At 43.8% G+C, this 57,671-nt stretch carries 54 protein-coding genes and 1 pseudogene (2 of these 55 cut by a window edge); 23 read left to right on the top strand and 32 right to left on the bottom strand.

Annotation, left to right across the window (positions count from 1 at the left end; translation table 11 throughout):
- Together R8O11_RS11445 and R8O11_RS11440 are read right to left on the bottom strand one after the other, a co-directional pair.
- Window positions 1-174, bottom strand: partial view of an amino acid ABC transporter permease gene (locus R8O11_RS11445; protein WP_005377325.1) — the beginning only. 774 nt of this gene lie to the left of the window's left edge; only the first 174 of its 948 coding nucleotides appear in the window; the start codon lies at window positions 172-174; its stop codon lies beyond the left edge, outside the window.
- Window positions 175-309: 135 nt separating this feature from the next.
- A complete protein-coding gene (locus R8O11_RS11440) occupies window positions 310-1,098 on the bottom strand; it encodes a transporter substrate-binding domain-containing protein (protein WP_017821680.1) in 789 nt (262 codons plus the stop codon).
- A gap of 461 nt (window positions 1,099-1,559) precedes the next feature.
- Here R8O11_RS11440 and R8O11_RS11435 point away from each other — a divergent pair, with 461 nt between their 5' ends.
- Window positions 1,560-1,904 (top strand): DUF3316 domain-containing protein, encoded by a 345-nt coding sequence (locus tag R8O11_RS11435; RefSeq protein ID WP_005377323.1) that lies wholly within the window; start codon window positions 1,560-1,562, stop codon window positions 1,902-1,904.
- A 607-nt stretch (window positions 1,905-2,511) separates the two neighbouring features.
- Here R8O11_RS11435 and R8O11_RS11430 read toward each other — a convergent pair.
- A complete protein-coding gene (locus R8O11_RS11430) occupies window positions 2,512-3,486 on the bottom strand; it encodes a porin (RefSeq protein ID WP_193837349.1) in 975 nt (324 codons plus the stop codon).
- Between the two features lie 140 nt (window positions 3,487-3,626).
- Window positions 3,627-4,550, bottom strand: a complete 924-nt coding sequence (locus tag R8O11_RS11425) for a LysR family transcriptional regulator (RefSeq protein WP_318194155.1) — start codon at window positions 4,548-4,550, stop codon at window positions 3,627-3,629.
- Between the two features lie 378 nt (window positions 4,551-4,928).
- Between R8O11_RS11425 and R8O11_RS11420 the strand changes: the two genes are divergently transcribed.
- The 3 genes from R8O11_RS11420 to R8O11_RS11410 all read left to right on the top strand — a co-directional run bounded on the left by R8O11_RS11420 (window position 4,929) and on the right by R8O11_RS11410 (window position 10,326).
- A complete protein-coding gene (locus tag R8O11_RS11420; protein ID WP_054579512.1) occupies window positions 4,929-6,098 on the top strand; it encodes an efflux RND transporter periplasmic adaptor subunit in 1,170 nt (389 codons plus the stop codon).
- Between the two features lie 12 nt (window positions 6,099-6,110).
- Window positions 6,111-9,251 carry an efflux RND transporter permease subunit gene (locus R8O11_RS11415; RefSeq protein ID WP_176310989.1) on the top strand — a complete coding sequence of 1,047 codons (3,141 nt, stop codon included), beginning with the start codon at window positions 6,111-6,113 and terminating at the stop codon, window positions 9,249-9,251.
- Window positions 9,252-9,396: 145 nt separating this feature from the next.
- Window positions 9,397-10,326 (top strand): LysR family transcriptional regulator, encoded by a 930-nt coding sequence (locus R8O11_RS11410; RefSeq protein ID WP_033906145.1) that lies wholly within the window; start codon window positions 9,397-9,399, stop codon window positions 10,324-10,326.
- 1,240 nt (window positions 10,327-11,566) lie between these two features.
- Here the strand turns inward: R8O11_RS11410 and R8O11_RS11405 are convergent.
- The gene (locus R8O11_RS11405; RefSeq protein ID WP_170897336.1) at window positions 11,567-12,457 is read right to left on the bottom strand and encodes a LysR family transcriptional regulator; all 891 of its coding nucleotides are present in this window, start codon (window positions 12,455-12,457) and stop codon (window positions 11,567-11,569) included.
- 112 nt (window positions 12,458-12,569) lie between these two features.
- Between R8O11_RS11405 and eamB the strand changes: the two genes are divergently transcribed.
- From eamB to queC, 3 genes are all read left to right on the top strand, one after another.
- Window positions 12,570-13,154, top strand: coding sequence for a cysteine/O-acetylserine transporter (gene eamB, locus R8O11_RS11400; protein WP_318194154.1), 585 nt, complete (start codon window positions 12,570-12,572; stop codon window positions 13,152-13,154).
- Window positions 13,155-13,462: 308 nt separating this feature from the next.
- Window positions 13,463-13,801, top strand: a complete 339-nt coding sequence (locus R8O11_RS11395; protein WP_005388200.1) for a helix-turn-helix domain-containing protein — start codon at window positions 13,463-13,465, stop codon at window positions 13,799-13,801.
- A gap of 67 nt (window positions 13,802-13,868) precedes the next feature.
- Complete coding sequence (queC, locus tag R8O11_RS11390; protein ID WP_005377298.1) at window positions 13,869-14,525, top strand: 7-cyano-7-deazaguanine synthase QueC; 657 nt, start codon at window positions 13,869-13,871, stop codon at window positions 14,523-14,525.
- Between the two features lie 309 nt (window positions 14,526-14,834).
- On the opposite strand, the gene queE is transcribed toward queC, so the two are convergent.
- Window positions 14,835-15,485: a 7-carboxy-7-deazaguanine synthase QueE gene (gene queE, locus R8O11_RS11385; RefSeq protein ID WP_005377296.1), complete on the bottom strand. Its 651-nt coding sequence runs from the start codon at window positions 15,483-15,485 to the stop codon at window positions 14,835-14,837.
- 216 nt (window positions 15,486-15,701) lie between these two features.
- On the opposite strand from queE, the gene R8O11_RS11380 reads away from it, so the two are divergent.
- On the top strand, window positions 15,702-16,511 hold the full coding sequence (locus R8O11_RS11380; protein ID WP_017821691.1) for a Cof-type HAD-IIB family hydrolase: 810 nt from the start codon (window positions 15,702-15,704) through the stop codon (window positions 16,509-16,511).
- A 160-nt stretch (window positions 16,512-16,671) separates the two neighbouring features.
- On the opposite strand, the gene R8O11_RS11375 is transcribed toward R8O11_RS11380, so the two are convergent.
- From R8O11_RS11375 to R8O11_RS11330, 10 genes and pseudogenes are all read right to left on the bottom strand, one after another.
- A complete protein-coding gene (locus tag R8O11_RS11375) occupies window positions 16,672-18,117 on the bottom strand; it encodes a bifunctional NUDIX hydrolase/phosphatase PAP2 family protein (protein ID WP_318194153.1) in 1,446 nt (481 codons plus the stop codon).
- Window positions 18,118-18,502: 385 nt separating this feature from the next.
- Window positions 18,503-19,835 (bottom strand): annotated as a pseudogene (locus R8O11_RS11370) (trypsin-like serine protease).
- Between the two features lie 191 nt (window positions 19,836-20,026).
- Window positions 20,027-20,506, bottom strand: coding sequence for a GNAT family N-acetyltransferase (locus R8O11_RS11365; protein ID WP_005377290.1), 480 nt, complete (start codon window positions 20,504-20,506; stop codon window positions 20,027-20,029).
- Between the two features lie 189 nt (window positions 20,507-20,695).
- Window positions 20,696-22,573 (bottom strand): propionyl-CoA synthetase, encoded by a 1,878-nt coding sequence (locus R8O11_RS11360; RefSeq protein WP_318194152.1) that lies wholly within the window; start codon window positions 22,571-22,573, stop codon window positions 20,696-20,698.
- A gap of 77 nt (window positions 22,574-22,650) precedes the next feature.
- Window positions 22,651-23,847, bottom strand: coding sequence for a 2-methylaconitate cis-trans isomerase PrpF (prpF, locus tag R8O11_RS11355; RefSeq protein ID WP_318194151.1), 1,197 nt, complete (start codon window positions 23,845-23,847; stop codon window positions 22,651-22,653).
- A gap of 9 nt (window positions 23,848-23,856) precedes the next feature.
- The gene (acnD, locus tag R8O11_RS11350) at window positions 23,857-26,448 is read right to left on the bottom strand and encodes a Fe/S-dependent 2-methylisocitrate dehydratase AcnD (RefSeq protein ID WP_318194150.1); all 2,592 of its coding nucleotides are present in this window, start codon (window positions 26,446-26,448) and stop codon (window positions 23,857-23,859) included.
- A gap of 156 nt (window positions 26,449-26,604) precedes the next feature.
- Complete coding sequence (gene prpC, locus R8O11_RS11345; RefSeq protein WP_005377283.1) at window positions 26,605-27,747, bottom strand: 2-methylcitrate synthase; 1,143 nt, start codon at window positions 27,745-27,747, stop codon at window positions 26,605-26,607.
- 131 nt (window positions 27,748-27,878) lie between these two features.
- Window positions 27,879-28,775: a methylisocitrate lyase gene (gene prpB / locus R8O11_RS11340; RefSeq protein ID WP_005388185.1), complete on the bottom strand. Its 897-nt coding sequence runs from the start codon at window positions 28,773-28,775 to the stop codon at window positions 27,879-27,881.
- A gap of 12 nt (window positions 28,776-28,787) precedes the next feature.
- A complete protein-coding gene (locus R8O11_RS11335) occupies window positions 28,788-29,501 on the bottom strand; it encodes a GntR family transcriptional regulator (RefSeq protein WP_005377279.1) in 714 nt (237 codons plus the stop codon).
- Window positions 29,502-29,765: 264 nt separating this feature from the next.
- Window positions 29,766-30,164 carry a GFA family protein gene (locus tag R8O11_RS11330; protein ID WP_005377278.1) on the bottom strand — a complete coding sequence of 133 codons (399 nt, stop codon included), beginning with the start codon at window positions 30,162-30,164 and terminating at the stop codon, window positions 29,766-29,768.
- A 266-nt stretch (window positions 30,165-30,430) separates the two neighbouring features.
- Between R8O11_RS11330 and R8O11_RS11325 the strand changes: the two genes are divergently transcribed.
- The 5 genes from R8O11_RS11325 to R8O11_RS11305 all read left to right on the top strand — a co-directional run bounded on the left by R8O11_RS11325 (window position 30,431) and on the right by R8O11_RS11305 (window position 35,328).
- The gene (locus R8O11_RS11325; RefSeq protein ID WP_005388181.1) at window positions 30,431-31,402 is read left to right on the top strand and encodes a tripartite tricarboxylate transporter substrate binding protein; all 972 of its coding nucleotides are present in this window, start codon (window positions 30,431-30,433) and stop codon (window positions 31,400-31,402) included.
- Between the two features lie 238 nt (window positions 31,403-31,640).
- Window positions 31,641-32,135, top strand: coding sequence for a tripartite tricarboxylate transporter TctB family protein (locus tag R8O11_RS11320; protein WP_005377273.1), 495 nt, complete (start codon window positions 31,641-31,643; stop codon window positions 32,133-32,135).
- A 19-nt stretch (window positions 32,136-32,154) separates the two neighbouring features.
- The gene (locus R8O11_RS11315) at window positions 32,155-33,681 is read left to right on the top strand and encodes a tripartite tricarboxylate transporter permease (protein WP_005377271.1); all 1,527 of its coding nucleotides are present in this window, start codon (window positions 32,155-32,157) and stop codon (window positions 33,679-33,681) included.
- 279 nt (window positions 33,682-33,960) lie between these two features.
- Window positions 33,961-34,476, top strand: coding sequence for an adenylate kinase (locus tag R8O11_RS11310; protein ID WP_053307019.1), 516 nt, complete (start codon window positions 33,961-33,963; stop codon window positions 34,474-34,476).
- A gap of 81 nt (window positions 34,477-34,557) precedes the next feature.
- Window positions 34,558-35,328, top strand: coding sequence for a sulfite exporter TauE/SafE family protein (locus tag R8O11_RS11305; RefSeq protein WP_053350349.1), 771 nt, complete (start codon window positions 34,558-34,560; stop codon window positions 35,326-35,328).
- 294 nt (window positions 35,329-35,622) lie between these two features.
- Here the strand turns inward: R8O11_RS11305 and R8O11_RS11300 are convergent, their stop codons facing one another.
- From R8O11_RS11300 to sctW, 14 genes are all read right to left on the bottom strand, one after another.
- Entirely contained in the window at window positions 35,623-36,594 is a 972-nt protein-coding gene (locus R8O11_RS11300; protein ID WP_017821698.1) for a TAXI family TRAP transporter solute-binding subunit, read from the bottom strand.
- A 259-nt stretch (window positions 36,595-36,853) separates the two neighbouring features.
- The gene (locus R8O11_RS11295; protein WP_017821699.1) at window positions 36,854-37,219 is read right to left on the bottom strand and encodes a hypothetical protein; all 366 of its coding nucleotides are present in this window, start codon (window positions 37,217-37,219) and stop codon (window positions 36,854-36,856) included.
- A 353-nt stretch (window positions 37,220-37,572) separates the two neighbouring features.
- On the bottom strand, window positions 37,573-38,577 hold the full coding sequence (gene vopD / locus R8O11_RS11290) for a type III secretion system translocon subunit VopD (RefSeq protein ID WP_258510469.1): 1,005 nt from the start codon (window positions 38,575-38,577) through the stop codon (window positions 37,573-37,575).
- 10 nt (window positions 38,578-38,587) lie between these two features.
- Window positions 38,588-39,787, bottom strand: a complete 1,200-nt coding sequence (vopB, locus tag R8O11_RS11285; RefSeq protein ID WP_213968092.1) for a type III secretion system translocon subunit VopB — start codon at window positions 39,785-39,787, stop codon at window positions 38,588-38,590.
- Between the two features lie 7 nt (window positions 39,788-39,794).
- A complete protein-coding gene (vcrH, locus tag R8O11_RS11280) occupies window positions 39,795-40,280 on the bottom strand; it encodes a SycD/LcrH family type III secretion system chaperone VcrH (protein WP_005377258.1) in 486 nt (161 codons plus the stop codon).
- A 12-nt stretch (window positions 40,281-40,292) separates the two neighbouring features.
- Entirely contained in the window at window positions 40,293-42,116 is a 1,824-nt protein-coding gene (locus R8O11_RS11275; RefSeq protein ID WP_318194149.1) for a virulence-associated V antigen, read from the bottom strand.
- A gap of 10 nt (window positions 42,117-42,126) precedes the next feature.
- Window positions 42,127-42,411, bottom strand: a complete 285-nt coding sequence (locus R8O11_RS11270) for an LcrG family type III secretion system chaperone (RefSeq protein WP_005377254.1) — start codon at window positions 42,409-42,411, stop codon at window positions 42,127-42,129.
- 60 nt (window positions 42,412-42,471) lie between these two features.
- Window positions 42,472-42,885 (bottom strand): LcrR family type III secretion system chaperone, encoded by a 414-nt coding sequence (locus R8O11_RS11265; protein WP_213968090.1) that lies wholly within the window; start codon window positions 42,883-42,885, stop codon window positions 42,472-42,474.
- Window positions 42,885-45,011, bottom strand: coding sequence for a SctV family type III secretion system export apparatus subunit VcrD (vcrD, locus tag R8O11_RS11260; RefSeq protein WP_104979251.1), 2,127 nt, complete (start codon window positions 45,009-45,011; stop codon window positions 42,885-42,887). The genes R8O11_RS11265 and vcrD overlap by 1 nt, the downstream gene beginning before the upstream one ends.
- On the bottom strand, window positions 44,995-45,336 hold the full coding sequence (gene vscY, locus R8O11_RS11255; protein WP_318194148.1) for a type III secretion system chaperone VscY: 342 nt from the start codon (window positions 45,334-45,336) through the stop codon (window positions 44,995-44,997). The genes vcrD and vscY overlap by 17 nt, the downstream gene beginning before the upstream one ends.
- Window positions 45,337-45,341: 5 nt before the next feature.
- Window positions 45,342-45,719: a type III secretion system protein VscX gene (gene vscX, locus R8O11_RS11250; protein WP_005377246.1), complete on the bottom strand. Its 378-nt coding sequence runs from the start codon at window positions 45,717-45,719 to the stop codon at window positions 45,342-45,344.
- Entirely contained in the window at window positions 45,716-46,090 is a 375-nt protein-coding gene (sycN, locus tag R8O11_RS11245) for a type III secretion chaperone SycN (protein WP_017634544.1), read from the bottom strand. The genes vscX and sycN overlap by 4 nt, the downstream gene beginning before the upstream one ends.
- On the bottom strand, window positions 46,077-46,361 hold the full coding sequence (locus R8O11_RS11240; RefSeq protein ID WP_005377239.1) for a TyeA family type III secretion system gatekeeper subunit: 285 nt from the start codon (window positions 46,359-46,361) through the stop codon (window positions 46,077-46,079). The genes sycN and R8O11_RS11240 overlap by 14 nt, the downstream gene beginning before the upstream one ends.
- A complete protein-coding gene (gene sctW / locus R8O11_RS11235) occupies window positions 46,342-47,235 on the bottom strand; it encodes a type III secretion system gatekeeper subunit SctW (protein WP_318076503.1) in 894 nt (297 codons plus the stop codon). Before sctW ends, R8O11_RS11240 begins: the two co-directional genes overlap by 20 nt.
- A 185-nt stretch (window positions 47,236-47,420) precedes the next feature.
- Between sctW and vscN the strand changes: the two genes are divergently transcribed.
- From vscN to R8O11_RS11185, 10 genes are all read left to right on the top strand, one after another.
- Window positions 47,421-48,743 carry a SctN family type III secretion system ATPase VscN gene (vscN, locus tag R8O11_RS11230; protein ID WP_318076502.1) on the top strand — a complete coding sequence of 441 codons (1,323 nt, stop codon included), beginning with the start codon at window positions 47,421-47,423 and terminating at the stop codon, window positions 48,741-48,743.
- Window positions 48,740-49,201: a type III secretion protein gene (locus tag R8O11_RS11225; protein WP_047102696.1), complete on the top strand. Its 462-nt coding sequence runs from the start codon at window positions 48,740-48,742 to the stop codon at window positions 49,199-49,201. Before vscN ends, R8O11_RS11225 begins: the two co-directional genes overlap by 4 nt.
- A 9-nt stretch (window positions 49,202-49,210) precedes the next feature.
- On the top strand, window positions 49,211-50,422 hold the full coding sequence (locus R8O11_RS11220) for a type III secretion system needle length determinant (protein ID WP_318194147.1): 1,212 nt from the start codon (window positions 49,211-49,213) through the stop codon (window positions 50,420-50,422).
- A complete protein-coding gene (gene vscQ, locus R8O11_RS11215; protein WP_258657506.1) occupies window positions 50,419-51,387 on the top strand; it encodes a SctQ family type III secretion system cytoplasmic ring protein VscQ in 969 nt (322 codons plus the stop codon). The genes R8O11_RS11220 and vscQ overlap by 4 nt, the downstream gene beginning before the upstream one ends.
- Window positions 51,384-52,034, top strand: coding sequence for a SctR family type III secretion system export apparatus subunit VscR (gene vscR, locus R8O11_RS11210; protein WP_005377232.1), 651 nt, complete (start codon window positions 51,384-51,386; stop codon window positions 52,032-52,034). Before vscQ ends, vscR begins: the two co-directional genes overlap by 4 nt.
- A 13-nt stretch (window positions 52,035-52,047) precedes the next feature.
- Complete coding sequence (gene vscS, locus R8O11_RS11205) at window positions 52,048-52,314, top strand: SctS family type III secretion system export apparatus subunit VscS (protein WP_005377227.1); 267 nt, start codon at window positions 52,048-52,050, stop codon at window positions 52,312-52,314.
- Window positions 52,311-53,096 carry a type III secretion system export apparatus subunit SctT gene (gene sctT / locus R8O11_RS11200; protein ID WP_033906165.1) on the top strand — a complete coding sequence of 262 codons (786 nt, stop codon included), beginning with the start codon at window positions 52,311-52,313 and terminating at the stop codon, window positions 53,094-53,096. The genes vscS and sctT overlap by 4 nt, the downstream gene beginning before the upstream one ends.
- Window positions 53,097-53,111: 15 nt before the next feature.
- Window positions 53,112-54,161 carry a SctU family type III secretion system export apparatus subunit VscU gene (gene vscU / locus R8O11_RS11195; protein WP_053350339.1) on the top strand — a complete coding sequence of 350 codons (1,050 nt, stop codon included), beginning with the start codon at window positions 53,112-53,114 and terminating at the stop codon, window positions 54,159-54,161.
- Window positions 54,162-54,263: 102 nt separating this feature from the next.
- Window positions 54,264-54,974, top strand: a complete 711-nt coding sequence (locus tag R8O11_RS11190; protein WP_213871878.1) for a helix-turn-helix domain-containing protein — start codon at window positions 54,264-54,266, stop codon at window positions 54,972-54,974.
- Between the two features lie 106 nt (window positions 54,975-55,080).
- Window positions 55,081-55,983 (top strand): DMT family transporter, encoded by a 903-nt coding sequence (locus tag R8O11_RS11185; RefSeq protein ID WP_372035280.1) that lies wholly within the window; start codon window positions 55,081-55,083, stop codon window positions 55,981-55,983.
- 89 nt (window positions 55,984-56,072) lie between these two features.
- Here the strand turns inward: R8O11_RS11185 and R8O11_RS11180 are convergent, their stop codons facing one another.
- Both R8O11_RS11180 and R8O11_RS11175 read right to left on the bottom strand, forming a co-directional pair.
- Window positions 56,073-57,551, bottom strand: coding sequence for a hypothetical protein (locus R8O11_RS11180; RefSeq protein ID WP_053304391.1), 1,479 nt, complete (start codon window positions 57,549-57,551; stop codon window positions 56,073-56,075).
- A 9-nt stretch (window positions 57,552-57,560) separates the two neighbouring features.
- Window positions 57,561-57,671 carry the final stretch of a CesT family type III secretion system chaperone gene (locus R8O11_RS11175; protein ID WP_005387141.1) on the bottom strand. It continues 348 nt past the right edge of the window, so only the last 111 of its 459 coding nucleotides appear in the window; the start codon falls outside the window, past its right edge — the gene reads right to left on this strand; the stop codon is at window positions 57,561-57,563.

Genomic DNA, 57,671 nt, shown 5'->3' with positions numbered 1-57,671 from the left:
ATCGACAGGTGCGGTAATGGATGAAGCAGCGTTAGTGGCAATATAAGGAAGGACACGCTCCCAATTCCAGCTGTAATCGATTCGCTTACCTGACAGATAGACAAGACCGCAAATTGATAGCAAAACAAGAACAAAAACAGCGTTCCACAATAGGGATTTAAAGTTATTTTGCATGTGATTCCGAGAATGACTTTGATTAAAGTTGGTTGGGTATTTGAATAAAGAAAAGCGTTAGCTTCACAGCACGAACCGTTTGGTTGGCGATGAACCGAGCCAGAAGCTAACCGCTCCTCTACAATAACAATATGATTACTTGACTTGCTTTAACCATTTATCGTCGTTAAACCACTTATCGTAAATGCGATCGTAAGTTCCATCGCCCTTAATTTGACGTAAATAGTTGTTTAAGAAGTTAAGCGTATCTGGATTTCCTTGCGGCACAGCCCAACCCAAAGGCTCGTAAGTAAACGGTTTAGCCAAGTGCATTAACTGCCCTTTGTTTTCCGCCACATAAATAGAGTTGTAAGGAAAGTCATAAACAAACGCATCTACCTTTCCGTTGGCAACCTCAAGTACCGCTTCAGACTGAGTTTCGTATAGATTTATCTTAGCTTTCGGAAGGTATCGTTTTACCGCTTGCTCACCCGTTGTCCCAAGCTTAGTTGCAACAACATAATCTGGACTATTGAGATCTCGGTAACTAGACACTTTACCTTCATGTTTGAGATCTACGAGAATAGATTGACCAATAACCACATAGGGATCAGCGAAATTCACCTGAGTATTTCGCATAGGTGTGATAGTCATCCCGCCCATAATCATGTGACACTTACCAGTCAACAGTGTTGGGATAATGCCATCCCATGAAGTGTTTACCGGCACAAACTTAACATCCATGGCACGCGCCATTTGCTTACCCAAATCGATATCAAACCCAATGTACTGCCCATTTTTTGCTGTCATTTCAAAAGGCATATACCCAGAATCAAAGCAGACTTTTAGCTCTCCTGTACTTTTGATGTCGTCTAAAATTGGGTCTGCATTAACCGTCGTCGAAACAGCTAACCCCAGTGCAGCAAAACACAATAACTTTTTCATGGATATTCCTTTATCATTTGTTGTAAAGTTTTTTTATACACGACAATAGAATAAAAAACCACAAATAATGACTTTTTAATCACTAGAATTTGTAGGATCGTTACTAAGCTGGAAGATCTGAATGAAAATCTATACCAAGCCATTGCAATTGAATTGCATGCATTAAGTGATTAAGTTGTAGGCAGGTCACTATAACGACAAGAAACATACGCTTTGACTGAATAGTCAGCGTTTCCGAGAGTGGTTTAATTATTAACGAAACCATACAGATATTCGCTTTTTCACATTGACCGTAATGTCAAAAGTGCTTGAGTTTTATTGTTGACAATTCTTCCATAGTCAATGGTCACAAATGTGATGTACAGCACATTTCTATAATGGCACTATCACCTTTGTCGAGAGATATTAACAAGGATTCGTTGGACATCTTGACTTTGTAATACAAATAAAAAGGTGACTATATGAAAAAACTAATGACGCTCTCATCACTATTATTATTCAGTTTATCTGCTACTGCTGGTATTCATGTCGAACACTCTACAAACAAAGTTGTTCTCAATGACTTTACGACAAAAGATGCCGCTTATAGCTCTGCGTTTGATCTTGTCGATGAATACCAAACGCTATCAAAACATGAACTTAGAAATCGTCTAAACATCATTGGAAGCGGTTTCCCTCGTGATATTGCAATCGATGATAGTAAGGTGAGAGTTGAAGAGTACGCACTTAACCGTGATGAAGTTAAATATCGTGCAATCATAAACTTCGATTATCACTTCAGAACAAGTGACGGCGGTAAAAACTAAAAAATCATCTGCACCTTTACTTTCTTAGAGCCCTTCCTATTTTAAGAAAGTAAAGGTGTCTAATCATATTGAAACGACGGCTTTTCATAAATCGCTCTCTCCTTACATAAGCAGTATCAATCCCTACCTCTATCGTTTACATAAGAATCTTTTTTCCAATCTTCATTGAGATACATTTCGTCGTTTGGCGCTTTGTCATTCGCTTGGTGCGCCATATGGACTCCACATCACTTAAATGAAAAAGACACTTGAAATGGAGTTTAATTTTCTATGAAGATTAACTAAATCTAAGATCGACAATTGTCGTTACATTTTTATCGTTTATAGCAATATATAAAATGACTATTTTTTTAATTAACCATAAAGCATGAAAATAAAAAAGGCAACAAGACATTTCTTGTTGCCAAAGAAAAAATACATCATTCAAAAAATATGAAAATGAAAACTAGCAGTGGACTAGCTAACAAAACAATTATATTCAAAACACTTAAACAAGTAACGATCAATATAATCCATTATATATGGATTAAAATCAGCACTTATAAAATTACACCGATAAATAAAAAAGCCTGAAAATAGTTTCAGGCTTTTTATATTTATTAATTTTTTAGAATGAATATCTCGCAGCTATTGCAAGAATATCGTCTTCATTGTCTACATCTGTAATTCTGTATTCTGCTAGTGCTTTAAAATTAGAAGTCAAATCATACTCTGCACCTAGTGAGTAGTAATCGACGACATCTTCATCATCACGCTCTAGATTGTTATAGCCAACTAGTGCCCAAAGCTTATCTGTTACTTCATAAGTGGCAACTGCTTCAATACCGGTGTAATCAATATTACTTTCAGAACCATCTTTAGCCCAGTTTTCACCATCACTGTATAAAACAGAGGCATAAAACTTGTCGTATTCAAATGCAATAGCACCCGTTAGCAGATCTGCATCTTCTGCACCCGATTGCCCTTCACCTTCGTTGTAACCAAGCGCAACTTTGAAGCCATATGGCAACTTGTAGTCCGCCGCCGCACCATAAGAGGCTGCATCTGTTGACACTTCATCGTTTTCAGCCTGATAGCTAACATGAATATTCAAACCTTCATAGCTTGTCGTTAGCTTAAATACTGAATCGGAGCGACCGGTACCATATAGATCCGCACTTACGCCAGCAGCTTCATTACCAAACTCCGGGAAAATATCCGTGTAGTCAGATACTAAAGTGACCGCACCGTATTGACGTCCATAACTTACTGTTCCGTAATCTGCACCAACTCCTACATAGCCTTTTCGGATATCAAATTCATCATCTTCAATCCCATCAGCATCTCTGCGATTAGACTTAAATTCCAACTCATATAAGCCGAATGCATAAAGATCTTCATTTATTTTAGACTCACCTGAAAGTCCTACACGAATGTAGCTATTATCTCCGTCAGCATTTTTATCATCAGAGAAATAATACATCCCTTGCGCTCGGCCATGAATATTTAATACTGATTCTTGATCTTCATAAACTATGGCTGAATTTGCAGCACTTGCAGAAAAAAGTGCAGCGATTGCGATCGACGTTCTTGTCATTTTCATTTAATTACCACTACTTGTGTTGTTTGAATCGAGTGAAATTATGAACAGTGGCAATTATTTTTAAAGTGCAAATTCAACCATATTCTATGGATAAATATAAACAAGCCCTCAATCTAAAACATTATGTCCTAGTACTCATATTAGTTGAGATAATCCATCCAAACAGGAGGTGTCCCTATTATTTTTTGAACAGTATCAATGAACAGTTTGGCTAATGGTTGTTGATTTCGGTGAGTATACATTGCATATATTTCCCCTATTGCGGGAAGATTATAATCAGGAAGCAACTGTACAAGATCCTGTTTACTCAAACTCTCCTGAAGAAAGAACTGCCCAATTAAAGCATACCCTAGATCAGATTTTACGGCATCGAGCATTAACTCAGTTTCATTCACGAAGTACTGCCCATTGATATTATACGTTCTAACGTCGCTTGATGACTGGTTTGGCGCTATACGTAGCTTATCCGCCTTAAAGTTAGCATTCGAGTATATTACTGCTGGCATTTTTATAAGCTCTTCTGGAGAGCTCGGGGTTCCATACTTGTCAATAAAACTCTTCGATGCAACCAGTGCCATATTATTACTTGCCAACTTACGTACTATCATATTGGACTCTCGGATTGGTCCGATACGAAACACAACATCAAAACCTTCGTGGATAACATCGACTCGATTATCATCGAGCAGCAGCTCTACAGTAATGTTTGGGTACTGTTTTATAAACTCTTTAACTGCCTGATTTAAGTAAGCTCTGCCAAAGAAAGTGGAGCTTGATATTTTCAGGTTACCCTTCGGTTCATCCTGAAATGTAGCAGCAATACTACGAGTTTCAGTTAGAACCTCTCTTACTTTCTTAGCTTGCGCCACCATCTCAACACCAGCATTGGTCAGGGATAGCGAACGCGTGGAACGGTTTAACAGCCGTAAGCCCAATTCATCCTCTAGCTTTTTGATCTGTTTTGACAAAGCTGAACGATCTATATGATTTCTGTCAGCAGCTTTAGCAAAAGTTCCGTATTCAGAGACATCCAGTAGTAATTCAAGTTGGCTTGCGAGATCCACTGCACAATTCCTTATTTAGTTTTTATTCTTTATGTGATGGGAAATGGATTTTACAAAATTAATTTCAATTTTTTATGGTTCAAATTGCATCAGTGAATTGCAAATAATGCACGAATTAAAAACGCTTTAATTTTCGTCGCTATCTTTAGCTTCTGTTTAGTTATTCCCATCTATTATGGCTTATTACATTTAACAATACTCCACGTCTTTAAAACCCTAAACTGACCTTTTTCAAACCAAAATGCGAGCATTTTGACCAATATTTAATCGTGCATTTTTATCACTACTCTATGTTCGCTGAGGGCCTATTTACCCATAGGTACAATGAATACAATGCCGTTCCTTTTAGTATGAACAGAATCATTTAGGGCGCGACAAATGTTAAAGAAAGTTTTCGGCATTGGCCTTTTATCCGTTTTAGCTGCTTGTGCAGACGAAGAGATAACCAAACAACCTAATACTCCCTTACCTACGATAGACGTTTCCAAAGTCATCTATGAGCCGGTTCAATCGTGGTTCACCTTTACAACAAGGCTTCAAGCCCCAGAGAAAGTTTCTTTAATGCCACGCGTTTCCGGAGTTATTGAAACGGTAGAATTCAAAGACGGACAGAGTGTCAACAAAGGTGACTTACTCGTCACTCTTGATGATCGAACCTTCAAAGCTCAGGTCTCACGACTTGAAGCGCAAGTTAAGAGTGCTCGAGCTGCGCTAGAGCAAGCAGCAAACGAACAAAAGAGAGCCGCCCAACTGGTTAAGCGAAAAGCCATCTCAGCGGAACAAGCAGAGGCCCGAGATACCGCAGTAAAACAACGCTCTGCAGAACTAATGGCTTTGCGTGCTCAGTTAGAATCCGCAAAGTTAGATCTTGAGTTTACGAAGATATATGCCCCTATTAGCGGCACTATTTCAAGAGCATTCATTACTAAAGGAAACAATGTAAACGCAAATCAAAGCGTTATATCAAACATTGTCTCTAACGATCAGGTATATGCATACTTTGATGTCGATGAGCGAACTTGGAACCGTTACTTCTCGACAATCAATGCCGACTCTAACTTACCTACTCGTCTTGAACTATCTGGACAAAATGGGCAGGAGTTTTTTGGACGCGTTGACTTTGTCGACAACTCCATCAACGAAAACACCGGTACTTTGCAGGTTCGAGCGGTATTCGATGCAACAAAATCAAACTTAAAAGTGGGATCGTTTGGCCGAGTTCAGATATCAACAACCAAACCAGTTGAACGAGTTCTCGTTCCAGAGCGTTCTATTGGCACAGATCTAGAAAACCGCTTTGTATTAACACTCAATGAAGAGAATACGTTGCAATACAGCATCGTAACCTTAGGCGAACGTTACGGAACATTTCGTGCCATCGAGAATGGCTTGAACGCCGACTCAGTTATTGCGGTAAATGGCCCAGCAAAAGTTGGCCCAAATAGCAAAATCACACCAAAAAATGTCACGCTAGATATTAGCAACACTTCATTGATTATGGCTTCAAACTCAACATCGTTGCCAAACAAACGTTTAGCTCAAGACTAAGAAGACACCCGAATGAAATTTGCACACTTTTTTATTCAAAGACCCATATTTGCCTCTATGTTATCGCTATTGATATTAATAGTAGGCGCAATTTCACTTTTACAGTTGCCTGTGAGTGAATATCCAGAGGTTGTCCCTCCTACAGTGGTAGTTACAGCAAACTATCCTGGTGCGAACCCAAAAGTAATCGCAGAAACAGTTGCTACGCCTCTGGAGCAAGAAATTAATGGTACAGAAAACATGTTATATATGTTTTCGCAGGCAACCAGTGACGGCAGAATGACATTGACCGTAACCTTTGCTTTAGGTACGGACTTGGACAAAGCTCAGGTTCAAATTCAAAACCGCGTCACTACAGCTTTGCCCCGATTACCAGAAGCCGTCCAACGGTTAGGAGTTGTTGCCGAAAAAGCCTCTCCTGATCTCACTATGGTTGTGCATATATATTCTCCAGATTCTAGCCGTGAAGTCAGTTATTTAGCTAACTACGCTAATTTAAACTTGAAAGATGAGATAGCTCGGCTCGGAGGCGTTGGTGATGTGCGCCTTTTCGGTGGTGATGAGTACTCAATGCGCTTGTGGTTAAATCCAGATGAGCTCGCTTCTAGAAATCTAACCGTAATGGACGTTGTCTCAGCCGTCCGATCTCAAAACCAACAGGTGGCAGCAGGCTCATTAGGTGCGCAACCAGCCGCTAATGAAAACCAATTCCAAGTTTTGTTGAACGTAAAGGGCCGTTTGGAGAATATTGATGAATTCAACGACATTGTAGTAAAAGTTGACGAAACAGGGGCTTTGACACGTCTTAAAGACGTTGCACGCGTAGAGCTAGGTCAAAACTCTTATGCACTGCGCGCCTTGTTAAATGGTAAACCAGCGGTGGCGATGCCCGTATTCCAGCGCCCTGGTGCTAATGCTATTGAGCTATCTAATCAGGTTCGTTCAACCATGGACCGTTTACAAACAGCCTTTCCAGCTGGAGTTTCATATGAAATAGCCTACGACCCGACCGTCTTTGTTCGTGGTTCGATAGACGCGGTGGTTCATACTCTGCTAGAGGCAATTGTACTTGTTGTTGTCGTAGTCATTTTGTTTTTGCAAACATGGCGCGCGTCTATCATCCCTATCATTGCGGTGCCTGTTTCATTAATCGGTACGTTCGCCGTAATGCAAATGCTTGGAGTATCGATTAACACGCTTTCGTTGTTTGGGCTTGTTCTCGCCATAGGCATCGTCGTCGATGACGCCATTGTCGTCGTCGAAAACGTGGAACGGAACATCCATAATGGACTTGCACCACTAGAAGCAACGAAACAAGCAATGACCGAAGTTACCGGGCCAATTATTGCAATTGCTTTAGTGTTATGTGCGGTGTTCATCCCGACGACCTTTATTACAGGGTTATCCGGTCAGTTTTATAAGCAGTTCGCACTAACAATTACGATCTCGACGATTATTTCAGCAATTAACTCGTTGACGTTATCGCCTGCTTTATCAGCACTGCTATTACAAGATAAGAACGCAAAACCCGATCGGCTAACCAAGCTCTTGGATGCGGTTTTTGGTAAGTATGTTTTTGCGCCATTCAATAGAATTTTTGAGTATAGCTCGAACCAATATCAAGCTCTGGTCAAGAAGCTGATTCGCTATAGCCTTGTTGTTGTGGTGGTATACATTGCGTTACTCGGGGGAACGGTTTCTCTATTCAAAGCGGTTCCTGGAGGATTCATTCCTCAACAAGATAAGCAGTATTTAGTTGCGATCGCCCAACTTCCAGATGCAGCAAGTTTAGATCGAACAGAGTCCGTTATTAAAGAAATGGAAAACCTCGCGCTGGCAACACCTGGCGTAGCACAAACCATTTCTTTCCCAGGCTTATCGGTCAATGGTTTTACTAACAGTCCGAATAGTGGCATCGTTTTTGTTACGCTTGAGGACTTCGATAAACGAAATGATCCAACTCTCGGAGCAAATGCGATTGTTGCATCTTTGAATAAGAGCTTTTCAATCATTGATGAAGCCTTCGTTGCGATTTTTCCACCACCACCAATCCAAGGACTTGGCTCTACTGGCGGCTTTAAACTTCAAATCGAAGACCGTGCGAACAAAGGGTTTGATGAGCTCTTCAAGCAATTGAACTTGATAATAAGTGAGGCATCAACAAGACCCGAGCTGATGGGATTATATTCTACATTTCGCATACAAGTGCCGCAGATGGACATCCAAATAGATCGTGAACAAGCGATGCTGCAAGGTGTTCCTCTAGAGCAGGTTTTTGATGCGCTTCAAGTTTATTTAGGATCATTATACGTCAATGACTTCAATATGTTTGGTAGAACATACAAAGTGAATGCCCAGGCAGACATGAACTATCGTCTCGAACCTGACCAAATACTTAACTACAAAGTAAGAAATGCTGCCGGACAAATGGTTCCTCTCGGCGCTGTACTGGAGATCATACCCACGATTGGGCCTGACCGCGTGATGCACTATAACGGCTACCCTAGTGCAGAACTAAACGGCAGTCCTGCTTTTGGTTACAGTTCAGATCAAGCCCAAACGGCTATTGAGGAAGTACTGGATAAAAACCTAGCAGAGGGAATGGTTTATGAATGGACTGATGTAACCTACCAGAAGATTTTGGCTGGTAACACGATGGTGTATATATTCCCACTTGTTGTTTTGTTAGTTTTCATGGTGCTAGCTTCGCAGTACGAGAGTTTAAAACTGCCATTCGCTATCATTTTGATCGTTCCTATGACCATTTTTTCTGCACTAGCAGGTGTTTGGTTCATTGGTGGTGACAACAATATATTCACACAAATTGCTTTGATTGTCCTTGTGGCTCTAGCGTGTAAAAATGCCATCTTGATGGTGGAGTTCGCTAAAGAACTTAAAGACAATGGCCAAGATACCTTATCAGCGATTTTGGAAGCATGTCGTTTACGTCTTCGGCCGATTCTAATGACATCAATTGCATTTACCGCTGGTGTTATTCCATTAATGATTGGTACAGGGGCCGGAGCGGAAATGCGACAAGCAATGGGTATTGCCGTATTCTCGGGTATGGTAGGCGTAACGGTATTTGGATTACTACTCACACCTGTTTTTTATATGTTAGTCAGTCGAAACAAAAAACGTCAAACACTATAACCATAATATAAATACTCATTTAAATTCATACTAAAGGGAGCTATTGCTCCCTTTTCTTTTGGTTATTAAGTATATTAATAATTTCTAGACAGAGCAGCAGTTATACATGAAACTAATACGCTAATATCTAACTTGGATAAACATTGTGGATTTAGCAAATAAACTACACCTGCTTTTAGAAGTCTCTAAAGCTGGATCTTTTGCAAAAGCAGCAGATGGGATGAATATCGACCGCTCTGTTTTATCTAAACACATCAAGCAGTTAGAAGAGCACTTAGGCGTTAGGCTATTAAACAGAACGACTCGCTCTCTTTCATTAACACAAGTCGGCCAGCAAATAGTAGAAAAAGCAGACCAAATATCTCAACTCCTTGATGATACTCAACAAATAGCGGAGAACTTTCAGACTGAGCCTTCAGGGAAAGTACGAATTTCAAGCTCAACATTATTTGGAAAACTCTATCTACAACCTTCGATAGAGAAGTTTTTACATAAGTACCCAAAAGCAAGTGTTGAACTAATGCTAGATGATCTTCATGTAGACGTGATTAGAAGTAATTTTGATATTGCTTTTCGAATCGGACCTATGAGGGATTCATCAATGGTAGCAAGAAAATTAGCAAAAAATACGACTGCAATCATTGCTTCTCGAAATTTAATTGAAAAACATGGTAACCCAGAAACGCCTGATGAGTTAGTTAAGCTACCTTTTATTATTTATTCAAATGGTAATTTTATTGTCGATAAACTTAAATTCTACGACAAAGCAAAATCAGATGGTTTAGATACATACCCAATATCAGGGTCATACATGGTAAATGAAGCTGAGCTAATAATTGAAAGCGTAAAGTCAGGTCTGGGCGCAGCACTTATAGGTCAATTTATGCTCCCTAACAACCTAGAGTCTTCTAATTTAGTTCAACTTTTACCAGAATATGAAACTCAAGATTTTGGTGATATTTATGCCATGTACTCACACCGTCAGCAATCACCATTGGTTAGGGCATTCATTGATATCGTTCAAGAAGAAATTGGCATACCACCAATATGGGAAAAGCATTTCAATAAAAGCTAGGTGATTCTATTTAACCAAAATTAACAGTAAATAAAAATCAAATAAAATCAATAATTTAAAACAGGAACATTTAAAATTCATAGAAGTTTAATGTTAAGTGAATTAAGTTCCATTCTAAATGGCGCTTAATTCACTAAATATAAAACATTCTTGATTTATAATACTAACAAATCCATCACCTATACAAGTTACGATGTATATTAAAGAAAAACACACCTCGGTCACTAGTTTGTTAGTATATAAAATATCTTATCTTATTTTTTTGGTTATTTATACGTTAGCAACGATTTATTTTAGCGTACAAATGGACAAAAGCACATCGGAGAACTCTCTTATAGAAATGACTCAAATAGCATTTGTGCTTTTTTCATCGTTAATGTGTTTGTATAAATCTAAGGAATATCTTGAACTCAAACACATATTAGTAATAATGTCTTCATTTTTTATGGTTATATTCGTTAGAGAAATGGACTACCACATAGAGCAGTATTTTCCTCACGGTTCATGGAAGTACCCTGCTTGGATTATAATAGTCTCGGTCTGTTATTTTTGTTTTAATAACATAGTTAACATAAAAAATGAGGTAAAATTTTTCATTTCTCATTCTAGCTTCACGACATTAACAATTGGATTTTTCATTGTTTTCTTATTCTCACGCTTTGCAGGGTATGGTGATTTTTGGGTCGAGTTCATGGGGAACTCATACAATAGAGATGTGAAAAACTTGGTTGAAGAAAGCTTAGAGTTACTAGGTTACGCGATACTTTTAAACGGTGTTTTACTTATTAAAGTAGAAAATCACTAAGTATAAATAAGAGTTCAGAGCTTGTAGTTCAAGCTTTGAACTTTTTGGTTAAAAAAAAGCAGCAAATTATATTTGCTGCAAATGATGAAAAAAACAATATGCGTAAGTTAACTTCCTAGCAATGGATGCGTTAACGAGTTAATAATAACGAACCGTAACAATTAAGTCTCGTTGAAAATAATCCATAAAGAATGGCATTTATTACACTGTTAATTATGTAACCTTATCTAATCTAGTTATCACACGCCGTCGTTTTTATATCTTATCTCTTTCCGTCAATAAATAGCTCTTCACCTCAGATCCCATTTATCATCCCACAACAGTCGGATTCACAACAAAGCAATAAAAATCAATAAATTATAAGTAGCCACTTAAAAAGTAAAAAGGAGTAAAAACGAAACTATGTCAGATAGAACATATTAAAGATCACCGACTCTAAGTAGAAAACCGTTCATACTCGTTACGCATACAATCAATAAAGACTTCCATCGCCGGCGTCACACACTTCCCAGCATGATAAGCACAGAGTGGCTTGATCATCTGTGAAAACTCGGTGAATTCAAGCTCTTGTAAACTGCCCTCTTGCAACTCTTTTTCAACCGTAAAACGAGGTAAGTAAGAGATACCAATATTACTCTCAACGCAATTTTTGATCGTATTAATACTGCTAAGTTCGATCATGTTGTCGATGCTAATATCACGCTCCTGAATAATGCTCTCAAACATCCGTCGAAAAAGGCACTTAGGGCCATTGCTTATAAACCCTAAATCAATATGTTGCTCTCTCTTCTTTAAATCTAGCCCTTTTAAAAGCGGTGAAGCAACCAATACCAGTGGCTCCTGCTCAAACTCGTGGACCTTGAGCGTATCGTCATTACCTACTCGATAAAACACACCTAAATCAGCTTTATCCGCTATCAACTCATCTCGAATCTGATAGCAATTTTGTGATTGCAGAGAGAGTCGGACATTGGGCGCCCTGATCCTGAACTCTTTTAAAACATTAGCCATCTTATAAGCAAGTTGAGTCTCAGCAACCAGCACTTTCAATTCACCGGTCGGCTCCGAGTTTTCTTGCTGTGCTGTTCCCTCAATATTTTCCATCACTCGCGCCAGTTCATAGACGTAAGGCAGTATCTTTTCTCCTGCTTGAGTCAAAACCATCTTACGCCCTATTTTTTCGAACAGCTGCAAAGACAGATCTTGTTCCAACTGCTTGATTTGAAAGGTGACGGTTGATTGCGTGCAATAAAGCTTCTGTGACGCTTTTAGAAACGATCCTTCTTCAACAATAGCTTTAAAAGTAAGAAAGCGTTTTAGATTCATGACTAGACTCCACAACCAACAGTTCAATAAATTAAAAGTCTAAGTTTTAATTTATTCAATTTTTTAATCAATTGTAGCGAAGTATAGTGCAGTAAAAACAGGAGAGATAGAGATGACCGTCATCTACACCGCATTTTTTACTTACGTAATCATTACTTCAATTACACCAGGGCCAAACAACATTTTATCGCTCAGCATCGCGACGCAATATGGACTAAAACGCTCTACAAAAGTGATTTCGGGGATGTTTTGTGGCTATGTTGTTTTGATGCTACTTTGTGGCGCTTTCACGTATAACATGATCAGCCTCTTGCCCGTGATTACACCTTGGCTAACATGGATTGGAGCAGCTTACATTGTTTGGTTGGCTTGGGGGCTTGCTACGAGTGAGATCAAAACTTCATCGGATAATTCTAAAGGTATCAGTTTCTTAACAGGTTTAGGTTTGCAGTTCGTTAATGTGAAAATCATTCTTTATGGAATTACCTCTATTTCTACGTTCGTACTGCCCCACACTCAGAATATCTACTGGATCTTAGCGACTAGCCTCATTCTTGCTTTGATCGCACTTCTTAGCAACGTAGTTTGGGCCGTTGCAGGAAAGCTACTTCAATCGCAATTCCAGAGATATGGCAAAGTCATCAATATGAGCTTAGCAGCAGCTCTGATCTATTGTGCGACACAGTTATTTACTTAAGTATATAGTTGATCATCAAGAACAATATTGCTCTTCAACTTAGACGACTACGTTTATGTGAAGAGCAAATTCTGCTCTACAAATCGCTGCGGTTTCTCGTGCCCTTACTCGCTCCTCCCGCGCCTCCATACGGCAGTTTTTGAAGAAGTAGATTCAACGTCACTTAATCAACCTAAAGATACGAAATCTTGTTTAGCTATACATACACGGCCTTGGCGACCTCGGCAATAACTAAGCATTACTTAGTATACACAAATCAGAAAAACTAAGATAATCTTAGTCATCCAAGTCCTTCGTATGAACTTTAAGTGTTGTTTAATAACCCACTCCCAGCCCGCCTTAAGCATGCGCGTAAACAAGCGAATCTGTCCCAAAAAGCACTGGGCATCCGTATCGGCATGGATGATAGTTCTGCAAGTGCAAGGATGAACCAATACGAAAGGGAGCGCCATACTCCCGACGTAAAAACGCTCAAACTTATCGCAGATGAGCTAAACGTACCTCTAAACTATTTTTTTTGTGAAGATGAAATCACCGCTGAACTTGCTGTGAATCTCCACAAGCTGTCAAATGATGACAAGCAAAGAGTGCTTGAGAGCACAGCCCAGCTGATTGCAGACGCAATCGCCACGAAGTCGAGTACGTAATTGGGATTAAACGCCTAAGAATACGTATCAATACCAAAGAATCAAAGAGCATAACTAAGGGTTCAACATGGCTACAACAAAAGCACTTGTGGTTTTTTCCGGTGGGCAGGACTCTACGACCTGCTTAATCGATGCATTAAATACATATGATGAAGTTCATGCTATAACGTTTGATTATGGCCAGCGTCATTCAGATGAAATAGATATCGCTATCGAATTAGGTAAGCAACTTAACATCAAAAGCCACAAAGTCCTGGATGTAAAATCAATTAATGAGTTAGCGATAAGCTCTCTGACAAGAGACAACATTCCGGTATCTAATGACTTAAGCGACGCTAACGTACCCAATACATTCGTTCCAGGGAGAAACATTCTCTTTCTTACTTACGCATGTATCCATGCTTACCAGCTTGGCATTCAAGACATCATTACGGGAGTCTGCGAAACAGACTTTAGTGGTTACCCTGACTGCCGAGACAACTTTATTCGCTCTCTAAATCTCTCTTGCAATTTAGGTATGGATAAAGCCTTCAATATTAAGACTCCTTTAATGTGGCTTACTAAAGCCGAGACCTGGGCTCTAGCTGATAAGCATAATATGTTGGAGTTTGTCCAAAACAATACTTTAACATGTTACAACGGAATCGTTGGTAAAGGCTGTGGTGAATGCCCAGCGTGCCTACTGCGACAAAGCGGCTTAGAAGAATACTTAGCGAGCAAATAGTCTTTGTTAGCGGTAATAGCGGTGGATAAAACCTTTTGCGTTAGCTTCTAAACGTTTTATCTCAGCGTGAAACTCCAGCCAACAGAGCTTCATTTTGATGCCGCCAGATTGGTGGCATCAATTAAATGCGAAACGATTGTCGAACCAAAGATAGCACCACACCACAACAGCCAACACTGCTTAGCTTTTACAACGCTATAAATTGTTTAGATATATCGACAATGTTTCGATAGCAAAGCTACCAACGGCATTACTCGCGAAACCGGGATTAGATAGAAAAGCTACCTCGAATGATGACGAGTCTCTCGTCTAAGCAATACTCAAATATTTATGAGTTTGAACAGACAAACGCCAATTGCGGGCAATACACGTATCAATACACAATTGCGTAGCACGAGGCTTCTGGCTAATTGGTTGTAGTGCAATGATAGTCTCAGCCGCCACGTTCGCATTTGCTAAAAGATCATCAAGGTGGTCGATGTCTTTCTGGGTACCGACTGGATGCTTAATCTCATTTGCCCGCTCTAACGCGCTATTAAGCACTGGTAATTTACCTTTCATTGCTACTTTTGGTGACACTGTCACCCACGTATTTTCTGAAGTAATCACTTCTGATGTGCCACTGGTTTCAATTTGGCATTGGCACCCCATATCTTCAAACGCCTTTGTTAAAGGGCGCAGATCATAAATACAAGGCTCTCCACCAGTAATCACGATATGCTTAGCATTAAAGCCTTGCTGTTGATATTGCTCTACGATGTTCTCGGCAGATGCAACACACCACGTCGGAGAGTCTTCCGTTTTCACCAGAATATCGCCTATTTGACGTTGATCATTCTCATCTGCATACCACGTTTGTTTGGTATCGCACCATGAGCAACCAACCGGACACTCTTGAAGCCGAACAAAAACAGCAGGGACTCCAGTGAAAACCCCTTCCCCTTGGATGGTTTCAAACATCTCATTTAGCTTATACAACGCAGAACTCACTCAACTCATAACATTTCGAGGCGAAGACCATAATGGACACGCGTGTCTAGGTCAATTTAAACCAAAAATTAATTGTTAAAATAGACCATTTTGTAGTTTCATAGCGTAATGAATATAGGTTTCTGGTTAACGTTAAACCAAGCCTTATTCACTGACAGCTCCCAAAAAACTTTAAGGTAAGAAATGATGTATAAACTGATCGCACTAGATATGGATGGCACGCTACTCAATAGTGATAAAGCCATTTCTGAAGAAAACAAACAAGCGATCGCAAAAGCTCGAGAAGCAGGCGTTACTGTCGTTCTCGCTTCTGGTCGCCCATTAGAAGGAATGCAAGACAAGCTCGACGAACTGAATATCCATTCCGATCGAGATTTTGTTCTTTACTACAACGGTTCGATGGTCAAGAACGTAGGCACAAACGACATCATCCACCAGCAAATCATAGATGGTAAAGCTGCAAAATTGGTGGCGCGAAAAGCCGAAGAGCTAGGTGCGTACGTCCATGCTTTTAGTCAAGTTCATGGTTTAATCACCAACGAACACAACCCTTACACCGATATTGAAGCAAAGATAAATGGCTTAAATGTCACCGAGATGAACTTCGAATCACTAGAAGACGATCATCCAATCATCAAAGCTATGATGGTTGCAGAGCCAAGCAAACTAACAGAAGTTATAGCAGCACTGCCAGCTGAAATGCGCGAAGCGTTTACGGTTGTTCAAAGCGCTCCGTTTTTCCTTGAGTTTCTTAACCCTGCGAGCAACAAAGGTATTGGTGTTGCCGCAATTGCCGAGTATCTGGGAATTAAACCGGAAGAAGTTATCTGTATGGGTGACGCAGAAAATGACCACCACATGCTGAAATACGCTGGCCTTGGTATCGCGATGGCAAATGCAATGGAAGAAACCAAGCAAATCGCTGACTACATTACGGCAAGTAATGATGAGCACGGTGTCGCTAAAGCTATAGAAAAGTTCGTGCTCAATGCATAGTCCTTTCCGCCATGTCTGTTGCGTTAAGCTTCTTACGTTTAACATCCCTAGCCGTCCAAGATAGGCAAGCGGCGTTGTTCGTGGACTAAACGTGTAAAAGCCTTGCTGTAATGCAAGGCTTTGTTTTTACTTAAATACTAATAGATAACAAATACAGCCATCAATCTAGCAACGTTTTGCTCGGTTGGTTTTCACAAGTCAGCTTCCTTGCAAGCAGCATAAATAACAACATTAATAATGGATAATGTAACGTCGACAAGACTAATGACCACAAACCGCTAAACGATACGATATTAGCCGAGTACAAATAGAGTTGATCAACAAGCAACAATGCCAGCGTCACAAAGATCATCTGCCGAGTATCTAAATGTGCTTTCGACTCTTTAAATGTCATGACCAACGCTGATGCAGTGATTAAAATTGCTAGCCAGCGACCAAACACAGGTAATGGCCAGATGACGGAGATGACCGCTGTTGCCGCAGTCATAATGAACCAGACGCCTTTTGAGCTTAGAACTTGATCAACGTTCACATCTTGATTTGTTTCCAATCGAAGAACATGCCAAGCCACCAAGCTGCCTAACAGCGCGCCAAATAACATATCTAAAATAAAGGCACTGCCGAGGAAAAACTTACCTAACACCACTGTAAGAGTGATGAACACGAAGACTGCCGTTGTTCCATTCAAACCGAAATACTGGGTTCTATGAAACAAGAACGTCAGAACACAAAACCACACAGCGATAGGCAAGCTAGGAAAACTAAAGCCAAAGCTGTGCGTTAACTCCATCATTGGTATATAGACTTGTGGGCGCGGTAACGAAAAGCCTTGTTGAGCGACAAGCACCATAAGCGACGTTGCACTAATTGCAAAAAAGAGTCGGTACACAAACCGGCTACCAAAGCGCATCATGGCAAAAGGAAATAGAAAGAGTAGTACCGTCGGTTCTGTCAGGTCTATAACCAGTTTCGAGATCTGACTAGCTACCTCGTAACTCGTTTCTGACAACGCCCCTACCCAACTCTGTAAATCTATCAGCCACGCCAATTCAACCTGACGAAATGAAGGCGCGGATTCGATCAGCTGAGTCACATAAGATACTGATTGCTTGGTAGCTTGATCAAAAAACTGAGTGACTTGTGGCCATTGCTCAGGGTAACGATACAAAGATGATGGTAATTCAGATGGGCTAAGCAGCATCGCTGACGCAACTTCTACTCCATAATGAGGGGCAAACCAAATAGGCAGTTCATTTCCACCTAAAGAATTATTCATAGAAAAAGCGATAATGTCAGAGTCTGATATACAGTCGTAAAAAACCGCAGTGTCCGTTCTGCCAAGCTCCTCTCCAACCGTAACCACTATACCGGTTTCTTCCCACGTTTCTCGTTGAGCAGCAACTTGTGGAGACTCACCATCAATAATGGTTCCGCCAGGTAGAGAAATCTTATCCGTTAATACTTCATGAACTAGCACTAACTTGTCATCAGCGCGAACAATACAGAGCGCTCCTTTAACTTCGCTCGCAGTGGCTTTAGCCGTAGAGATCGGTGAAACAGGTAACAAAATAAAACAAAGGATGAGTAATAACAGCTGTCTCAACACAAAATATGACCTTAAATAAACATAATGATAACCAATGAATCATGGCAGTTAATCTTATCTTTTTCGACAAAAATTAAGTAACGAGTTATGCCAAACTGAGTTGATCGCGTAAAACCTGATCTCAACGCTCACTGGAGAATAATTTAATGCAAACCTGACAAAAATCAGACAAAACATAAAATGTTGATCGCAATTCTGCCAGTTATATAAAGATAACGTCAGGACAAAGTCATACACATTTTGTGGGTTCTCATAGTTGACACAATAAAAAAGGGCTTATTATTCGCAAACAATAAACCCCAGTTATGATAACTATGTACTGATCGTTGAAACCAAGAATGAATCTTATCTCATGGTCAACGAATCAAATTCACTGGCCCGATAGTTAGTTAGACGTGCAATTCGCATCGCCTACTTTTTGCCAAACACCCCAAGGCCCTGAGTCTGCTGGATTATCACCTTGAGTCCACCACTGCGCTTGCCAAACTTTACCATTCCAAGTGACCGTATCTCCTTTGAGATACACTAAGCTGGCTTGCCATACAGTTGTACAGCTATCTGTGGGAGGCGTTGTCACCGTTTTCGCTTGAGCGGATACTAACGCTTGGTATTGTGTGCTGGTCTTATCAATGTTGAAGTTCAAAACCACTCTTGCTTCTCCGCTCTGAGTAGCACCAAATTCAACATCAACACGACAACTTGCATTCATTGCTAACGTCGCCTGAGAGCACTGATCATTGGCAATAACAGCTGCATCAGTAACACCCGAAGCAAACGCGCGAACATTTTCCACAGTGAACGTGGTGCTCCCTGAATTCTGGATAACAAAGCTATGTTGCTGTAACTCCCCAACATTAAATGATGCCAGTGTCTGTTCAGTGGTGTATCCAACAGAAACATTTTCTTTTGGTGGTGTTGCTGTTCCGATAACGCCATCGACAAAATTGCGCATAGCAACGATATCGCTATAAACCCCATACATACCAGGACGAGCACAACCTATTCCCCAACTGACCACACCAAGTTGAGTAATTACACCACTACGATTAATGACGATTGGACCTCCACTATCTCCCTGACAAGAATCTATCCCACCTTGAGGAATACCCGCACAGAATGACACTTCTCCAACCGTTGTGTAGTTGCCACCGGCTTGACGGCAAGTCATATCCGACACAAGTGGGACGTCAACCTCTTGCAATCGAGACGGAGAGATTCCTCCTTCAGAAGTTCGCCCTAAGCCAGCAACACTAAGCCAATCTCCGATGCTCGCGTATTGCGTTAGACTGCCATTCGCAATCTCAACTGAAGAAACACCTTGAGGCACAGAGTCGAGCTTCAATACCGCGAGGTCATGAGAAAGCGTCGCGCGGCGATATGCCGGGTGCATATGGATCTCACTGACGTTTGCACGAACACCGTCACTACCGTTATAAACAACGCCGCCGATTTTAACCGCTATCTGATTCGGAGAATCACCCTCAACACAATGCGCAGCAGTCAGGACGTAACCATTCCCGATATAACTGGCCCCACAATATGATCGGTTACCATAACGACTAACAATTTGGGTGTAGAATTTCCAGTCACGTGGGTCGGCAGTTACTCCGCCCTACGATCTGGGGTTGGATGGTATGATTCTGCGTCTGTGACAAATCATTAGCACTTGCGAACATTGGCAAAACGGCTAAAGCAAGTAACGATTTTGTTAGTTTCAAAATATTGTCCTCTTGTTTTTGTAAGCACGATCCTCGTGCTACTAATAAACAAGCAGACAAAAACGCCGATACCAATGTGGGTGCATATCAATTTGTTAACATTGCGAGCAACTTATAGAGAAAAGTCTATTGACGAACTGAATGATTTCAATTCGATAGAACCTAAATCACAATATTAAAGTTAAATACGATTATTCGTTCAGCGGTTTTCTTAAATAGTGGATATGATGTGCAAATCCTTGTTTTTCATACAAAGATATTGCGCCCTGGTTAAAATGCCATACTTCAACAAACATCTGTTTTGCACCGTAATCAGAGAACGTTGACTCAATTTTATTAATCAATGCCTGCGCCGTACCTTGTTTTCGATATTCAGGCAGCACATAGAGCTCATCCACACTTCCCATCATAACTGGCTGGCTGACGGTAGAAATAAGTTCACAGAAGTGACCAGAGATAAAGCCAATAATTTCATCTCCTTGTTTTGCTACGTAAACAAGGCACTCAGGGTCGTCAATATATCGAGCAATGCTTTTTTCTTGTTCTATCTCCTCTGCCGTTTTGAAAAGCTCAGGAGATTGAAGATGATGCTCATCATGAAGCTCGAACATAAGATCGTTGAGCAACTCTAGGTCGCTAAAACACGCAGGTTTAATCGCAAACGTGGTCATACAAAGGGTCACTAAAAATGGAATGGCTGTAGTTTGTGAGGAAAACGTCGTATTGGCAAGTCACAAATGCTTTCACGATACGTTTGTACTGTTTGAACAACAAAAAGGCCCCTGCACTTAATAAACGTACAGAGGCAGAACCAACCAACAGAGTTCGAGGATCAGGGGTTAGTTAGAATTGAGTTTTTCTCAGCGTCGTAGCACTCGCTCAATTTCGTTCAAGCTACTTGGGTCATCAATCGTTGACGGAACGGTGTATTTTTCACCATCAGCTATTTGACGTATAGTTCGACGCAAAATTTTACCTGAACGTGTTTTCGGTAAACGGTCTACAACCAACGCATGCTTGAAGCAAGCAACTGCACCTATCTCACTACGCACTTTGCCAACAAGCTCACCTTCAAGGTCTAGCTCATCCACTTTGACGCCGTCTTTCAGTACAACAAAACCAAGTGGAAGCTGACCTTTTAGATCATCGTGGATACCGACCACCGCACATTCTGCAATCGCTGGGTGGCCTCCTACTATTTCTTCCATTTCACCTGTCGACAATCGGTGTCCCGCGACATTAATCACGTCATCAATACGTCCCATAATAAACAGGTAACCGTCTTCATCCAGATAGCCACCATCACCAGACACGTAGTAGCCTGGGAACTGGCTAAGATAACCAGTTTCAAAACGGTCATGATTACGCCAAACCGTTGGCAGACAACTTGGTGGTAGCGGACGTTTTAATGCGACAAAGCCTTGTTGGTTAGGCCCGACAGCCTCTCCAAGTTCATTCAGAATTTCGACCTGATAGCCCGGAATGGGCTTCGTCGAAGAACCAGCTTTAACTGGCATCATTTCGACACCTGTCGGGTTGCCAGCGATGGCCCAGCCCGTCTCGGTTTGCCACCAGTGGTCAATAACGGGCTTGTCCGCTTTGCTCTGAACCCACTCCAGTGTCGGAGGGTCAAGGCGTTCTCCCGCCATAAAGATGTTTTTCAGATTCGACAAGTCGTACTGTTTTAAGTGCTCGCCTTCCGGGTCCTCTTTCTTAATCGCACGAAACGCCGTTGGTGCAGAGAACAACGCATCTACTTTATATTCATCACACACTCGCCAAAATGCGCCAGGATCCGGTGTTCGAACAGGCTTGCCTTCGAATAGGATAGTAGTGCAACCGTGAATCAGTGGAGCGTAAACAATGTAAGAGTGCCCTACTACCCAGCCCACATCAGATGCCGCCCAAAAGACGCCATCTTGAGGAATGTTATAGATTGCGCTCATGGAGTACTTCATCGCGACAGCATGGCCACCGTTATCACGCACAACGCCTTTCGGCTTACCTGTCGTACCTGATGTATAAAGTATGTAGAGCGGATCGGTTGCTAACACCGGAACACAACCATGTGGCAGCGCTTGTTTGTACTCTCGCTGCAAATCTAAGTCTCTTTCTTGGTTTAGCTCAGCGTCGCACTCTGGACGTTGGAAAACAAACACTTTCTCAGGCTTCCAACGGCTGTCCATAATGGCTTTGTCTACCATTGGTTTGTATGGAATGACTTTGTTGATCTCAATCCCGCACGACGCCGTCATGATCACTTTCGGCTCTGCATCTTCAATTCGTACAGCAAGCTCATTAGGTGCAAAACCGCCGAATACTACGGAATGAATCGCCCCCAAACGCGCGCAGGCAAGCATCGCCATTGCGGCTTCAGGGATCATCGGCATGTAAATAACGACTCGGTCGCCTTTTTCAACACCTTGAGCAGACAGCATGCCAGCAATTTTGGCTACTTGGTCACGTAGGTCGCTATAGGTGTACGTGGCTTTACGACCTGTCACTGGCGAGTCATAAATGAGTGCAGTATTATCACCGCGTCCTTGCTCGCAATGGTAATCTAATGCTAACCAGCACGTATTCATTACACCATCTGGAAACCAACGTTCTATGCCGTTTTCATCAGATTTCAAGATAGTTTTAGGAGATTCAAACCAATCGAGATTCTCCGCTTGAGCGCGCCAAAAACTCTCCGGTTCATTCTTCGCCCATAAGTATTCTTTTTCGTATGAAGACATATTGCTTCCTCCAGTATGTCCTGACATTGCTCTCGTTCTACTCAAAGATCGCTCTTTTAATCCAAAGATCGTCTTTTTTAATCGAAGACATAGAAGGGTACACGCACAAATCCCTCCATCAGTATTCTCGCACTTCGGCTCATAATGGCTTTTTGCACCACCCAGCCCTGCTCAGTTCGCTTCGCTTGTGCCCCAACTTTTAACGTTCCTGACGGGTGACCAAAAGTCACGGACTCTTTTTCACCGCCACCAGCGGCTAAATTCACTAACGTTCCGGGCACACACGCAGCAGAAGCAATAGCAACGGCTGCTGTTCCCATCATTGCATGATGTAGCTTGCCCATCGACAGCGCGCGAACGAGCACATCAATATCCGACTCATTAACGGCTTTACCACTTGAAGACAGGTAACTTTTCGGTTTAGAAACAAACGCTATTTTCGGCGTATGTTGGCGTGTTTGAGCTTCTTCTAAATCAGAAATCAGGCCCATTTTTAACGCGCCATATGCGCGGATGGATTCGAACATCGCTAATGCTGTGTCATCGTTGTTGATATCGTCTTGCAGCTCGGTGCCCTGATATCCTATCGATTCAGCATCAATAAAAATGGTTGGTATGCCCGCGTTAATAAAGGTCGCGTTAAACGTACCTACGTCCGGTACCACTAAATCATCGACTAAGTTGCCTGTTGGGAACATGCTGCCTTCGCCATCAGAAGGGTCAACGAAATCGACTTGAATCTCAGCGGCTGGAAACGTCACGCCATCAAGCTCAAACTCGCCGGTTTCCTGGACAAAACCATTAACAATTGGAACGTGAATCAAGATGGTTTTGCTGATGTTCACCTGCCAAACACGCACCGTCACAATGCCATTTTCTGGAATGCGATCTTGTGGAATCAGCCCAGCATGAATGGCGAAGGGACCAACTGCCGCAGACAAGTTGCCGCAGTTACCACTCCAATCGACGAATGGTTTGTCGATCGACACTTGACCAAATAAGTAGTCAACATCGTGATCGGCTCTGCTGCTGCGCGAAACAATCACTGTTTTACTGGTGCTTGACGTCGCGCCCCCCATGCCATCAATTTGCTTCGCGTAAGGATCAGGGCTGCCGATAACGCGTAGCAACAGTTTGTCACGTGCGGCTCCAGCCACTTGCGCTTCTTGAGGTAAATCCTCTAGGTTGAAAAAGACACCTTTACTCGTGCCGCCACGCATGTACGTCGCGGGCACTTTTATTTGGCTTGTTTGATTCGGAGTATTATTTGACATACGCACTCCTTATTGTGCCAAGAAATCTTGCGCGAAACGCTGCAGAACACCGCCTGCGTTGTACACGTGAACTTCGTCAGCGGTATCTAAGCGACAAGTAACCGGAACATCGACTTTATCGCCGTTGCTGCGTGTGATAACCAGCGCTAAATCAGCGCCCGGCTTGATTTCTCCAACCACGTCGTAAAGTTCCGTACCACCCAGCTCTAGCGTATTGCGGTTAACGCCTGGCTTAAATTGCAGTGGTAGTACGCCCATGCCAACCAAGTTAGTACGGTGAATACGCTCAAAGCCTTCAGCAACAATGGCTTCTACGCCTGCCAGTCGAACGCCTTTTGCTGCCCAGTCACGGGATGACCCCTGACCGTAATCCGCGCCAGCCACCACGATCAATGGTTGTTTACGATTCATGTAGGTTTCAATCGCTTCCCACATACGAACCACCTGCCCTTCTGGCTCTACACGCGCCAGAGATCCCTGCACGACTTCGCCGTTTTCCTTCACCATTTCATTGAACAACTTTGGGTTAGCGAAGGTCGCGCGTTGCGCCGTTAAGTGGTCACCACGGTGAGTCGCGTAAGAGTTGAAATCTTCTTCTGGCACACCCATTTTCGCTAAGTATTCACCTGCTGCGCTGCTTGCGAGAATCGCGTTGGATGGTGATAAGTGATCAGTGGTGATGTTGTCGCCCAGAATCGCCAATGGACGCATACCAGACAATGTTCTTTCTCCCGCTAGCGCACCTTCCCAGTACGGTGGTCGGCGGATATAGGTACTCATCGGACGCCAGTCGTACAGCGGGTTGGGATTTTGCTCTTGATCATTCAGCTTAAACATCTGAATGTAAACTTGCTTAAACTGCTCAGGTTTAACATGAGTACCGACAACTGCATCGATCTCTTCATCGCTTGGCCACAAATCATTTAAGTAAATTGGTTTGCCATGTTGGTCAGTGCCCAGTGCATCGCGCTCGATATCAAAACGAATGGTACCGGCCAGCGCATAAGCGACAACCAATGGTGGTGAAGCCAAGAAAGCTTGTTTGGCGTACGGATGGATTCGACCATCAAAGTTACGGTTACCAGAAAGCACCGCTGTCGCATATAAATCACGGTCGATGATCTCTTGTTGGATTTTTGGATCCAGCGCACCACTCATACCGTTACAAGTTGTACATGCGTAACCAACAATGCCAAAGCCAAGCTTCTCTAGCTCTGGTAACAAGCCCGCTTCTTCCAGATACAAGCGTGCAACTTTAGAACCCGGAGCAAAAGACGATTTCACCCAAGGTTTACGTACAAGACCAAGTTCGTTGGCTTTCTTCGCGACAAGGCCAGCAGCAACCACGTTTCTTGGGTTACTGGTATTCGTACATGAGGTAATAGCAGCGATGATCACTGCACCATCTGGCAACTCGCCTTCTTTCTCTTCCCACGCTCCAGAAATACCGCGCTGTGCCAACTCAGAAGTTGGTAAACGACGATGAGGGTTTGACGGACCAGCCAAGTTACGGCTAACTGATGATAAATCGAACTCAAGTACGCGCTCGTAAACGGCGCTATCAAGATCGTCTGCCCAAAGACCGGTTTGTTTTGCGTAATTTTCTACTAGAGCAACTTGTTCTTCATCTCGACCAGTTAGTTTCAAGTAATTGATGGTCTGCTCATCAATATAAAACATGCCAGCTGTTGCGCCGTATTCTGGTGTCATGTTTGAAATCGTTGCGCGGTCTCCGATCGTTAGATCACGTGCGCCTTCTCCGAAGAATTCAAGATATGAAGATACCACACGCTCATTACGCAGAAACTCAGTAATCGCGAGGACAATATCCGTTGCGGTAATGCCCGGTTGACGTTTACCCGTCAGTTTGACACCGACAATATCTGGTAGACGCATCATTGATGGTCGGCCAAGCATGACGGTTTCTGCTTCCAGACCACCGACACCTATCGCAATAACACCAAGAGCGTCTACGTGAGGCGTGTGACTGTCCGTACCCACACAGGTGTCTGGGTAGGCAATGCCCTGCTTTGCTTGTACCACAGGAGACATTTTTTCCAAGTTGATTTGGTGCATGATGCCATTCCCAGCTGGAATCACGCTGACGTTTTCAAACGCTGTTTTACACCACTCAATAAAGTGGAATCGGTCTTCATTACGGCGCTCTTCAATCGCGCGGTTTTTGTCGAAGGCATCAGGGTCAAAGCCCGCATGTTCAACCGCTAAAGAGTGGTCAACGATCAATTGTGTCTCAACCACTGGGTTCACTTTTGCAGGATCACCGCCCTGATCTGAAATGGCATCGCGCAGACCCGCTAAATCGACTAGAGCGGTCTGACCAAGAATGTCATGACAAACAACGCGTGCTGGATACCAAGGAAAATCAAGATCGCGTTTGCGTTCAATTAACTGTTTCAGGCTATCTGTCAATGTGTTCGGGTCACAGCGGCGGACCAGTTGCTCAGCTAGCACGCGAGAGGTATAAGGGAGTGTTTCATAGGCTCCAGGAGAAATGGCATTGACGGCTTCGCGTGCATCAAAATAATCCAGTTGAGTTCCCGGAAGCGGCTTACGATATTGAGTATTAATATTTGTGTTCATGGTTTGCTTCCATTCAGTCTTTACATCTTGCCTTCATCAAGGTTTTCCATTGCTCCAGAAACACAGTGATGAGAGGATCTCCTTCCTCTGTTAGAGAGAATGACAAAGGAAGGAGGTGGTCAACCAAAGCATATAATGCCCTCGTTGACCTTCGCGCTAGCGATTCTCGATAGGCACCCATTCTTGATGATCTGGGCCCGTGTAATCAGCACTTGGGCGAATGATGCGGTTATTGGCACGTTGCTCATAAACGTGTGCAGCCCAGCCCGTTAAACGACTCATCACAAAGATTGGGGTGAATAGTTTGGTTGGAATGTCCATGAAGTGGTAAGCCGATGCATGGAAGAAGTCCGCATTACAGAACAGACCTTTCTCTCGCTTCATCACTGATTCAACACGCTCAGAAACCGCATATAGATGTGTATCACCAACTTGTTTCGATAGCTCTTTGGACCAGCGTTTTATTAAGGCGTTGCGAGGGTCACTTTCACGATAAATTGCATGACCAAATCCCATGATCTTGTCTTTATTGGCTAGCATTTTCATGATGTTCGCTTCCGCCTCATCGGGCGTTTGCCAATCTTCAATCATTTCCATCGCCGCTTCGTTTGCGCCGCCGTGAAGTGGTCCACGAAGCGTACCGATTGCTGCCGTGATACAAGAATGGATGTCTGACAACGTTGATGCACAAACGCGTGCTGCGAATGTAGAAGCATTAAACTCATGTTCAGCATAAAGAATAAGCGAGCAATGCATCACTTGTTTGTGCAGCGCAGATGGCGCTTTGTCTGTAAGTAATCGCAAGAAGTAACCACCGATGCAATCTTCAGTCTGATCCTCGGTGTTGATACGCACGCCATCATGACTAAAGCGGTACCAGTAACAGATGATGGCAGGGAACAAGGCAAGCATACGTTCGGTTGCTTTCAGTTGCTCCTCGAAGCTCATTTCCTGCTCTAGGTTACCCAATACAGAACAACCCGTGCGCATTACGTCCATTGGGTGTGCGCTTGCAGGAATCAACTCTAAAGCTTGTTTTAGCTCGGCTGGCAAACCTCTAAGGCTGAGTAGGTGTGTCTTGTACGCATCAAGTTCTTGTTGATTCGGCAAGTGACCGCGTAACAGAAGGTGAGCCACTTCTTCAAACTGTGCGTTGTTCGCAAGATCAGTAATATCGTATCCACGATAAGTTAAACCAGTTCCCGTTTTTCCGACAGTACATAAAGCTGTGCTTCCTGCGCTTTGACCACGAAGGCCTGCGCCACCTAATTCTGCTTTCTTTTCTGCAGTTTGAGACATTGTTTGAACTCCTTTTCTGTCTGACTTTTCCCTCTCTGGGGTGTTTTTAGCCAAACGAATTTCACGTTATTAGATGAGATAAATTCCGATTATCTTTTTCTTGGGCTTCCGTCTATTTTTGCTTTTCCCCGCTATTTCCCTTCAGAGAATAACTGGTCAAGTTTGTCTTCATAGTCGTGGTAATTCAGGTGCTGATACAACTCTTTACGTGTTTGCATCGAATCAACCAGTGCTTCCTGATTACCCACTTCTAGCAAATGTTTGTAGACCGTTTCAGCAGCTTTGTTCATGGCACGGAACGCACTTAATGGATAAAGCACCATGTCCACTTTTGCTTTCGCTAGCTCATCGCAGCCATACAGCGGTGTCGCGCCAAACTCTGTAATATTCGCCAGAATAGGAACGTGCTTTCCGGTCGCTTGCTCAAGCGCATTTGAAAACTGAAGGTACTGGTCCAGCTTGTTCATCGCTTCGGGGAAGATCATGTCTGCGCCAGCTTCCACACACGCAATCGCGCGCTCGATTGCGCTGTCCATGCCTTCAACAGCTAACGCGTCAGTACGAGCCATAATCACGAAACTTTCATCATTGCGTGCATCAACCGCGGCTTTTACACGATCAACCATCTCTTGCTGGCTGACTATTGCTTTGTTCGGACGATGACCACAACGTTTCTGTGCGACTTGGTCTTCCATGTGCACCGCTGCCGCGCCTGCTTTTTCCATCGCTTTGATCGTGCGAGCAATGTTAAATGCACCGCCAAAGCCCGTGTCGATATCAACCAAAAGAGGCAAATCACATGCGTTAGTAATGCGGTCAACATCAACCAAAACGTCGTTTAATGTTGTGATACCGAGATCCGGCAATCCGTATGACGCATTTGCGATACCGCCACCAGACAAGTAGATCGCTTGGTGACCCAAGTTTTTTGCCATCATGGCGCAATACGGGTTTATAGTGCCGACAATTTGTAGTGGATTATTTTGTTCAATGGCGAGTCTGAATTTCGCTCCCGGTGTTAAGCTCATGACGAATTCCTTCTAGTCTTTGTCTAAACTTTCTGTATGTATAATTTGAGATTGGATGAGCTTTCGACTTCCTGATATGTGTCTTCTCATCAACATTTCTGCAAGCTCTTCATCGCGATTGCGAATGGCTTCCAAAATGAATTTGTGTTCGGTGAGCGCCTCATTCGGGCGAGATTGCGCACGTGGCGACTGGTAACGATACATCCGTAATAAGTGATAGAGTTCATCACACAGCAGAGATATTAACTTACTGTTTCTGCTCGCTTGGATGATGCGATAGTGAAAATCAAAGTCACCATGTTGATGGAAGTAAGACGCGCCTTCCATTTGGTCTATATGCTTGGAATGTGTCGACAATAGCATTTCCAAGCTTAAGAGCTCTTCTTGCGTAATGTGTCGCGCAGCTAACCTTGCCGCCATGCCTTCCAATGCTTCTCGAACGGCATAAAGTTCTATCAGCTTTTCCGGAGAAAAAGTGGTCACTCTAGCCCCAACATGAGGAATTCGCTCGATGAGCCCTAGCCCCTCTAAGCGCATCAATGCTTCACGCAAAGGCCCACGACTGACTTGATATTTCTTTGCTAGCTCAGGCTCTGATATCTTATGGCCAGGCTTCACATCGCCATTAACAATGACTTCAATCAGTGTTTCGGTCAGCGTTTCGGATTTGGTGTGTTCTTTCTCAGAACCCAGCACTTTATAACGAGCTTTCAACTCAGAGTTCATATTCAGATACTCTTGTTACCGACATCGAAATGTCTACAATTTCTTAACCTGAATATAAAGTAGTCGATCAAAGTGTCGACAATCAAGTAAATTGTCGACAATTTAGACTAAGGTCGTAATTTAAATGGGCATAAAATGCCCGTTAAGTGCCTTTTTTAGCAGAAATAAAGAATGGTGAGTTCACATTGTCGACAACTTATAAACCTTTAAGCTTATGATCTAAAAACTAAAAGCTCAGCTGTCGAACAATAATCGGATAAAAAACTATTCTTTAGGTACAAATTGATCAAAGACTTGTTGCGAAGTCATCTTTTGTGAAGCGGAATTGAGGTCATAATAAGCTGGCTTTTCATCGGTAAAAATCTCTAAAGTGAGTTTGAAATCTGGGTTATCGAACAAACCAGCGGAAAGAATGTACTCACCTGTCGGCAACAAATGATAGAAAAGGTTTGTGCCGCATTCGCCACAAAAACCTCTCACCGCCCAGTCAGACGATTGATAACGCTTTGGCTCGGCCCCCTTAAACGTCACGTTAGGCCCACAATGCACCGCATGAAGTGCGCCACTCGACCATTTTCGACACATAGAGCAATGGCACAGGCTAACCTCATTTTTAACCTCAGCGATGACTTCAATTGCGCCGCACAAACACGTCCCTTTCATTCTCTTTTCCTCGTTCATTTTCCGTCATTTAATTATGGCCTACCAAAGCGTAAAGCCGCGTGACCTAACACCAACTTCTCGCCGTGAACTTTATGAACAAAATAACCGAAATGCTCAATATTCTCTTTATATCTCTTTTACAGACAGACATTTAACACTTAATTAACCTTTACACCAAGTTCAGCTTTAACGCTTACAAGGCATGACAACTGAGCAAAAACAATAAGGCTCAACTAAATAGAGTCGCTAACATAAGGAACGTGAACATGTTAAAGGTACTCAAACCAACGCTCGCCGCTTCAATCATCGCAGCTTCATTTTCATTCAACGCTCTTGCTGCAGATATTGAAAAAATGCACTTTCTTATCCCTGGAGGTGCCGGTGGCGGTTGGGACATGACCGCCCGAGGTACTGGTGATGTATTAATAAAATCAGACATCGTCGAAACCGTATCATTTCAAAACCTATCTGGTGGTGGCGGTGGCAAAGCAATCGCACATTTGATTGAAACGGCTGATCGTCAAGAAGACACACTCATGGTGAACTCAACACCGATCGTCGTTCGCTCGCTCAGTGGGATCTTCCCACAATCTTTCCGCGACTTGACACCTGTTGCCGCAACGGTTGCCGATTATGGCGCCATTGTTACATCAGCCGATTCTCCTTATAGCTCTTGGGAAGATGTCGTTAAAGCTTTTAAAGAAAACCCACGTAAGGTGAAGGTTGCTGGTGGCTCTGCTCGTGGTTCTATGGATCATTTGGTTATAGCAGCAGCTTTCAAAGGTGAAGGTTTTGATGCGCGCAAAGTTCGTTACATTGCCTATGATGCAGGTGGAAAAGCCATGGCTGCCCTACTTTCAGGCGAAACACAACTGCTCTCTACAGGGCTAGGTGAAGTACTCGAAATGTCTAAGTCTGGGCAAGTGAAAGTGTTAGCGATTACAGCACCAAAACGTTTAGAAGCTGCGCCTAACATTCCAACTCTCACCGAATATGGTAATGAAACTGTCTTTGCTAACTGGCGTGGATTCTTTGCAGCACCAGGCACAAGCCAAGAAAAGCTAGATGAATGGAATGCCGCATTTACTAAAATGTATAACACCGACGAATGGCAAGTCGTTCGAGACCGCAATGGTTGGATCGACAACTATAAAGCGGATAAAGCATTCTTCGCGTTTCTTGAAGATCAAGAGCAACAGATGGGTGACTTAATGCGCGAGTTAGGCTTCCTGAAGTAACAGTCGAATTGGGGTCCCTCAGATACCAACCTCAATGAATAACGTAGGTTGGTATTTCCCCATTGTATTTGCACTCTAAGTTTCACCGCATATGGACATTGTCGACAATCGGCATGCACACTCCTTTGTTTATATACCCAAAGCGGCTCGACTAGCAGCGAAATGCTTAATTGTTAATGGTTTAGTTTATTCATTGACGTCCATATGCGGTCTTTTTTACTTTTGTTAGGAGTTGAATATGCCTCGTTCAACCAACTTTTTCACCAAAGAGTACTTGCTCTGTCGTGACCGCGTCGGCGCAATGATCTTTCTACTCTTCTGTCTTTGCTACGGTTATCAAACCTCGCAGATTCCATTGTTTCCAGGTGATGAGTATGAACCATTCACCGCACGCACTCTGCCAACCATCCTGACTTACGTTGGTGTCGGCCTTTCTTTGCTATTGCTGGTGACAGGACAACCAGATAAACAAAGTGGCGCAGTGCTGACCTTCAATTGGAAGTTACTGATTGCCTTTTTAATTTTAATGGCGCTCTACGGCGTGGGCCTGACTTATCTAGGTTTTGTGATAGCTACTGGCTTGTTTTTATTGGCTGGCTTTTATCTGCTCGGGGAAAGACGTAAACCCGTTCTGTTTGGCGCGTCGTTTCCATTCGTGATCGCGTTCTACTTATTACTCACTCAAGGTTTGGACATCTATCTCGAACCGGGTTTGATTTTCACCATCTGGTAGCCAAAGAAAGGACTGAATTATGTTAGATGGAATTCTACAAGGTTTATCCACCGCAGTAATGCCAATGAACATTATGATGGTGATCGTTGGTTGCTTCGTCGGTACATTTATCGGCATGTTACCTGGACTTGGGCCGATCTCAGCCATTGCTTTGATGATCCCAATTACTTATGGTCTAGAGCCCTCCTCTGGCCTTATTTTAATGGCGGGTGTTTATTACGGTGCGGTATTTGGTGGTTCTACATCGTCGATTTTAATTAACGCGCCGGGTTGTTCTTCAACCGTGGTCACAGCATTCGACGGCTACCCAATGGCTCAAAAAGGCCAGGCAGGTAAAGCATTAGCTTTGGCAGCTTATTCGTCTTTCACTGGCGGTACGCTATCTGCCATTATGTTGCTTGTTGCCGCACCAGCATTGGCTAGCGTCTCCCTTAGCTTCCAATCGTCGGACTATTTTGCGTTGATGCTACTTGGGTTATCAGCAGTCGCGGCTTTTGCGGGGAAAGGTCAGGTAATCAAAGCGTGGATGATGACCATTCTTGGTTTGATGCTATCTACAGTTGGAATCGATAAAGGCGTAGGCGTTGAACGCTTTACCTTCGGTTTAACGGATTTAATGGATGGCTTTAGCTTCTTGTTGCTTGCAATGGCGACATTCGCACTGGGTGAGACACTGATGGGCATCCTTAAACCATCAAAAGACACCAGCAATGAAGAACAAGAAAAGCTGAGCAACATTGGCTCAATGAAAGTGACCAAGGAAGAAATCAAAGATGTTGCGCCTGTTTCAATTCGCTCTTCAATATTAGGTTTCTTCACTGGCGTTCTTCCTGGCGCAGGGGCAACCATTGCTGCTTTTTTAAGCTATGGTATGGAGCGCAACCTCGCACCTAAAGAGAAAAAGGATGAGTTCGGTAAAGGCAGTATACGTGGTTTGGTTGCGCCAGAGTCTGCGAACAATGCAGCATCTAGTGGTTCATTTGTACCGCTATTAACGCTTGGTATTCCGGGCTCTGGTACAACAGCAATAATGCTCGGTGCGCTGATCGCTTATGGTATTCAACCTGGCCCTCGCCTGTTTGTTGAACACCCAGATGTGTTCTGGTCAGTGATCATTTCCATGTACTTCGGCAACATCGTACTTGTGATCCTGAACTTACCGTTGATTCCGTACATTTCAAAGCTTTTGGCGGTTCCAAGAACGGTGCTTCTACCGATGATTTTATTCTTCTCAATCACCGGCGTTTATTTGGTCTCTTTTAATACTATGGATGTGTTCGTGATGCTGATTGTGGCTATGGCTGCCATTGCACTTCGGCTCGCTAACTTCCCACTCGCACCTTTATTGCTGGGCTTCATCCTTGGAGGATTAATGGAAGAGAACTTACGCCGCGCATTAATGATTTCAGATGGAGAACTGAGTTTCTTATGGGAGCGTCCTATTACCCTTACCTTTACTGTTTTAGCTGTATTGGTATTGGCAAGTCCACTAATCGTAAAGCTGATTCAAAAGTTTAAAGCACAGCCAGTCAGCGTTGAGCAGTAATCGCTGTCTCTTTCAACCTAGATAAAGCCATCCATCGTGATGGCTTTATCTTCCGCCCTCCAAATCGTTCGCTTATTGTGCAGATGGTATTGACAAATCACTGTCGTTATATGAAGGTGATTGTATGAACACACACTTAGCGCAACTTAACCAACGAATTATCATCATTCCATAGGAATGGTGGGATTTTTTGATGCGCTCAGTATTTATCGAACCCACCCATAACGGTGGGTTTTCTGTCTCTACCGTATGGGAAAAGCTCTCTTGGAGGCGGTCACAATGCAAAAAATAGCAGTTTTTGGTAAACCCGGCAGTGGAAAATCGACGGTAAGTAAAGTAATCGCGTCGGCTACCGGTCTTCCTCTTCATCAATTAGATTCAATAGTCTATAAACCAAACGGTGATCCCGTTGAGCGTAACGTTTTTGATGAAGCCCATAGCAATATACTAAGCTCAGATCGTTGGATTATAGATGGCCTTGGACCGATCAGCTCTTTTAACGCTCGTTTAGATGCAGCCGATACTCTCATTTATATTGATCTACCATACTCAGTAAGCTATTGGTTTGTGACGAAACGTCTCCTTAAAGGACTTTTCATTAAACCTGAAGGTTGGCCTGATGGTAGTTCGGTACTGAAAGGAACGTTACAAAGCTACAAAGTTCTTCAGCAATGCCCTGCATTCTGGAATGATGACTTTATGTCTCGCCTCGAGGGGTACTCTCAAACTAAAGCCGTTCATGTCATCAAAAACGTTACAGAACTGAACAATTTTGTTTTGGAGCGGGTAAAGTAAACCTCATATCAGAACATTAGAGCATGTAGGTTGGATCATCTGAAGCTCTAACAATGAAAAAGAACATAACAAGGATTGTTTATGCTTTTAGAACTCGCACTTTTATTCGTTGCTGGCGTAATTGGTGGGATCATTAACTCCATAGCAGGAGGCGGAAGCTTTATTACTTTTCCGGCTCTATTGGCAGTTGGTGTTCCTCCTATTATGGCTAACGCAACAAACACATATGCTTCATGTGCGGGTTACATTAGTGGAGCCGTCGGGTTCAGAGAAGAGATCATGAAGAACAAGCATGAACTGCTGTTCACAGTCTCATTCAGTTTAGTCGGCGGCGCTGTCGGAGCATATCTGTTGCTCAACACGCCAGAATCGCTATTTATGGAAGCTATCCCTTGGTTACTCTTATTTGCCACCGTGCTTTTTCTCACCGGTTCTCGTTTAACAATGCTAATCAAAACTGTCGCGAAAGAGCACAAACATGCTGGCATACTCGGAGCAATCGCGTTGGGTTTACTACTTGTTGGTGTCTCTGCTTACGGTGGTTTTTTCAACGCAGGTTTAGGGGTTATTGTTCTGAGCTATCTGGTAGTAGCTGGCCACCAAGACATTAATTTAATGAACGGTTTGAAATTGCTCGTATCTACGTGTGTTTCACTCATTGCTATCGTGATTTTTGTTGCCAATGGCTCCATTGACTGGCACACAGGTAGTGTTGTTTTGGTCGGTACGTTGGTAGGTGGGTATCTTGCAGCTCGTGTCTCTCGTCAACTGAATCCTAATCATGTTAAAGGGTTTGTTGCTCTTTCTTCTATTCTCATCACTCTCTACTTTTTCATTGATGTTTATGTTTAAGCAAAACTTGTACAAGTGGATAACAATCCTACAAAAAACGCTAGCGCGAAAGATTAATGCAGATAGCTTAACGATTTTTTGTGTCACTCCAGCGAGGTTAGGAATCTAATAACACTACACTAAGCGGCTAATGAAACCATTTTGATCACAAAGTGCTCGGATAGAAGATCCTGTATCACGCTCCTTCGTCGCTGTACAGGATGACGAGAAATAGAAATATGCCACTCGCGGTTAAACGAGTGGCATTGATCGAGAAAGATGGCGTTTTACATCAATAATAAGAGAAAGTAACGCTTACTTAATCAGCCCTACTTCTTTGTAGTATTTGAGCGCACCTGGGTGAAGAGGCGCAGATAAACCGTCTTTTACCATTTCCTCTTTCTTCAAGTTTGCAAACGCTGGGTGGAGACGGCGGAAATCATCGAAGTTTTCAAATACCGCTTTAACCACGTTATAAACCACATCTTCTGGTACCGCAGTAGAAGAAACAAACGTCGCGCCCACACCAAAGGTTTGAACATCACTATCTGTGCCACGATACATACCACCTGGGACATTTGCGACACGATAGAAGCTGTTGTTTGCAACCAGTTTTTCTACATTAGGTCCAGCTACCGTTACGATATTACTATCACACGACGTAGTGGCTTCTTTAATCGCTCCACTTGGGTGACCAACGGTATAAATCATCGCATCAATTTTGTTATCACAAAGTGCTTTTGATTGCTCTGCTGCTTTTAACTCAGAGACAAGCTTAAAGTCGTCGTTACTCCAACCATACTGGTTCATTAGTACTTCCATAGTACCTCGCTGACCAGAACCAGGATTACCAATGTTAACGCGCTTACCTTTCAAATCATCAAAAGTTTTGATGTTCGCGTCTTTACGTGCAACGACAGTAAACGGTTCTGGATGAACGGAGAATACGGCGCGTAGCTCTTTAAAAGGCCCGCTTTCTTCAAACTTACTGGTTCCTTTGTAAGCATGATACTGCCAGTCTGATTGCGCGATACCGAGGTCCAATTCACCAGCACGAATAGTGTTGATGTTATAAATCGATCCCCCAGTACTTTCTACCGAACAACGGATACCGTGATCTTCTCGCGATTTGTTAACCAAGCGACAAATAGCGCCACCAGTCGGATAATAAACCCCTGTTACGCCACCGGTACCAATCGTGACAAACGTTTCCTCCGCAGACGCAGAAAAGCCTGTTGTGAGTGCCGCCAAAGAAGCCGCAAGTGCGATTTGCTTAAACTTAAACATTGAACATCCCTTTTACTTGTGTTGATGACCGTTTAAGTATAGCAACCGTTAACAATTTGATAACGTTTGAGTTCTCATCCTTGGCGGTTAGCTTAGTAATCACCATTTTATTGGCATATTCTGCCGTTATATAATGGCTCTATATAAGCGTAAACCGTATAGTCTAGAAAATTAAATCTTTAGACTGATATGTCCATTCTAAATTATCTATTAAATAGAAATACTCAGGTCAAATTACTATAATCTTGTTAAATAACCTTTATTCTATATAAATATGATGAGTTATAACTCCAGCCAGAAGACATGATGTACTTGAAATAAATAATACGAATGAGAGAACAAACAATCGTTGAATATGAATTGGAACCTTATCCCTCTTCTCTAACATTTTATATCGTTTCGCATGAAAAGTGCTCAGAAAAACAGTTCCATATTGTAGTACTCCGTGACCTGATAAGAATATATTCAGAGTGTAGTATCGAACTCCATTATCAAGAGCATCTTCAAGATACTTCAACCACTTGGATTTCAAATAAATAACAAACAAAAACCAAGCAAATATACCTAAAATTCCAACCGTAGTCAGATAAATCACTAAATCTGATGCTAAACTGATATCTTCCATCTTCGACTACTTATTAAGTTGAGTTTTATATAATTCTGTTCCCAAATACTCACCAGTCGAACTACCATATTTTGTTATTGAGTATCTAATTACACCCTTCACTACAAAAAATTCTTAAACACACTTTTTGTGAATAATAATGGCACTTTAACTTAATTTTACGCAACAAGGCTACTATGAAGTTGTTAGCTTTGAGCTGAGTTCAACAAAAACAGTAACTTTTATGCAATGTAACTCACTACGTTATATTGCTTTACAAACAAATCACCCAGTAAATATCCGTATCTATTTTATATAGCTGAAATAAAAAAAGCGTTGTATAAACAACGCTTTGTAGTTAGTGAAACGGATGGTTACACCGTTGGGACTGATGCTCGCCACGCTTGGTTCTGGCTATCTGAGATAGATCGGAACAAGTCACGTAGCTCTTTCAATAAACCTTCTTGGAAACCAATGTTTTCATCGGCTTTCTGTTTGGCTGCTTGTGCGCGAGTCGCTTGTACTTCATCATCTTTGCTGCGCGCTTGCGCTTTGGTTTGCTCTACATTCGATGCTGAGTTTGCCATCTGGCCCAAAGCTTGAAGAATAGCGTTCTTCGCTTGGTTTGAGCTCATCAACTTATCGAACTTACGGCCACCACTTGTCAGCTGCGCTGTCGTGTCTGCGATATTGTCTTTCGCTAGTGAGTGCGCACGCTTAACCTGATCTTGCTGCGTTTTAGACAAGCTATTGTTATTTAATAACTCTTCTGCTTGATCGAAGCCAGCTTTTTGCGTTTTAAGTACATTATTGCTCGCCATTTCATTCTTGATTTCTTTCCCTGCTTTGAAAGAACCAAGGGCACCAATAATTGCGGTAGCACCCGCTAGTACACCCGAAACGACTGCCATCGCGATCATCGCGCTTGCCGAGTTGTTGAGTTCTGCCGCTTGGCTTTCTAAACTCGCGACGTTTGCTTCAACAGCAATTTCACGTTGTAGCACTTGCTGCTCACGGCTCAGCTTTGATACTTGATACAACAATGTTAATAGCGTCAACGATTGTGATACCGCATCTGATGGTGACTTGATCACCTCCTCACCGTTAAGCGCTTTCATCGTTGTGCTCATTAATGAGCTCACCGTCGGTGCAAGAGCGCTCATTAGGTTTGCAACAACTTGAGCTTGGTTACTCACTGTAGGAGCTTTAGGCGTCTCTAACTGGTAGCGTGCTGCACCAGAAACACCTGACTCACTTTGGCTTTTAACGGCGCCCGCTTCAAGCTTTGTTTCCGGCGCTTTTTTTGCTTTGTTGGTTTTAATGGTATCGCCTAAACCGTATAGTTCACCACGACCCGTTCCGCCTACTTTATCTAGCATAATAAACTCCTTATACCGTTGCAGGACGGCTTAACACCGTTTGCATAGTTTCACTTTTCGCTTGAATCATTTGCATGATGAGGCTCATCAGCTCTTGGAAGTCTTCCATCAACTTACCAATCTCTTCTTTGAGCTTATCAATGACAGCCTGGCTTAACGTCATTTTGGCTCGAAGGTCTGTGATATCAGCCTGAATCTCTGTCACGTGAGCATTGTTAGCAGCATGGACACTGTCCGTTGCGCCTTTACCCACATTGACGGCAAGATCGACGGTTTCTGCGCCATAACGAATCGCTTTCGCTGTTGTTGTCGCAGCTTTTGTGCCCATATCCGCCACTTTCGCCATGTTTGCAGCGGCTTTCGTAGCGATTTCCGTGACCTTTTGAGCTACCTTACCAGCACCTTTTGCTGCAAGTTTCGCGATACCGCCAGCAGCTGCACCACCAAACGTCACAACAGCTCCGATAACCGCGACGGCGATTTCTAATGCCATTACGACTTTGTTTAGCACATCGACATTTACGCCCGCTTCTTTTAGCGCATCTTGAACGGCTGGCTCTTGCAACGCCATGCTCACTGCTCCCATGACGCCACCAGCGATCATAAGTGCACCGGCTGCTGCACCAACACCCGTTGCCACCATTACGGCACCAACAACAATAGAAACCACCGCACTGATCCAACCAAAGATCTTCGCTGCTAAGCCTGATTTTTGGGCTTCTTTTGCAGCGGCTTCCGATTCTTTGATTTTGTCTTGGTTTTCCACCATCTCTTTTTCGTGCTTAGCTTTTGCGACCTTCACTTCCTGAATTTTCAGCTCGTTTTGAGCACTTTTCAGTTTATCCGTGATAGCAGCAAGCTCTACTTCAAAATCATCAGCAGATCCTGCGATGATTTTGACGGCAATCGAACCTGTTTGGTCTGCAACTGCATGGAGAGATTTTGCAATGGTATCGACGATCTTTTGCAGCTGTGCCATGGCTTTTAGCGTCAAATCATTCACTTTGTCACTAACAGCTGCGTTAGGTGCATCTAACTGAACTTTTACTTTTCCGGTGTTCAGTACATCTGCATCTTTACTCTTCACGTTTTCTACCGTCACAGAAGGCGTCGCTGTAGACGCCGTTTTCTGCACGTTATCTAACGTGGCTTGGCCAGATTCAAGGCTATAAACCTGTGTCTGGATGCGGTCAAGTGCAATAGAACTCATAGTCTAATTACTCCTTTTTATTTCTCACCGCTTCTAACATGATGCCTGCACGCTCATGCAAATCTGCATATTGTGATTTTCCGGCAGACATCTCCTTCGCGCTATAAAACCCACTCTCTGCTTCTGTCAGTTGTTCCAGTTTCAGGTGACATTCAGCAGAGTGAAAAGGTGGGCGTGGATCATTTACGTCCACTAGCGCTGCGTAGCTGTAGGCGTCTATTGCCTGCAGATACTCACCCAACTCCTGACGAGCCGCGCCAAGGCCAATGAAAAATCGCGCCTGATAATGATCAAGCATGCTGAGTAATTGAAATACTTTCGCTGCTTGCTCAATCTTTCCCGATTGGAAAAAGTTGTAACCTACGGCATAAATGTGTTCGATGGTGTCCTGAGACACATCGTGCAACATTTTTAGCGTGCCTCCCTCTTCCAGAAAAGACAGCAGCTCTTCTGCTTGCATTTGGGATGGATCGGTCGCGTTTGTTTTAGTCATGGTTGGTTATCCTTAAATGGCTCGTAGGATTTCTTGTAAAATACTGTGGTACTTCTGAACAAACTTGTTCATCGCTTCAACGGTCGAGTTGTATTGAGAACTGGTGTCGTTCAGCTCAGTGGTTTTGATTTGCACTTCATCGTTAAGCAACTTGGATTTAGCACTGACAGAACTAGAAAAATTAGACAGTTTTTTCGACTTCTCTTCGTCTTGGTACGACGCACCATCACCGATAGTAATACCTTGTGTTTGAAGGAAGTCTCGATGGTTTGTTATCTTATTATCCGTCAAATACTTGTACTCAGGTGAAGCTTCAAAATCCGTTTGATTACTGTAGTTAAAGTCACTCGCTTTGAAGTTACTTTCTGGATATCCCGGTTTATAAACCCCATCAACACTTTGCGTAGAGTGAATTTTTGATTGCACAACACCAAAAACTTTAAGCTGTATTGTGAGATCCTCTAATGCCTCTTTCTGGTCATTACGTTTCTCTAAACGGTTAACACGACGCTCATTTAGTGCAAGCAGCACTTGCTCATCAAAACGGTCTCCAATGCTGGACTCAACAACGGCCAACAAATCACGAGCCGTTAGAGAGTGCTCTGCTCTCACCTCGCGATCCGCTTTCTCTTTATCGGTGATATTGAGTAGACGCTCTTTCAATGCCCCTAAGTTCTTGCGCAATGCCTCGTATCGCTCAGTAAATGAAGCCCCGGTAGATTCACCTTTTACTATTTTTTCAAACTGTAATCGGATATCTCGTTCGGTGTTTTCTTTGATCAAATTAACTTGAGCTGCCGTTATTTGTGTCTTTTGGACATCGGCTATCGCTCTGTCCTGGTAAAAGTCGTCGATTTCTATATTTGTTAAACTCACCGCGAAGTTGGCGAACAGACTAGAAAGGGTCAAAGGCTCAGTTCCACCAATGACAGTATTAAGTGCTGCTTTTAGATTGTTCGTTCCACTCGCCTCACCATAAGCTGCGCTATATTGGCCTTTCACTTGAGCGGCCATTTCATCTAACGCTTCTTTAAGCTGCTGTTTAGAAATACCAGGAGTCCAGGTAATTCTGTTAGCTAGCGCACTTGCGTCATCGGTGCTTAAAGTAATACCGATGCCTTGAAAACTACTTTTTAATTGAGCTGAGACTTGAAGAGCGAAACTCTCTTTAGTCAACAGAAAATCCGAGCTCTTCAGTTGCGCGAGATTAACGGAACCTAAGCTACTAAAGGCATTGCGAAGAAAAGAAATAGAAGCATCTCTCACTTCACGGGAGCCCATTTGACTAGCAAGCTCTGCAACAAAAAGAGAAATTTCTTTGGTGGCATTAGCCAGACCTGTCTCGGAGAGGTTGGCGATCTGCTCCGCTTGGTTACTCTGAGTCCCCAAATTGAATTGACTAACAAACTCAGTAGATAACGAGCTATCTACGTTTTCCGTCAGTAACTTACTAAACCAAGCCTGAAACTGATTTGATAGCGTTTGGTTTGTTTGAGCATTAAACTCGGCTGCGGTTAATTCGCCATCTGAGTTAGCACTTTGTAGCGACTTTATCCAAACAGATGCGGTGTCGGTCAATGATATACCAGCAAACGCGTTATTTTTCGCTTTTAGGTTTTCAAGCGTATCAACATAAAGCGCGATGCTTTGTGATTCCGTTTGTCCCGAGATAGTTGGCAATGAAGAGATTAGAGAGGCAAGTTGCTGAGTCTCAGCTTCACCCAGTACAGGGGTAAATGCCTCTATCAAGTTTTGTTGGAAAGTGGGTAATGGTGCACTACTCGCAGCTGTGTCTGTTGCTCCTGTCGTAGAGCCAGTCGTTTTCATATTCGTCATTTCCAAACCTCTAAATCATCATGCCGCGCATCACTGTGGGACGCTTTCTGCGTTTACCTGACGTACCTTGTAGCTGAGTTTGTTGTTGCCGGCGGCGCTGGACTTCGTCTATTAGCTCTTGCTCTGCACGTTTCATGGTATCTACTGGCGCTTTTATGCCGCCAAGTAAAACATCCCCCGCAACAGGACCAACACCTAAGCCTTCCAATAGCTCGTTAAAAATATCGGTTCTGTCTTCAGCTTTTCTAATGGCAAGCTCAGCATTCTCAATCGCATCGGTAAACGGTTGCTTCATCTTGATTCCTATCTTAAAGCGGGTCATCTCATCGGTGCTGTCAGTAACAGTCGTGAGTTTTTACTTTTTCAACTTTTTCAAAGGTCTATAATCTGCTAGGCGTAAACAGTACCAGTCGTCTAGCTCATCATGGCTTGCACCGCATGCTTTTAGATAGAACTGTGCCAATCGCTGGCTGCTCATGTTGCTACCACGTAACACATCGACATTGCCGCGAATGACCCAATCGGAGGGATAAAGTTGAATGGCATGTTCAGCCAAGAGAAATAAGCCGGCAAAGGGGTTACTCAACCCCAATTTTGGACGAATGCGTTTCAGAAGAACGATGATGATTTCACCGTCCTCCACCCGAAAAACGAGCTCTAAGCCTCCAACTTCAATTCGATAACCAAGTTGAATTTCACTTTGTTGCCAAAAGTATGGCGTCACTTCGATCCCCGCTTGCGCCAGCGAGAGTATTAGTTTTGTTTTCATTACATCCCCACCCTTCCAAGTGGCTGAATATTGATTTGCTGGGTTAGTTCTTGAAATGACAAAACGGGCAGATCGTAGTATTCCGATTCAATAAGCTTTCGCACATATCGGCGTACATCCATAGACACAACTAGCACAGGTTTATTCGGCATGCGGCTTAAGTCACCAATGGTCTGTTTCACATCACTGACAAATTGTTGCGTTACTGACGGGTCTAACGCCAAGTAACTCCCTGCTGAGGTTTGACGAATACCGCTGCGTATTGTGTCTTCGAGACTTTGATCCAATAAGTAAGCGGGCAACATGTTTTGTCCGCTCGCGTATTTGTAGCAAATGTAACGTTTTAAGCTGGAACGAATGTACTCCGTCAGCTGTACAACATCTTTCTCTTTTTGGCCCCACTCAACCATCGCTTCCAAGATCACGCGAAGGTTTCGGATAGAAATGTCTTCAGAAACCAAGCGTTGCAAGATTTCCGTCATTTTTTGCAACGGAACAATACGCTGGGCCTCTTTGACTAGCTCCGAATAACTGCCTTCCATCTGCTCCAACAGATAACGCGTCTCCTGAATACCAATAAAGTCTTGCGCGTACTCCTTAAGAACATGAGACAAGTGGTACGTTAAAATTCTGTCGGGTGTGAGAAAACCTACATGACTGGCTACGAGTTTTTGCTCATAACTCTGTGCCACCCAAATGCTAGAAATACCAGGTAGAAAATCTTCATCTTGCTCATAAGGCACGCCTAATAAATCGATCTGTTCATTCCCTTCTGTCACCAAGAGTTGATCTTTAACAATTCGTCCTCGTGCAACCGGGACTTCTTGTAACTGAATTAAGTACTCGCCATTTTGCATCCCCTCGTTAAAGCGCAGGTGGATGCCTGGGAAAGGCACGCCTAGGTCGAGATATAGTGCGCGTCTAACCCTTGCTAGCTCTTCATTTAATGCGACCGCTTCCAAGCTTTCCTGAAGGCTCGCGTCAAGATCAATCAACAGCGGGACCGTCATGGCGAACTCTTCTTGCTCACCTAACTTACCTTTGCTGTTTCTAGAAGGCGTGGGTTTGCTTGGCTTCGCTGCTGGCGAACCGGCCCCTTGCGAAACAAAGCTTGATAAGTCGGTGCTATCTGATTCCGCTTGTTTTTTCTGTTGATAGAAAAGGAAGAAACCACCACCACCAACCACGGCGGCCAAGACCAGAAAAGTGATTTTTGGAAACCCAGGGATGAGTGCGAACAGCACCAAAAGCACACCACCAATAAGAAGTGCTCGTGGCTGAGCAATCACTTGCCCACCAATATCCGATCCAAGATCAGAAGAGTCTTCATGGGAAACACGCGTCACGATAATACCGGCGGTAATCGCGATAAAGAGTGCCGGGATCTGCGATACCAAACCATCGCCAACGGTCAAAATCGCAAACAACTCAAGTGCTTCAGAAGCACTCATGCCTTTTTGCGTTACCCCGATCGTGACGCCACCTAAGATGTTGACCACAATGATGACCAGACCCGCAATGGAGTCGCCTTTAACGAACTTCATCGCGCCATCCATCGAGCCATACATTTGGCTTTCTTTTTCAATCAGTGATCGTCGGTGCCTAGCTTCGTGTACGTCAATTACTCCGGCACGCATGTCACCGTCAATACTCATCTGCTTACCAGGCATCGCATCGAGTGAGAAGCGCGCACTAACTTCTGCTACCCTTTCTGAGCCTTTGGTGATCACCATAAACTGAACAATGGTAATGATCAGGAACACAACAATACCGACCACTAAGTTACCGCCCACAACGAAGTTACCGAATGTATAAACGATTTGACCAGCATCGCCTTGTAGCAAGATCAAACGGGTTGTCGTGATAGATAAAGACAGACGAAACAATGTCGTGATCAATAGCACCGCAGGAAATGCAGAGAACTCAAGTGGCGTGGTGATGTAAATCGCTAACATAAGCAGCACCACTGCAATGCTCATGTTGGTGCCAATCAGTACATCCACCAGTGCGGTAGGAAGTGGCAATATCATCATAAAGACGATCGCGAGTAACATCACCGCAAGCATGATGTCTTTGCGTTGCCCTACTTTGTTTAGAATATCGATCAACTTATTCATGTGATTCACTATTTAAAGATTGCAGATAGCGTCGGTGCGCTTGGCGTGCCCCATCGACGTCATTTTGTTTCCAACGCGCTTGGCTTAAACAAAACCAGAGTCCTGCCGAGTCAGGATGAAGGTCGGATTTTAATAGGTGCTCACACACCTCAATCGCCCGGGTATATTGACCACTTTGTAAACACGCCACAGCAAGTGTTTGCATCGCCTCTTTGTGCTGCGGTTCTATTTCTAGAACCGCATCGAGAATAGAAATGGCATGCTCTGGCTTTTGGTATTGAACTTGTAGCGCAGCGTGAACAAGTAAGAGTTCAATGTCTTTGGATCTCAACATGTTGGTTAGACCTGGATAAGGAGATTGAGCGCCATAGTGAGGTAACGCTGATCAAGTTGTGTACTTTGTAGCGTTTCAGATGCTTTGATAAAAGAAGCGGAGCCTGAATCCTGTGCAAGAACTTGCAGCTGAGCTAACGTTTCATCAAATTGTTGACGGTATTTTTCTGGACGCAACAACTCTGAGTGCAGCAGCTTGGGCTTAGTTAACGCGATGAGATATTGGTCTGAAGGCCGGAGGTCATAGAGCTTCTCTAAATGTGTAGCGACCGCCTGACCATCAGGAAGCAATTGAAATCGCTCTGGGAAATCGGCCTTAACTTCACTATGAGTAACATGCGTAAAGGCTTCGATGCCTACGTTTAAAGTGCTGACTCGAGTCATGAGCCTGCCACATCGTTATGTAGACGAGCCAAAAGCGTAAACGCTTGCTCTAAGGTCGGAAGTGTTACTTCTTCTCCTTTTAGCCTTGCTGAAAAAACCAGAGTTTGCTCATCTAACAAGCCGGTTTTAATTTCGAAAGGCCAGCCTTGATCGGCATGACACAAACACAGTGCACTTTGAATCATGTCACTGATTTGATGCCAAGATAACGCTCGAGACAACATCAAGAATAACTGCTCACCCTGTCGCTCAATATGCAGCGTACCACTTTGCTCAAAATCCAGCTGCACCCGTCCAGCTGATGAGAAATCGACGGCATCGAGCCCCATTCCTCGGCAAAATTCATCGACGGATGCATCAATCCAACTCATCTTCCCACGCTTCCTCTTCTTCTATATCAATGGCTTCGTCTAGCGCCTTTTGTACCGCTTGGATTAAATTCTGTCGTTGTTCTTCATCGGCGAATACGTCAATTGGGATTGCGCGGACTAACTTATGGAACTCTCGAAAAAAATCGATTTTTTGTTCTACAGCCGTCAATTCCATTGCGTTGGCGACTTTCCATATCTCATCACTGCTTACCCATCGCTGCTCTACCAACGCAATCACATCAGCCATCAAATTAGAAACTTGATAAGCCATAATTCGTCCTTTCCGGTTTAAACATTTGGAACAGCTGACTCACACGATCTTGCAACGTATTCAGAGTTTTGAGTTTTTGCATATCGGACATCAACCACTGCAACTTAACCGAATCGATACTGCTACCTTGAACACTAAGATCTGCACTCATGCCTTGCAGCATAAAGTCAACAGCAGTCGATACCTCCTGCTCACCAAAGCGCGCCACTACATCTTGATAAGCCGCGCCGAGCCCTTGATAACTATGAACGGTATCGCGGTAGAAGCCGCGCAGCTGATGCAAAGAGCTAAACTCTTGCTCTTGGCTGTATTCATCAGCAAAATTTGAGACACGGATTTCCGTATCAATTTGAGACCATGTATCTGGGTTTTGCTCGATTCTTAGAAGTGCTTGGTCAATCAGCGCTAGTAGGTGTTTACTTTCTGGACTCGCACTCAAAAACTTTTTCACGGCTTTTAGGGCGAGGTATTGATGGATTTTCTCCTCGGAAAACCCATTCAAGTAGGCTTGTAATTGCGCGATGGTCGAGATATTTCCTCCCGCCATTTTTGTAGCCAAATCTTTGATCTTTTGATTCTTTTCAAGATCAGGGACTTTTCTTAAATAGTCCGAAACGAGTTCATGTGCTTCATTAACTCGAACACCACTGTCTTTCACTTTGCGCTTAGTCAGATCTTTCTCTGCTTTTTCGGAACCGAGTGAAGTGAGTTCTTCCATCGCATCAAAAAGTGATTGTGTGGCATTGTGAACACGGACGGTTTCACCGCGATAATTGCCTTTTTGTGAAACGTCGGGACGAGACGATTCCAACCCGCTTTGGATAGACGCATCAAACTTTGGATTTGTTGCGATATGATTGTTGATAATACTCATTCACTTGCACTCCTTCCGCACAATACAGGCGAATTATAGGAAGTGCGCTTTTTTGAAGCTGTCAAAATCAGACGTGTTTTTTTAGTGCGCTTTCAGTTTTCTAAAAACTCCCGACTGATATTCACTATAAATTGATTCTTATACTTTCTATTCTCTCAGCATCAATCATTGCGCATATTTTTACCTTGAACGATTTCTCATACATCACTGATATCCAACAATCTGCGATTAAACACACGCGTTTGATCCAAATTCGCGGGCGCGTTACACAAGTCACCGGCACCATTATCAAAGCTGTCGTCCCTGGCGTTCGTGTAGGTGAACTGTGTGAGTTGCGTAATCCCGATCAAACTCTGTCTTTGTTAGCGGAAGTGGTTGGCTTCCAGCAGCATCACGCTTTGCTCACCCCATTAGGAAATATGTTTGGGATTTCCTCAAATACAGAAGTAAGCCCAATGGGCAAAATGCACGAAGTGGGTGTTGGCGACCACCTGTTAGGTAAAACGCTTGACGGGCTTGGACGTCCTTTCGATGGTACGCAAAGTCAGGAACCAAGTGCTTGGTATCCTGTTTATCGCGATGCGCCACCACCAATGCAACGTAAACTAATTGAAAAGCCAATCTCTCTTGGCGTTCGATCCATTGATGGGCTACTGACCTGTGGTGAAGGTCAGCGCATGGGTATTTTTGCAGCGGCTGGCGGGGGTAAAAGTACCCTACTGGCAAAACTGATTCGCTCCGCAGAAGTTGACGTGACCGTTCTCGCCTTAATTGGTGAACGCGGACGCGAAGTGCGCGAGTTTATTGAGCATGACCTAGGCGAAGAAGGAATGGCCAAATCGGTTTTAGTGGTCGCTACCTCTGATCGCCCAGCAATGGAGCGTGCCAAAGCCGCTTTTGTTGCCACTTCTATCGCAGAATATTTTCGTGATCAAGGTAAACGCGTGCTACTGCTGATGGATTCTGTAACGCGTTTCGCCCGCGCACAGAGGGAGATTGGACTAGCCGCAGGCGAGCCACCAACACGACGTGGCTATCCGCCTTCTGTTTTTGCCGCTTTGCCAAAGCTGATGGAACGAGCTGGACAATCAGACAAAGGATCAATTACAGCACTGTACACCGTGTTGGTGGAAGGTGACGACATGACGGAGCCTGTCGCGGATGAAACTCGCTCAATTCTAGACGGGCACATCATTCTCTCGCGCAAACTTGCGGCAATGAACCATTATCCCGCCATTGATGTACTTCGCTCAGCAAGCCGAGTGATGAATCAAATCGTTGAATCCGATCATCAGGCGTCTGCTGCTCATATTCGCGAAATGTTAGCTAAGTATGAAGAAGTTGAACTGCTAATCAAAATTGGCGAATACCAACATGGCGCAGATAGTCGAGCGGATTTGGCCATTGCACAAAGTGATGATATACGCGCCTTTTTACGCCAAGGCACTCATGAACCAAGCGATCTTGATGGCGCTATCGCTCAACTTAAAGGGATGGCGAAACAATGATAGAACGCTTATTAGAAATCAAAAAAATTCGCGCTGAACGTGCGGATAAAGCCGTCAAGCGTCAAGAATACCGAGTGTCAAACGCCGCAGCACAGGTTCAAAAGGCCGAACGTTCTGTCGCGGACTATCACGTTTGGCGCCAGGAAGAAGAAGAGCGACGTTTTGCTAAAGCAAAACAACAAACGCTCGTTCTCAAAGAGCTAGAAACATTAAGACAAGAAGTCGCGTTGTTAAGAGAGAGAGAAGCCGAACTTAAACAACGTGTGGCCGAATCAAAAAAAGCGCTTGAAATCGAACGCTCGGCACTTAAAGAAAAGCAAAAAGAGGCGCGACAAGCCCATAAAACCAAAGAAAAATTCGTTCAGTTGCAGCAACAAGAAGTCGCGGAAAAATCGCGAGAAAGGCAATACCAAGAAGAACTCGAACAGGAAGAGTTTCGCACTGTCGACATTATCTAAAGGTTCACTATGCGCATTACCACAACAACTGAAACATCGAATACGCTGCACAAATCAACGCCAGAACAAGCGCCTCTCGAGAAGGAGGCCGAGCTTCAATCACAATTCGAGCATGCAATGACGAAGAAGCCTAGCAAGGGAAAGGAATCTATCGTTGCGAATCCCCAAAAGAATCATACTGGCGAAGAAGACATACCGCTAAGGCATAAGACATCTCAAGGTCTAGATAAGAAACATAACCTATCGAACCAAGAAGCCAACGCTGACAAAAACATCTCCACTTTAAAAGGTAAAAGTGACGTCGTCACTAAGAGAGACGTAGAGAAATCGAAAGACGACGCAGCAAATAGCGAAGAAATAATTAGTGAAAACAATAAATTGCTTAAACATGATGGAAAAAGCGATGGCGACACAGTTCTAAGCTCCCCTTCTACCGAGCGTGTTGATTCTCACTTTCAAGCTCAAGCTCATTTGAAAGATGATAAACCGACGCCGATGGATAAACATACCTCACCGGATTGTCTCTCTACGCTTGAATCTGGCTTGCTCCCCCAAAGTGCGACAGCGACAGTGCTCGCTCAAGATGGGATTAACATTGTTGGCTTAACGAAAAAGCAAACTGAAACAGCGCACAATAAGCGTGCAACTCCGCCGCTACAGAATACAGGCAAACGATCAGACCAAACTGATGGCCTGCCTGAAACCAAGCCCCTTGAAAAAATCGAGACGAAAAGCGCACTAGTCGCCGTGAAAACGGATGAAGAAAAAGTACCTTCTCAACCCTTTGCAAGTGCGGTAACACAAGGCGATGTCATCCTAAAAAGTGTTGCTTCGCAGGCTCAACCAAGCCCAACGCGAGACGTAAACCAATTACTCCAGCAATTGGTGGATAAAATCTATGTTGCTCTGCCAACCGCATCGGACAACAAAGAGGTTCGGCTGTTTCTAAGTGAAGGACAATTAAAAGGTGGCGAAATCCACATCAAGTTGGACGCTCAAGGGTATAGCGTGACGATTCGACAAGAGCATGCCCTTTCCATTATTAGCCAGCAAGCTAGACAAGATCTTGCTGAACGGCTAAACCGATTCGGTGGTGAGCAGCCACTTCGCTTAGCGATCAGCGAACAAACTCAACAGCTCGATCAACAACAACATGAACAACAACACTCACGCCAACAACGCAGCGTGTATGAAGAATGGCAAGCGGAGAATGACCTATGACACCGTTAATAATACCCAAAGTGGATGCAGAAAGTATCGCGCTCAGCAATCAACTTTGTGCAAAACAGTGCCACTTCCAAGGGACTGATGGTCAGAGCGTATCGATTACTGTTGCTCAAATCCCTTCATTTGAAGGGTTCCGTTTAACCACGTTGATTGGAGGGCAAACCCTACAAGTAGACTTTTCTCGTGCGCAGCTCCAACATTGGCTGAAATCGACCTTAAATGCTACTGCGTTTGAGTCCCTGCCTAACTCCCTCCAGTTAGCACTTTTGAGCTCACAGATAGAACCGCATAGTGAGGTAATCAAAGCGCTATTTGGTCAGTTACCCATTCTTAGTCAACTACAGCCGTTAGAGGCGAGCCAGGCCCAAGAGCATACTTTAATGTTAACCCTCAATAAGCCTAACGGCTCTCTTTGTTTGTGGGTTAGCGAAGGATCAGACGTGTTGTTGGATGCGCTACCAAACAGCGCTGCTCTACAAGCTCGACACCTCGCTTTACCTGTGTGGTTAAGTCTTGGAAGGACCCATTTGACGTTAAGCGAATTTAATTCGCTCGAGCTGGGAGATGTCATCTTTTTTGACGATGGTTACATCGCCAAGCAACAAGCCATTTTTCAAGTATCTAACCAGAATCTCTGGCGCTGCCAGCTAGATGACCAAACTCTTCACATTATTGAAAAAGAAACCAATATGAATGACGTAAACACTTCAGAAATGTTAACCGACCACCAGCAACTGCCTGTGGAACTCACGTTTGATATCGGCCATCAAACCATCACGCTAGAGCAGCTTAACCAGCTTCAGCCAGGGTACGTATTCGAGCTAAACCAGCCTGTATCTAAGCCGGTAACATTGCGTGCCAACGGCAAAATCATTGGTGAGTGTGAACTGGTTAATGTTAACGAACATTTAGGTGTGCGCGTACTGGAGCTGTTCGGTGGCACGCAGGAGCTAGCATGATCCAGTTACCCGACGAGCTCAATCTCATTGTCAGCTTAGCACTGCTGGCACTGATCCCATTTATCGCCATGATGGCGACGTCGTTTGTGAAACTCGCCGTTGTATTCTCACTGTTGCGTAACGCTCTCGGTGTACAGCAAATTCCGCCGAATATGGCGCTTTACGGATTGGCCATCATTCTGTCAATTTTCATCATGGCTCCCGTCGGGTTTGAAACCTACGACTACGTAAAGCAGCATGATATCTCCCTTGAAGATTCTGCAAGTGTAGAAGGCCTCATTGAAAGCGGTTTACAGCCTTATCGAGAATTTTTGAAAAAGCATATTCGGGAAACCGAAGCCATATTCTTCACTGATGCTGCACGCACATTGTGGCCACAGAAGTACGTAGACCGTTTAGAGTCGGACAGCTTATTGCTCTTACTGCCCGCATTTACCGTCAGCGAGCTTACTCGCGCTTTTGAAATTGGCTTTCTGTTGTACTTACCGTTCATCGCTATTGACCTAATTGTGTCGAATATCCTACTCGCGATGGGGATGATGATGGTATCGCCAATGACGATTTCCCTCCCCTTCAAATTGTTGCTTTTTGTCTTGCTTGACGGCTGGACAAAGCTCACCCACGGCTTAGTGTTGAGTTACGGTTAATCACGGAGAAAGTATGCATTCTGCTGAAATCATTCATTTCACGACTCAAGCATTAACCCTAGTGTTGTACTTGTCATTACCGCCGATTTTAGTCGCAGCATTGGTTGGTACATTGGTGTCGCTTATTCAGGCGTTAACTCAGGTCCAAGAACAAACGTTAGGCTTTGTGGTCAAGCTTATCGCGGTCATTATTACGCTGTTCGTCACAACGCAATGGCTAGGGGCAGAGCTCCACGCCTTCGCCTCGCTTGCTATGGATAAAATTCCTCAAATACGATGAGTTATCACGACTTACACCAGGCTTTATTTTTGTACAGCCTGACGTTACCTAGGTTAATGGCATGCTTCATCTTTTTGCCTATTTTGAGCAAGCAAATGTTAGGCGGCACCATGGTGAGAAATGGTGTGCTTTGCTCACTCGCACTGTTTATATTTCCGATGATTAATCAGCAAAGCTTGCCCGCAGAAACCGACGGCATTTGGCTGATAATGATTTTGGGTAAGGAGGTATTAATTGGGCTATTGATAGGGTTTGTTGCTGCTATCCCCTTTTGGGCGATAGAAGCGGCCGGTTTTCTGGTCGACAACCAACGTGGGGCTGCCATGGCAAGTATGTTTAACCCAACGCTAGGCTCACAATCCACACCAACAGCGGTATTACTGACCCAAACGTTGATTACCCTGTTCTTCTCTGGCGGGGGCTTTGTCACTTTTATCTATGCGTTATTCAAAAGCTATACATCTTGGCCGATCGTGGACTTTTTCCCAACCGTTAACGACGCATGGGTGAGTTTCTTCTACGCGCAATTTGAACAGCTTATGTGGCTTGGTGTGTTGATGTCCGCTCCACTAGTGTTGGCAATGTTTCTTGCTGAGTTTGGTCTGGCGCTTATCAGTCGTTTTGCACCGCAATTGAATGTTTTTTTCCTTGCCATGCCAATAAAAAGTGCCATCGCGAGTGTTTTACTGATCGTGTATCTCGGAATAATGATGGATCACTTTGAAGTACAGTTTTACGGCATTACCCGATTCGCAGAACAACTCAATACCATTTGGCAATAACGCTTAGGATTCTTTATGAGTGCAGAAAAAACAGAGCAACCCACCGCAAAAAAGTTACGCGATGCTCGACAGAAAGGTCAGGTTGCCAAAAGCCAAGAAATCGTATCGTCTGCATTAATTTTGGCGCTCATAATTGTACTGTTTGCGTTCGCCGATTATTACATGTCGCACATCTCAGCGCTTATTCTCCTACCAAGTAAGCTTGCTTATCAGGGTTTCCAAGATGCGCTAGTCGATGTCGCTATCGCCATCGCAAAAGAAATTGCCTATCTACTCGCTCCGATTATTCTGGTTGCTGCACTCGTCGCCATCTTTTCCAATATGGGGCAGTTCGGGTTCCTATTTAGTGGTGAATCCGTTAAACCCGACATCAAAAAGATCAATCCCGTCGAAGGGGCCAAACGCATTTTTTCCCTTAAGAGTGTGATTGAGTTTATCAAGTCGATCCTTAAAGTCTCTCTTCTTTCCTGCATTATCTGGGTGACATTACGCGGTAATATCAACGCTTTAATGCAAATTCCAACTTGTGGGCTAGAATGTGTCCCGACCATTACTGGCGTCATGATTAAACAATTAATGATTATCTCTTCGGTAGGCTTCATCGTCATCGCTGCAGCAGATTTTGCGTACCAGAAGTTTGATCACACGAAAAAGCTCAAAATGAGCAAGGACGAAGTGAAGCGCGAATACAAAGAGATGGAAGGCAGTCCAGAAATAAAAAGCAAACGTCGTCAGTTGCACCAAGAGCTACAAGCCTCCAATCAACGCGAAAACGTTAAACGTTCTAATGTATTAGTTACAAACCCAACACATATCGCGGTTGGCCTTTATTACAAGAAAGGCGAAACGCCCCTGCCCGTCATCACTTTGATGGAAACCGATGCGGTAGCCAAACGTATGGTCGCAATCGCTAGAGAGGAAGGCGTGCCTGTGATGCAAAAAGTCCCTCTTGCTCGTGCACTATACGCCGACGGCAACGTCGACCAGTACATCCCAAGCGATCTTATTGAAGCAACTGCGGAAGTGCTTCGTTGGTTGGCCTCGTTAGAGTCCGAGGCGGACTAACAAACCACATCCCATTCAAGATCGGGGCTTACAACTGCCCAGCTTTCAACCTCGATACTTTCAACGCTATAATGCGGTATTCTTTAACTGTATGTTGTTTTTATGAAATCTAACTTAAGCATTCGCTCCTACACGAAACGTATGAGCCGACATACTCATAGTGATTATCATCAACTGGTGCTTCCTCTCCAGGGCAACATACATATTGATATGGATAGTTATGTCGGAAAGGTGGCGGTTGGCGACTGCATAGTCATCCCCAAAAGTTGTGCCCACGGTTTTAATGCCGAAGAGTCATCACGCTTTATTGTTGCGGATATGACCACTTTGCCCACTCATTTGATGGATAATAGTGTGGCTGTGTTTTCGATTAGCCCGCCTCTACTGAGCTTTATCCAGTTTGTCGAAAAGCAACTTGAGTATCAGGTTAATGATGAAATTGAAAACTCAATGGTTGCAACCTTCTATCTGTTGCTAGAGCAGCAAAAGCGGTCTCGCTCCGTAGATTCGCGTATTCGAGATGTACAGGTTGTGATCGCCGAGCAGCTTGATCAGCCACTCACCATTGCCTCATTAGCGAATGCCGCTTGCTTGAGTCCGACGCAGTTTAAAAAGCTTTTTAAAGAGCAGCTAAAAGTGAGCGTCCATAAGTACATTACACTACAACGTATGGAAAAAGCCAAAGCACTACTGACTCATACAGACCTTCCAGTTCAGTTGATAGCTGAACGAGTTGGTTATAGTGACCTTTCCGCGTTTAGTCGACGGTTTTCAATGCATTTTGGCATGTCTCCTAGAGAGTTTTCCCGGTAGTCACTAAAATAGTCCTCTGGAACAAGTATTCCGTCTTTTCAGCACAAAACTCTCTATCGCTTTCTTTTATTCTTTCTACCCTAAAACAGCCATTCACTAGGTAGAAATTACAGTGTTAAAAAAACATTTCACCGACTATCAATTAGGAACTTTATCCATACTTTTTGCTTCAACCCTGTGGGGAACGACGGGCACCGCTGCCAGCTTGGCACCGGATGTCAGTGCTCTCGCCATTGGCGCATTTTCTATGGGTATTGGTGGATTTATGCAAGCATGTCTGTCTGCGAAGTCACTGAAGAGAGATTTTCGAAAAGTCGTACATAAGAAGAAAACGTTACTGGTTAGTATTATCGCCTTAGCCACCTACCCACTGGCTTTTTATTCATCAATGCGATTCGCCGGTGTGGCTATTGGTACGGTTGTTTCTATCTCCACTGCACCTTTCTTTTCTGCTTTGTTAGAGTGTCTCTTTAGCCGAAATCAGACCATAACCAAGCGCTGGATGATGAGTTTCGCAATCGGGGTCATTGGCATTACCTTGTTGTTGGCTTCTGAGTCATCCGCAAATAGCTTATTTGATCATGATATGAAGCATTGGGGTGTATTACTTGGCCTATTGGCAGGTTTGACGTACGCCATTTACTCATGGGGAGTAAAGACTATGATTGACCACGGCATTGAATCGCAAACGGCCATGGGAAGTGTTTTTGGTATTGGTGGAGTTTTGCTTCTACCAACACTTTTCATCACGGGCGATAATCTATTTGCATCATCAACTAATACGACGGTCATGCTCTACATGGCCTTGATTCCAATGGGGTTAGGTTACGTCGCTTTTGGGTTTGGGCTACGGTTTGTTACAGCCAGTGGAGCTAGCATACTCACGCTATTTGAACCTGTTATCGCAGCAGCACTAGCAGTTGCGATTGTTGGGGAAGAAATTTCTTTCATTGGTTGGGTTGGTATAACGTTGACACTTGTGTGTTTGTTTCTTCAGTCGAAAAGTTAAATTCAATGGACATGAGCCAGCCCCAAAAAGGAACGCTGACGGTAGATAAAGTAAGGAGCAGCACCTACCCCCTACTTTACCATTTGAAATTACACCCAGCCTTCAGCCAAGTACATCAATCGCAATTGACTTGGTGAGCCTAGTTTTTCTAGCGCATCTAACTGGACGTCACTCAGGTTTGGGCATTTATCAAGATAAACTCGTCCGTTTGCTGCATCTAGGGGGAGCTTGTAGGTTAGCTTTTCGTTTATTTTACTTGCTTCCCCTTTATCAATCGCTCGAACAGCTGGCATGAGCCAATCCCAATCTTCTCCTAACAGTTTTTTAAACGCCCCGTTAGCAATAGACTCGGTTTTACTTGGTGCATCCTCTGGGCTTAGCTTCAAGATAGAATCTACGTCAGGAACCAAGTGCTCACTTGGCTCTGAACCCAACATCTTTTTCAGTGTTAATCGAGCGGCTTCCATCTCTTGTGCTTCTTTAGGCGCTTGAGGAGAAGTCATTGCAGTATCCTCCTTAGGGCCAAGGTACGCCATTAATGCGCGGACAGAAGCCGGATCTTGCATACTGAAGGTAAAGTCTCCTTTTGCATTGGAAACTTCAAGTCTAGGTAAAACACCAGACATTTCGCCTTGCATAAGTTGCTCTTTTACTTCCGTATTTAACCCGTATGCCCCAGCTTGGTTCGCCACAAAGCCACCGCCACTCATGATAGCAGTCGTTGCCGCAGAACCGATTGCCTCTTTTGCTATCGGTGTGACGCCCACCGTTGCTACAGAGCTAACACCGAACGTGCCCAGGCTCCCCGTCGCCATACCTAACGTAGCTCCAATGCCACCTTCAGCCGACAGTATCGCATGACCTTGAGCCAAGGTTTGCTGCATCGGCATAGAAAGACGTTGATCTCGCCCTGGCAGCTGTGAAATTTGTTCTAACTGATGATGGTAAGCCTCAGCATCACCATTTACGGCCGCTTTGTGCAGCTCTCGACCTGTAGAAATCAATAAGCCAACGCCAGGTAATGCCAAGTTAATAACGGCGTTCACACCAGAACCTTTTAGCTTTTCTTTGCCCATCTGTAACAGTTCAGCAGCGAAGCCATCCATTTTTCCTGGATACTGGGCTTCTAAACTCACCTGCATACGCGGATCTTTGCTGATCGCATCAAACGTATTTTTAAGCTGCTGGTACGTATCGCTGCTCACTTTTATTTCATCCAATAGGCTGACAACTTCTAAGATTTTACGCTCAGTAAGTGGCTCACCGCGATAGCCTGAAGGACTCACTAGGGAGTAAGCCAACAGCGCAACCTCAGGTTTTTCTTGCTTAAGTAGCGCCTGCTTTAAATCAAGGTGAGTTTTGATGTTTTCTTGGAAAAACTTAGTGTATTTGCTTCTCAATACGCCTTCGTGAATAGAAGCAAACTTATGACCTTTGTGGAATGTGGAAGGTTCTTTTACTTCACCTCTTTTACTGATCACTCGATCATCTTTTTGCGCAGCAACTGCACGAAACTGTTCTAGATCAGGTACTGGGCTTTGGCTGATTTTTTGTGTTGTATTAACCATTTTTCTCTCCTACACACGAAGTGATTGAACATGAGCTTGTTCATGATTAGAGGTGGTTGGAATCGCTTGATCCAACATTGCGAAACGCGCTTGCCACAGCTCGGCCTGTTCAATAACTTC

This window comes from Vibrio sp. 1288, from assembly GCF_033344475.1.
Note: the sequence above shows the minus strand (reverse complement) of the source record. Positions and strands in the feature narration are given on the sequence as shown.

What these genes read in the sequence shown, in the direction of transcription:
- R8O11_RS11440 (WP_017821680.1), bottom strand. Translation starts at nt 1,098, where the DNA reads ATGAAAAAGTTATTGTGTTTTGCTGCACTGGGGTTAGCTGTTTCGACG.
- R8O11_RS11435 (WP_005377323.1), top strand. Translation starts at nt 1,560, where the DNA reads ATGAAAAAACTAATGACGCTCTCATCACTATTATTATTCAGTTTATCT.
- R8O11_RS11430 (WP_193837349.1), bottom strand. Translation starts at nt 3,486, where the DNA reads ATGAAAATGACAAGAACGTCGATCGCAATCGCTGCACTTTTTTCTGCA.
- R8O11_RS11420 (WP_054579512.1), top strand. Translation starts at nt 4,929, where the DNA reads ATGTTAAAGAAAGTTTTCGGCATTGGCCTTTTATCCGTTTTAGCTGCT.
- R8O11_RS11415 (WP_176310989.1), top strand. Translation starts at nt 6,111, where the DNA reads ATGAAATTTGCACACTTTTTTATTCAAAGACCCATATTTGCCTCTATG.
- R8O11_RS11405 (WP_170897336.1), bottom strand. Translation starts at nt 12,457, where the DNA reads ATGAATCTAAAACGCTTTCTTACTTTTAAAGCTATTGTTGAAGAAGGA.
- eamB (WP_318194154.1), top strand. Translation starts at nt 12,570, where the DNA reads ATGACCGTCATCTACACCGCATTTTTTACTTACGTAATCATTACTTCA.
- queC (WP_005377298.1), top strand. Translation starts at nt 13,869, where the DNA reads ATGGCTACAACAAAAGCACTTGTGGTTTTTTCCGGTGGGCAGGACTCT.
- queE (WP_005377296.1), bottom strand. Translation starts at nt 15,485, where the DNA reads ATGTTTGAAACCATCCAAGGGGAAGGGGTTTTCACTGGAGTCCCTGCT.
- R8O11_RS11380 (WP_017821691.1), top strand. Translation starts at nt 15,702, where the DNA reads ATGTATAAACTGATCGCACTAGATATGGATGGCACGCTACTCAATAGT.
- R8O11_RS11365 (WP_005377290.1), bottom strand. Translation starts at nt 20,506, where the DNA reads ATGACCACGTTTGCGATTAAACCTGCGTGTTTTAGCGACCTAGAGTTG.
- R8O11_RS11360 (WP_318194152.1), bottom strand. Translation starts at nt 22,573, where the DNA reads ATGTCTTCATACGAAAAAGAATACTTATGGGCGAAGAATGAACCGGAG.
- prpF (WP_318194151.1), bottom strand. Translation starts at nt 23,847, where the DNA reads ATGTCAAATAATACTCCGAATCAAACAAGCCAAATAAAAGTGCCCGCG.
- acnD (WP_318194150.1), bottom strand. Translation starts at nt 26,448, where the DNA reads ATGAACACAAATATTAATACTCAATATCGTAAGCCGCTTCCGGGAACT.
- prpC (WP_005377283.1), bottom strand. Translation starts at nt 27,747, where the DNA reads ATGTCTCAAACTGCAGAAAAGAAAGCAGAATTAGGTGGCGCAGGCCTT.
- prpB (WP_005388185.1), bottom strand. Translation starts at nt 28,775, where the DNA reads ATGAGCTTAACACCGGGAGCGAAATTCAGACTCGCCATTGAACAAAAT.
- R8O11_RS11335 (WP_005377279.1), bottom strand. Translation starts at nt 29,501, where the DNA reads ATGAACTCTGAGTTGAAAGCTCGTTATAAAGTGCTGGGTTCTGAGAAA.
- R8O11_RS11330 (WP_005377278.1), bottom strand. Translation starts at nt 30,164, where the DNA reads ATGAAAGGGACGTGTTTGTGCGGCGCAATTGAAGTCATCGCTGAGGTT.
- R8O11_RS11325 (WP_005388181.1), top strand. Translation starts at nt 30,431, where the DNA reads ATGTTAAAGGTACTCAAACCAACGCTCGCCGCTTCAATCATCGCAGCT.
- R8O11_RS11320 (WP_005377273.1), top strand. Translation starts at nt 31,641, where the DNA reads ATGCCTCGTTCAACCAACTTTTTCACCAAAGAGTACTTGCTCTGTCGT.
- R8O11_RS11315 (WP_005377271.1), top strand. Translation starts at nt 32,155, where the DNA reads ATGTTAGATGGAATTCTACAAGGTTTATCCACCGCAGTAATGCCAATG.
- R8O11_RS11310 (WP_053307019.1), top strand. Translation starts at nt 33,961, where the DNA reads ATGCAAAAAATAGCAGTTTTTGGTAAACCCGGCAGTGGAAAATCGACG.
- R8O11_RS11305 (WP_053350349.1), top strand. Translation starts at nt 34,558, where the DNA reads ATGCTTTTAGAACTCGCACTTTTATTCGTTGCTGGCGTAATTGGTGGG.
- R8O11_RS11300 (WP_017821698.1), bottom strand. Translation starts at nt 36,594, where the DNA reads ATGTTTAAGTTTAAGCAAATCGCACTTGCGGCTTCTTTGGCGGCACTC.
- R8O11_RS11295 (WP_017821699.1), bottom strand. Translation starts at nt 37,219, where the DNA reads ATGGAAGATATCAGTTTAGCATCAGATTTAGTGATTTATCTGACTACG.
- vopD (WP_258510469.1), bottom strand. Translation starts at nt 38,577, where the DNA reads ATGCTAGATAAAGTAGGCGGAACGGGTCGTGGTGAACTATACGGTTTA.
- vopB (WP_213968092.1), bottom strand. Translation starts at nt 39,787, where the DNA reads ATGAGTTCTATTGCACTTGACCGCATCCAGACACAGGTTTATAGCCTT.
- vcrH (WP_005377258.1), bottom strand. Translation starts at nt 40,280, where the DNA reads ATGACTAAAACAAACGCGACCGATCCATCCCAAATGCAAGCAGAAGAG.
- R8O11_RS11275 (WP_318194149.1), bottom strand. Translation starts at nt 42,116, where the DNA reads ATGACGAATATGAAAACGACTGGCTCTACGACAGGAGCAACAGACACA.
- R8O11_RS11270 (WP_005377254.1), bottom strand. Translation starts at nt 42,411, where the DNA reads ATGAAGCAACCGTTTACCGATGCGATTGAGAATGCTGAGCTTGCCATT.
- R8O11_RS11265 (WP_213968090.1), bottom strand. Translation starts at nt 42,885, where the DNA reads ATGAAAACAAAACTAATACTCTCGCTGGCGCAAGCGGGGATCGAAGTG.
- vscY (WP_318194148.1), bottom strand. Translation starts at nt 45,336, where the DNA reads ATGTTGAGATCCAAAGACATTGAACTCTTACTTGTTCACGCTGCGCTA.
- vscX (WP_005377246.1), bottom strand. Translation starts at nt 45,719, where the DNA reads ATGACTCGAGTCAGCACTTTAAACGTAGGCATCGAAGCCTTTACGCAT.
- sycN (WP_017634544.1), bottom strand. Translation starts at nt 46,090, where the DNA reads ATGAGTTGGATTGATGCATCCGTCGATGAATTTTGCCGAGGAATGGGG.
- R8O11_RS11240 (WP_005377239.1), bottom strand. Translation starts at nt 46,361, where the DNA reads ATGGCTTATCAAGTTTCTAATTTGATGGCTGATGTGATTGCGTTGGTA.
- sctW (WP_318076503.1), bottom strand. Translation starts at nt 47,235, where the DNA reads ATGAGTATTATCAACAATCATATCGCAACAAATCCAAAGTTTGATGCG.
- R8O11_RS11225 (WP_047102696.1), top strand. Translation starts at nt 48,740, where the DNA reads ATGATAGAACGCTTATTAGAAATCAAAAAAATTCGCGCTGAACGTGCG.
- R8O11_RS11220 (WP_318194147.1), top strand. Translation starts at nt 49,211, where the DNA reads ATGCGCATTACCACAACAACTGAAACATCGAATACGCTGCACAAATCA.
- vscQ (WP_258657506.1), top strand. Translation starts at nt 50,419, where the DNA reads ATGACACCGTTAATAATACCCAAAGTGGATGCAGAAAGTATCGCGCTC.
- vscR (WP_005377232.1), top strand. Translation starts at nt 51,384, where the DNA reads ATGATCCAGTTACCCGACGAGCTCAATCTCATTGTCAGCTTAGCACTG.
- vscS (WP_005377227.1), top strand. Translation starts at nt 52,048, where the DNA reads ATGCATTCTGCTGAAATCATTCATTTCACGACTCAAGCATTAACCCTA.
- sctT (WP_033906165.1), top strand. Translation starts at nt 52,311, where the DNA reads ATGAGTTATCACGACTTACACCAGGCTTTATTTTTGTACAGCCTGACG.
- vscU (WP_053350339.1), top strand. Translation starts at nt 53,112, where the DNA reads ATGAGTGCAGAAAAAACAGAGCAACCCACCGCAAAAAAGTTACGCGAT.
- R8O11_RS11190 (WP_213871878.1), top strand. Translation starts at nt 54,264, where the DNA reads ATGAAATCTAACTTAAGCATTCGCTCCTACACGAAACGTATGAGCCGA.
- R8O11_RS11180 (WP_053304391.1), bottom strand. Translation starts at nt 57,551, where the DNA reads ATGGTTAATACAACACAAAAAATCAGCCAAAGCCCAGTACCTGATCTA.